Here is a 57,671-nt window from a genome sequence, read left to right on the forward strand (position 1 = left end):
CTTCGGTCTTGCGTTTCCGACTCTATCAGATCCTTTTCCGATCCGATTTCCTCGGTGCTTTCCAGGTTCCCGCTTCCGCGTTTCCCTTTCCGGCGGTTCCGACTTTATCAGAAGTTCTGAGTCGGATTTCCGCTCCCGGGGCTCCGGACCGTGAGTTGGTCGGGTGCCCCCCCTGAGCGGAGTTGTAAACGTACTGGAGCGGGGCGCCTCGATGCAAATCGAGGCGCCCCGCTCCAGGTTGGCGCGGACGGACGTCCGACGGTCCGTCAGACCTCCACCACCACGGGGAGGATCATCGGGCGGCGCCGGTAGGTGTCCGAGACCCACTTGCCCAGGGTGCGGCGGATCAGCTGCTGGAGCTGGTGCGGTTCGACGACACCGTCCTGGGCCGAGCGCTCCAGTGCCTCGACGACCTTGGGCAGGACCGCGGCGAAGGCCGAGTCCTCGATGCCCGAACCGCGGGCCTGGACGTGCGGGCCGCCGGTGATCTTGCCGGTGGACGAGTCCATCACCACGAAGACCGAGATGATGCCCTCGTCGCCGAGGATCTTGCGGTCCTTCAGGGCCGGCTCGCCCACGTCACCGACGGAGAGTCCGTCGACGTAGACGTATCCGGCCTGGACCTTGCCCGAGATCTTCGCCTTGCCCTCGACCAGGTCGACGGCGACGCCGTCCTCGGCGATGACGATGCGGTCGTGCGGGACGCCGGTCAGGGCGCCGAGTTCGGCGTTGGCGCGCAGGTGGCGCCATTCGCCGTGGACCGGCATCAGGTTCTTCGGGCGGCAGATGTTGTAGAAGTACAGCAGTTCGCCGGCCGAGGCGTGACCCGAGACGTGGACCTTGGCGTTGCCCTTGTGGACGACGTTGGCGCCCCAGCGGGTCAGGCCGTTGATCACGCGGTAGACCGCGTTCTCGTTGCCGGGGATGAGGGACGAGGCCAGGATGACCGTGTCGCCCTGGACGATGCGGATCTGGTGGTCGCGGTTGGCCATGCGGGACAGGGCGGCCATCGGTTCGCCCTGGGAACCCGTGCAGACCAGGACCACCTCGTGGTCGGGGAGGTCGTCGAGGGTCTTGACGTCCACCACCAGGCCCGGGGGGACCTTCAGGTAGCCGAGGTCTCTCGCGATGCCCATGTTGCGGACCATCGAGCGGCCGACGAAGGCTACCCGGCGGCCGTACTCGTAAGCGGCGTCCAGGATCTGCTGGATGCGGTGGACGTGGCTGGCGAAGCTGGCCACGATGATCCGCTTGCGGGCGTTGGCGAAGACCGTGCGCAGGACGTTCGAGATGTCCCGCTCGGGCGGGACGAAGCCCGGGACCTCGGCGTTCGTGGAGTCGGAGAGGAGGAGGTCGATGCCCTCCTCGCTGAGGCGCGCGAACGCGTGCAGGTCGGTGAGACGGCCGTCCAGCGGGAGCTGGTCCATCTTGAAGTCGCCGGTGTGCACCGCCATGCCCGCGGGGGTGCGGATGGCGACGGCCAGGGCGTCCGGGATGGAGTGGTTGACGGCGACGAACTCGCAGTCGAAGGGACCGATGCGCTCCCGGTGCCCCTCCGCCACCTGCAAGGTGTAGGGGCGGATGCGGTGCTCCTGGAGCTTGGCCTCGATGAGGGCCAGGGTCAGCTTGGAGCCGATCAGCGGGATGTCCGGCTTCTCGCGGAGGAGGTAGGGGACGCCGCCGATGTGGTCCTCGTGACCGTGGGTGAGGACGATGCCCTCGATGTCGTCGAGGCGGTCCCGGATCGACGAGAAGTCCGGCAGGATCAGGTCGATTCCGGGCTGCTCCTCCTCGGGGAAGAGCACTCCGCAGTCGACGATCAGCAGACGGCCGCCGTACTCGAAGACCGTCATGTTGCGGCCGATCTCGCCGAGGCCGCCGAGCGGGGTGACCCGCAGGCCGCCTTCGGGGAGCGGCGGGGGCGAGCCCAGTTCAGGATGCGGATGACTCAAAAGACTCTCCTCACCACGCACGCCACGTACCGGTGGGCACGTGGCGCGCATGACGTTCGTGCGGTTGCGTTGGATGGTGTGGGACGCGGGCACCGGTGGCCCGCTTGTTCAGTTGTGGGGTCTTGCGAAGTCTGTTGTCAGAGCTGTACCCCGCCGGCGGCAAGATCGATCTTGAGCTGTTCGGTCTCCTCGGGCGTCAGCTCGACCATGGGCGCGCGCAGCGGTCCGGCGGGCAGGCCCTGGAGGGCGAGCGCCGCCTTGGACGTCATGACGCCCTGGGTGCGGAACATGCCGGTGAAGACCGGGAGCAGCTTCTGGTGGATCTCCAGTGCCTTCTGCACGTCGCCCGCGACGTACGCGTCGACCAGGGAGCGCAGCTCGGGGGTGACGACGTGGCCGACGACCGAGACGAAGCCGACCGCGCCGACCGAGAGCAGGGGGAGGTTCAGCATGTCGTCGCCGGAGTACCAGGCCAGACCGGAGTGGGCGATGGTCCAGCTCGCGCGGCCGAGGTCGCCCTTGGCGTCCTTGTTGGCGACGATCCTCGGGTGCTCGGCGAGCCGGACGATGGTCTCCGTGTTGATCGGGACGCCGCTGCGGCCGGGGATGTCGTAGAGCATGACCGGCAGCTCGGCGGCGTCGGCGACGGCCTTGAAATGCCGGTAGAGGCCCTCCTGCGGGGGCTTGTTGTAGTACGGGGTGACGACGAGCAGGCCCGTGGCGCCGGCCTTCTCGGCGGCGTGGGTCAGCTCGACGCTGTGGCGGGTGTCGTTGGTGCCGACTCCGGCGACGACGTGGGCGCGGTCGCCGACCGCCTCCACGACGGCCCGTACGAGGTCCGCCTTCTCCGCATCGCTGGTGGTGGGGGACTCGCCGGTGGTGCCGTTGACGATCAGGCCGTCGTTGCCTGCGTCCACCAGGTGGGCGGCGAGCCGCTGCGCGCCGTCGAGGTCGAGTGCGCCGTCCGCCGTGAAGGGCGTGACCATGGCGGTGAGGACCCGCCCGAAGGGGGTCTGCGGAGTGGAGGTCGGAGCCATGGGTTACACGCTACTCGTTGCTCGGGGCGGGGTCTGCCCTCGGGGGACGCGGCACCGGGGCGGAGGCGGAGCCCGGCACTGCCTGCTCGGGGGTTCAAGCAGTGCCGGGTCCGTTCGATCAGGCTAGATGAACTTCATGAAATGCCGCAATACGGACACTTCAGGCGGCTGATCGCACCTGCGTGCCTTGGTGTGCGGGCTACGGGGCCACGCGGCCGTTGGCGTTGAAGGCCGCGTGGGTCAGCGGCATCAGGCGCTGCCACTCCGCTTCCATCTTCTCGCCGACCATTTCGATCTCCCGCTGCGGGAAGGACGGGACCTTGGCCAGCTCGTGCTGGGTGCGCAGGCCGAGGAAGTGCATCAGCGAGCGGGCGTTGCAGGTGGCGTACATGGAGGAGTACAGACCGACGGGGAGCACGGCGCGGGCGACCTCGCGGGCGACGCCGGCGGCGAGCATCTCGCGGTAGGTCTCGTACGCCTGGCGGTAGGAGTCGGCCATCGCGCGGCCGACCAGCTCCTGCTGGGCCTCGGTGCCCTCGACGAAGCGGTACTTGCCCGGGCGGCCCTCCTGGACCAGCTTGCGGGAGGCGTCGGGGACGTAGAAGACCGGCTGCAGCTCCCGGTAGCGGCCGGACTCCTCGTTGTAGGACCAGCCGACGCGGTGGCGCATGAACTCGCGGAAGACGAAGATCGGGGCGCTGATGAAGAAGGTCATCGAGTTGTGCTCGAACGGGCTGCCGTGCCGGTCCCGCATGAGGTAGTTGATCAGGCCCTTGGACCGCTCCGGGTCCTTGTCCAGCTCGGCCAGGGACTGCTCGCCGACCGTCGAGACCCGGGCGGCGAAGAGGACGTCGGCGTCGGAGGCGGTGTGCTTCACCAGCTCGACGGTGACGTCGCTGCGCAGGTCGATCTTGAAGTCGTCTTCGGGCGTGTCGGGGGTCACGGTGGGGAGGGCCTTCCGGTCTCGGCAGCTTGCGGACGCCACTCTACGGCGGACACGAAACGGGGCGTTCACGGCCGTGCCGCGATGAAGTCGGTGAAACGGGGCACCTTCGGTGGTGTCCGTTCGTCTGTACAGACAGGTGTTCTTCGACTTCTGGAAGGAGACGTCCTCATGATGCGCCGGCGTGAACCCGTCCCGTTCGCCTTCGTCGCCGAGGCCGACAGGTTCCGCAGCAATGTCACTCCCCCGCCCCCTGAGCGCATGTCGTTCGGCCAGTTGGCCGGGCGCTGGCTGCTCGGGCTGACCATAGTGGCGGGGCTGGTGGGTTCCCTGGTGATCGGGATGCCCGCGCTGTCCCTCGACCACTCCTCGCACCAGGCGCAGCAGTCACAGGCGTCGTCCGGCAAGCGCTGAGCCGTCACCGCGCCGCCGGGGCGCCGCGACTCCGTCCGGGCCCCCTAGGGTGGTGACCGGGGACACAGGTCGATAACCTCACCGGGCACAGCCCACGCATGGAGCGAGTGAGGACCAGCCGTGCCCCTGACCTTCCTGACGGCCGACCGTGCCTTCGACACGGCCGACGACGTCGCGTTGCCGTACGACGACCGGGACCGGTGGCGGCGGCCCTACCGCCCCGGCCCCTGGCGCGTCGGCGCGTCCGCGCTGATGCTGCTGCTGGCGTCGTTCGTACTGTTCTCGACGGTGGCCATCGCCGCGACGGGGACCGTGGCCTCGGCCGGCGTGGTCTTCGGCGTCGCCCTGGTCGTCATCGTCTGCGCGCTGCGGCTGCTGCGGATGGGCACGTGGGTGAGCGCGCGGGGCGTGCGCCGGGTGGGCTTCCTGGTCAGCCGTACGGTGCCGTGGGAGCGGATCGTCGAGGTGCGGACGGTGCAGCAGCCGGTGCGCTGGCTCGGGCTGCCCCGGACGGTGCAGGGACAGGCGCTGGTCATGTCCTGCCGGGGGCGGGACGCCGGCACCCTGCCGCCGCTGCTGACCACGCACAACGCCGACTTCCTCGCCCGGCCGGAGGGGTTCGACCGGGCCGCCGACGCCGTGGAGGCGTGGGGCGCGGAGTACCGGATCGGCTGAGCGGCGTACGACATGCCGGTGGCCCGGCCCCGCGAAGGCGGGGACCGGGCCACCGGCATGTCGCGGGCCTGGTCAGGCCGTCTCGGTGTGCGGCTCGGCCGTGCCGTCGTGCAGTCTGATCGCGCGCTGCATCGCCTTGCGGGCGCGCGGGGTGTCCCGGGCGTCCTGGTAGGCGACGGCCAGGCGGAACCAGCTGCGCCAGTCGTCGGGGGCGTCCTCGGTCTCGGCCTTGCGGCGGGCGAAGACCTCGTCGGCCGAGTCGCGGTCGATCCGGCCGCTCGGGGTGCGCTTCAGCTCGTCGACGGGCAGGGCGCCCTCGGCGTCCAGTTCGGCGGCGAGCCGGTTGGCCTTGCGGACGAACTGGGTGTTCTTCCACAGGAACCACACCCCGATCACCGGCAGCACCAGCACCGAGACGCCGAGGACGACGGTGACGGGGGTGCCGGCCTCGATGAGCAGCACGCCGCGGCTGCCGACCAGGACGAAGTAGAAGACCAGGACGGCGGCGGTGACGGCGTAGGTGATCTTGGCGCGCATGGGAATCAGGGGCTCAGTTCAGGTCCAGGAAGTGTTCCAGGCCGAAGGTGAGGCCGGGAGTGGTGACCACGCGGCGGGCGCCGAGCAGGATGCCCGGCATGAAGCTGCTGTGGTGCAGGGAGTCGTGCCGGACGGTGAGGGTCTCGCCCTCGGCGCCCAGCAGGACCTCCTGGTGCGCGAGGAGCCCGCGCAGCCGGACCGCGTGCACCGGGACGCCGTCCACGTCCGCGCCGCGGGCGCCGTCCAGGGCGGTGGCAGTGGCGTCGGGCGCCGGAGCGGTGCCTGCCTTCTGCCGCGCCTCGGCGATGAGCTGGGCGGTGCGGGTGGCCGTGCCGCTGGGGGCGTCGACCTTGTTCGGGTGGTGCAGCTCGACGACCTCGACGGACTCGAAGTACGGGGCGGCGATCTGCGCGAACTTCATGGTGAGGACGGCGCCGATGGAGAAGTTGGGCGCGATGAGGACGCCCGTCCCCGGCGACGCGTCGAGCCAGGTCCTGAGCTGCGCGAGGCGGTCGTCGGTCCAGCCCGTGGTGCCGACGACGGCGTGGATGCCGTGGCGCAGGCAGTGGTCGAGGTTGTCCATGACCGAGGCGGGGGTGGTCAGCTCGACGGCGACCTGGGCGCCGCTCTCGGTCAGCGTCTCCAGGGAGTCGCCCCGGCCGAGGGCGGCCACCAGCTCCATGTCCTCGGCGGCCTCGACCGCCCGTACCGCCTCGGAGCCGATCCGGCCCTTGGCGCCGAGGACGGCCACGCGCAGCTTGCTCATGTCTGTTGCTTCCTTACCGACGGGTGGGTCAGGCGACGGCGTCGTGCAGCCGGGCCGCCTGCTTGTCCTTCAGCGGGCCGATGACCGACAGCGAGGGCCGCCGTCCCAGGATGTCGCGGGCGACCTCGCGGACGTCGTCCGGGGTGACCGAGGCTATCCGGGCCAGCATGTCGTCGACCGACAGCTGCTCGCCCCAGCACAGTTCGCTCTTGCCGATACGGTTCATCAGCGCGCCGGTGTCCTCCAGGCCGAGGACCGTGGAGCCGCGGAGCTGGCCGATGGCGCGGTCGATCTCCTCGTCGGGCAGGCCGTGCTCGGCGACCTGGTCGAGTTCGTCGCGGCAGATCTTCAGCACGTCGTGCACCTGGGAGGGCCGGCAGCCCGCGTAGACGCCGAAGAGACCGCAGTCGGCGAAGCCCGAGGTGTACGAGTACACGCTGTACGCCAGGCCGCGCTTCTCGCGGACCTCCTGGAAGAGGCGGGAGGACATGCCGCCGCCGAGGGCGGTGTTCAGCACGCCCAGCGCCCAGCGGCGCTCGTCGGTGCGGGCCAGGCCCGGCATGCCGAGCACGACGTGGGCCTGCTCGGTCTTGCGGCCGAGCAGTTCGACGCGGCCCGCGGTGCGGATGGCGCGGCGGCCGTCGCGCGGGGCGATCGGCCGGGCTGCCGGGTCCTTGAGGGCGCCGGCCTTCTCGAAGGCGGCGCGGACCTGGCGTACGACCTTGTTGTGGTCGACGTTGCCGGCGCAGGCGACCACCAGGTGGGTGGGGTCGTAGTGCCGCTTGTAGAAGCGGCGGATGCGGTCGGCGGTGAGGGCGTTGACCGTGTCGACGGTGCCGAGGACCGGGCGGCCCAGCGCGGTGTCGCCGAACATGGTGTGCGCGAACAGGTCGTGCACGCAGTCGCCCGGGTCGTCCTCGGTCATCGCGATCTCTTCGAGGATGGCGCCGCGCTCGACGTCCACGTCCTCTTCGAGGATGAGCGAGCCGGTCAGCATGTCGCAGACGACGTCGATGGCGAGCGGCAGGTCGGCGTCGAGCACGCGCGCGTAGTAGCACGTGTACTCCTTCGCCGTGAACGCGTTCATCTCGCCGCCGACCGCGTCGAGGGCCGCGGAGATGTCCAGGGCGCTGCGCCGGGCGGTGCCCTTGAAGAGCAGGTGCTCCAGGTAGTGCGTGGCGCCGTTCAGGGACGGGGTCTCGTCGCGGGAGCCGACGTGCGCCCAGATGCCGAAGGTCGCGGAGCGGACCGAGGGCAGGGTCTCGGTGACGATGCGCAGGCCGCCGGGGAGGGTGGTGCGGCGGACGGTGCCGATGCCGTTCTCGCCCTTGATCAGGGTTTGGGTACGGGCGACGGCCCGCGCCTCCGGGGAGGTGCGGGCCGTCGCCTGGGAGCTACGGGACGTCACTGGTCGGCGTCGTCCTTCTTCGTCTCGTCGGCGGACTCTTCGCCCTCGATCACGGGGATCAGGGAGAGCTTGCCGCGGGAGTCGATCTCGGCGATCTCGACCTGGACCTTCTGGCCCACGCCGAGCACGTCCTCGACGTTCTCCACGCGCTTGCCGCCGGCGAGCTTGCGGATCTGCGAGATGTGCAGCAGGCCGTCCTTGCCGGGGAGCAGGGAGACGAAGGCGCCGAACGTCGTCGTCTTCACGACCGTACCCAGGTAGCGCTCGCCGACCTCGGGCATCGTCGGGTTGGCGATGCCGTTGATCGTCGTACGGGCGGCCTCGGCGGAGGGGCCGTCGGCGGCACCGATGTAGATGGTGCCGTCGTCCTCGATGGTGATCTCGGCGCCGGTGTCCTCCTGGATCTGGTTGATCATCTTGCCCTTGGGGCCGATGACCTCACCGATCTTGTCCACCGGGATCTTGACGGTGATGATCCGCGGGGCGTTCGGGGACATCTCGTCCGGCGTGTCGATCGCTTCCATCATCACGTCGAGGATGTGGAGGCGGGCGTCACGGGCCTGCTTGAGGGCGGCGGCCAGGACGGAGGCGGGGATGCCGTCCAGCTTGGTGTCGAGCTGGAGGGCGGTCACGAACTCCTTGGTGCCGGCGACCTTGAAGTCCATGTCGCCGAAGGCGTCCTCCGCACCGAGGATGTCGGTGAGGGTGACGTAGTGGGTCTCGCCCTCGATCTCCTGGGAGATCAGGCCCATGGCGATACCGGCGACGGGGGCCTTCAGCGGCACACCGGCGTTCAGCAGCGACATGGTGGAGGCGCAGACCGAGCCCATGGACGTCGAGCCGTTGGAGCTCAGCGCCTCGGAGACCTGGCGGATCGCGTAGGGGAACTCCTCGCGCGTCGGCAGGACCGGCACGAGGGCGCGCTCGGCGAGGGCGCCGTGGCCGATCTCGCGGCGCTTGGGGGAGCCGACGCGGCCGGTCTCGCCGGTGGAGTACGGCGGGAAGTTGTAGTTGTGCATGTAGCGCTTGCGGGTCACCGGGGAGAGGGTGTCCAGCTGCTGCTCCATGCGGAGCATGTTGAGGGTGGTGACGCCCAGGATCTGGGTCTCGCCACGCTCGAACACCGCGGAGCCGTGCACGCGCGGGATGGCCTCGACCTCGGCGGCGAGCGTACGGATGTCCGTGACGCCGCGGCCGTCGATGCGCTTCTTCTCCTTGATGACACGCTCGCGGACCAGGGTCTTGGTCAGCGAGCGGTACGCGGCGGAGATCTCCTTCTCGCGGCCCTCGAACTCCGGCAGGAGCTTCTCGGCGGCGAGCGCCTTGACGCGGTCCAGCTCGGCCTCGCGCTCCTGCTTGCCGGCGATGGTGAGCGCCTGGGCCAGCTCGGGCCGGACGGCGGCGGTGAGCGCCTCCAGGACGTCGTCCTGGTAGTCGAGGAAGACCGGGAACTCGCCGGTGGGCTTGGCGGCCTTGGCGGCGAGGTCGGCCTGGGCGCGGCAGAGCACCTTGATGAAGGGCTTCGCGGCCTCCAGACCGGCGGCCACGACCTCCTCGGTGGGGGCCTCGGCGCCGCCCTCGACCAGCTTGATGGTCTTCTCGGTGGCCTCGGCCTCGACCATCATGATCGCGACGTCGCCGTCCTCCAGGGTGCGGCCCGCGACGACCATGTCGAAGACGGCGTCCTCGAGCTCGGTGTGGGTCGGGAACGCCACCCACTGGCCGCGGATCAGCGCGACGCGGACGCCGCCGATCGGGCCGGAGAAGGGCAGGCCGGCCAGCTGGGTGGACGCGGACGCGGCGTTGATCGCGACGACGTCGTACAGGTGGTCGGGGTTGAGCGCCATGACCGTGCAGACGACCTGGATCTCGTTGCGCAGGCCCTTCTTGAAGGACGGGCGCAGCGGGCGGTCGATCAGGCGGCAGGTGAGGATGGCGTCCTCGGAGGGACGGCCCTCGCGCCGGAAGAAGCTGCCGGGGATCTTGCCGGCGGCGTACATCCGCTCCTCGACGTCCACCGTGAGGGGGAAGAAGTCGAGCTGGTCCTTGGGGTTCTTCGAGGCGCTGGTGGCCGACAGCACCATGGTGTCGTCGTCCAGGTAGGCCACGGCGGAACCGGCGGCCTGCTTGGCGAGGCGGCCGGTCTCGAAGCGGATGGTGCGGGTGCCGAAGGGGCCGTTGTCGATGACGGCCTCGGCGTAGTGGGTCTCGTTCTCCACTATGGTCTTCTCCATTACGTTCAGTTACATGTCGTCTTCCGTCCCGCCTCGCCCGTGTGGCGGGGGGACGGTGATGGAGAAGCGTCCGGTGCGGGCCGGTCTTCGATCGAAGCCCCCGGCGTTCTTTCCCCGAGGGCCACTACCGAGGACCGGCGGCGGCGCGGTGACGCTTCTCCTCGTCTCTTCGTCTCGTCGGTGCAGTGCGGTCGCGTTCTCTACCACACTACAAAGTGGCGGTGACACCGCGCACGTACAGCAAAGGGAGCGGCTCCCGATCGTGGGGAACCGCTCCCTTCACGGCGTCTTACTTGGCGCCCGCCGCACCGCGGCGGATGCCGAGGCGGTCGACCAGGGCGCGGAAGCGCTGGATGTCCTTCTTGGCCAGGTACTGCAGCAGCCGGCGGCGCTGACCGACCAGGATCAGCAGACCACGACGGGAGTGGTGGTCGTGCTTGTGGGTCTTGAGGTGCTCGGTCAGGTCGGAGATCCGACGGGACAGCAGGGCGACCTGGACCTCGGGGGAGCCGGTGTCGCCCTCCTTGGTACCGAACTCGGAGATGATCTGCTTCTTCACAGCGGCGTCGAGAGACACGCGTGCTCCTTCAAGGTCTTCATGAGCCTTCGAGCGCCCCCGGTCTGCTTCTCGGGGGAACTTCCGTTAACTCGGAAGGCTGGGTCCGCTGGGCGCGGCCTCCAGGCACGTGAGGTGGTCCGGGGGCGCGTACACACACGGCCGTCAGCCAGCGTACCAGTCCCCTCGCGGGCCTCAGACGCCGCCGCGGACCTTGTTGTAGACGTCGAGGACGGCCAGGCAGATCGGGACCAGGGACAGCAGCACCAGGGAGTCCGCGAGGTCCAGCATGCGGCCCCAGAAGGGGGACAGGCCCTTCTTCGGCACGATCAGGGCGATCGCGATCAGCAGCAGCACGCCCGCCGCGACCGAGGCGCCGAGCCACAGGGTGCGTACGTCGACCGGGCCGGAGTTGCCCTTGAGCAGTTCCACGACGATGTCGGCCGGCGGCGAGATCGCGAGGCCGAGGACCAGCAGGGCGAGCGTGACGACACCCGCCACGAACAGGCAGGTGACCTGCGCGGTGTAGCGGAACAGGCGGGCCCGGAGCATGGCGGCGAGGCCGGTGCACAGGGCGAGCAGCTGGGCCCAGCCGTTGTCGCTGAAGCCGAGCACCGCGCCGCCCGCGCCGATGATCACCGCGGCGCAGCCGCCGACCAGGCCGAGCAGCAGTTCGTGCCCCCGGCTGGTCTGGGCGACGATGAGCTGGACGTCGACGGCCTCCATGTCGCCCTCGCGGCCCTCACGCCGGGCCCTGGCCAGGTCCTCGGGGTTGCGGAAACCGATCGGCAGCCTGGCGAAGCGCGCCGACCAGCCGGGCAGGAAGCCGACGACCGCCAGCGCGACGACCGCGGTGCCGGCGGCGATCTCCCGCGGCTCGGCCTCGGTGAGGATGCCGCAGAACACGGCGAGCGTACCGATGGCGGCGGCCAGTGCCGCGGCGACGAACGGGGCGTCTCCCTGCGGCAGCAGCATGATCAGGACGACGGAGCACAGCAGTACGGCGACGCAGCCGACGAGGAACTGGATGCGTCCGGGCCCTTCACCGGCGTCCTGGGCGATGATGCCGGAGCCCCCGATGAGCGCGTGCGGCAGTGCGGAGATGCCGAGGGCGACGGCGGAGGCGCGGTCGTCGTAGACCCGGGCCCGGACGCCGGCGAGGGCGGTCAGGGTGAGCGCGGTCGCTCCGGCCAGGATGCCCTGGAGACCGGCCATGTCGTGCCGTACCGGATCGGCGAACCAGAAGACGAAGCCCAGCATGATCAGCAGCAGCGCGCCGGAGACGAGACCGGCCACCCGCATCAGGTTGTCGTTCCAGCTGCGGATGTCCTGCTTGACCGCGGCGGCGATCGCGTCGACCACGTCGTCGTGGACGGCCGGCGGCAGGGAGTCGGCGAAGGTCCGCAGCAGGAGCACCTCGCCGTCCCGGACCCGGTGCTCCAGCAGCGAACGGCTGGCGTCGAGGACCTGGCCCTCACGGCTCACCAAGTGGTAGCCGGCGGGGCTGGTGTCCGACTGGGTCAGTCCCGAGAGCCTGACGATCTCGGGGAAGAGGTCCTGGATCGGCAGGTCCTCCGGCAGTGCGACATCGACTCGGCTGTCCGGCGCCGCGATGGTGATTCGGCAGAAACCTGTCGAAGTCCCCGTGCTCACCTGGTGTTCCCCCTGCTAGACACGACTGCTGCGCGCCGCTCGTACGACGCGGAGCGCCACCCTATCCGCTGCGCCGCAAGGGAAAGGGGCTGCCTCCCGCAATCCTCCCCTTACCCTCTCGGCATCTCCATCCTCCCGCTCTTCTGCGCACCGCGCGCATCAGTAGGATCGACCCTCTACGCGGACGACGCCTAAGCGAACGGGAACACGTCGCGCACACGGGGGCGTCGGTGCAGGACGTATCAACCACGAAGGATGAGTGCATCGGTGAGCGTCGTCATCATCAAACGGCCGCCGCGGATACCGCCTCCGGTCGTACCGGACGGCGAGGTCAAGCTGGAGACGCCCCCCGAGATCCCTCGTGAGGGCGACGAGAGCATGCTGATGAACCTGCTGCCCATGATGGGCATGCTGGGTTCCGTCGGCTTCTTCTTCATGCCCAACCTGCCCTCGTACATGCGGGTGGTCGGCGGGCTGATGCTGGCCTCGACCCTGGCCATGGCCATCGCCCAGTTCGCCAAGTCCCGGCAGGGCGGCGGCGCGGGGATGGCGCAGGACCGGCGTGACTACTTCCGCTACCTGGAGCAGGTCCGCAAGGACGTCAACAAGACGGCGGAACTGCAGCGCCGCAGCCAGCTGTTCCAGCACCCCGAGCCGGACCACCTGTGGGCGGTGGCGGCCGACGGCAAGCGCCTGTGGGAGCGGCGCCCGAGCGACGCCGACTTCGTCTCCGTACGGATGGGGCGCGGCATCCAGCAGCTGAACACCCCGCTGGTGGCTCCGGTGACGGCTCCGAAGGACGAGTTGGAGCCGCTGACCGCGGCGGCCATGAAGGCCTTCCTCGATGCCCACGGCAGCCTGTCCGACCTGCCCTTGTCCGTTTCGCTGCGGGCCTTCTACCACGTGACGATCAGCGGGGACACGGACACGGTCTACGGCAACGCCCGCGCGACGCTCGCCCAGTTGGTCACCCTGCACTCCCCGGAGGACCTGGTGGTCGCCGTGGTGGCGCACCCGTCCACCGCGGCGGAGTGGGACTGGATCAAGTGGCTGCCGCACAGCCAGCACCCGAAGGCCAAGGACGGAGCGGGTTCGGCCCGGCTCCTCTTCGACGACCTCGGGGAACTGGAGGAGGCGCTGGCGGACCAGCTGGACGACCGGCCGCGCTGGAACCGGGACGCGAACCCGCTGTACGACCAGCCGCACCTGATCGTGGTGCTGGACGGCGGCACGGTGCCGCCCGATTCCGAGCTGGCCAGTGCCGAGGGGCTCCAGGGCGTCACCTTCCTCGAACTCGCCCCCGGCGATCTCGAGGAGGAGCTGCGCGCGGGTCTGACGGCCTATGTGAAGCCGGACCGGATGCAGTTGTTCGTCGGGCACGAGTCCGCGTACAGCGGCAAGCCCGATGTGCTGAACCAGGCGCAGGCCGAGTCCCTGGCCCGGCAGCTCGCCCCGTTCCGGGTGGGCTCCGCGGAAGAGGGCGAACCCCTGCTGTCGAACCTGGACTTCACCGACCTGATGGGCATCGGTGACGCGGGTTCCGTCGACGTCTCCCGTACCTGGCGTCCGCGCACCCTGCACGAGCGGCTGCGGGTGCCGATCGGTGTCGGCGAGAACGGCGAGCCCGTCATGCTCGACCTGAAGGAGGCCTCGCAGGAGGGCATGGGCCCGCACGGTCTGTGCGTCGGCGCGACCGGCTCCGGCAAGTCCGAGCTGCTGCGCACCCTGGTGCTCGGGCTCGCGGTCACCCACTCCTCGGAGACGCTGAACTTCATCCTCGCGGACTTCAAGGGCGGTGCGACCTTCGCGGGCATGGCGGACATGCCGCACACCGCGGCCGTGATCACCAACCTCGCCGACGACCTCACCCTCGTCGACCGCATGCGGGACGCGATCACGGGCGAGATGCAGCGCCGGCAGGAACTGCTGCGCACGGCGGGCAACTACGCCAACCTGCACGACTACGAGAAGGCCCGGGCCGCGGGCGCCGCGCTGGAGCCGATGGCCTCGCTGGTGATCGTGCTCGACGAGTTCTCCGAGCTGCTCACGGCCAAGCCCGACTTCATCGACATGTTCATCCAGATCGGCCGTATCGGCCGTTCGCTGGGTGTGCACCTGCTGCTGGCGTCGCAGCGCCTGGAGGAGGGCAAGCTGCGCGGTCTGGACACCTACCTGTCGTACCGGATCGGTCTGCGCACCTTCTCCGCCGCGGAGTCCCGTACGGCGATCGGTGTTCCCGACGCCTACCACCTGCCGTCGATCCCGGGCTCCGGTTACCTGCGCTACGACACCGACACGATGGTCCGTTTCAAGGCGGCGTACGTCTCGGGGCCGTACCACGGCGAGGGGCCCTCCCGGGTGCACCGCTCCACGCAGCTGCGCCCCGCTCTGTTCACGGCGGACCAGGTGGCGCTGCCACCGCAGCCGGTGGTGGAGGAGCCCGAGGCCGACAACCGGGTCGACGACGCGCTCGCCGACACCGTCCTCGACGTCATCGTGGGCAAGATGGTCAACCAGGGGCCGCCCGCCCACCAGGTGTGGCTGCCCCCGCTGGAGGAGGCGCCCTCGCTGGAGCAGCTCCTGCCCCAGCTCGCCGTCACTCCGGAGCGCGGCCTGACCGCGCCGGAGTACACGGCGCTCGGCCGGCTCAACGTGCCGGTCGGCATGGTGGACAAGCCGTTCGAGCAGCGGCGCGACGTGCTGTACCGGGACTTCTCCGGCGGCGCGGGCCACGGTCTGTTCGTCGGTGGTCCGCAGTCCGGCAAGTCGACGCTGCTGCGCACGCTCATCTCGTCGTTCGCACTGACCCACACACCGGCCGAAGTGCAGTTCTACTGCCTGGACTTCGGTGGTGGCGGTCTGATCACGATGGAGGAGCTGGCACACGTCGGCGGGGTCGCCAACCGGCTCGACGCCGAGAAGGTGCGCCGTACGGTCAGCGAGGTCTCGGGCATCCTCGACACCCGCGAGGAGTACTTCCGGGCCCACAACATCGACTCCGTCCAGACCTACCGGCAGCGCCGGGCCGCGGGGCAGCTGCCCGACCAGCCCTGGGGTGACGTCTTCCTCGTCATCGACGGCTGGGCCACCTTCAAGACGGACTACGAGCTGCTGGAGTCCACCGTCACGGACATCGCCACCCGCGGTCTCGGTTTCGGTGTGCACGTGATCCTGACCGCGAGCCGGTACACCGAGGTGCGGCCCGCCCTCAAGGACATGCTGCAGAACCGCATCGAGCTGCGGCTCGGCGATCCGACGGAGTCGGAGATCGACCGCAAGGTCGCGCAGAACGTGCCGGCCACCGTGCCGGGCCGTGGCCTGACCCCGGACAAGCTGCACTTCATGACCGCGCTGCCCAGGGTCGACGGCTCCTCGGCCACGGAGGACCTGGCGGAGGCCACGACGATCCTCGTCCGGGGCGTCAACGACAACTGGCAGGGCGCGCACGCGCCGGTGGTCCGGCTGCTGCCGACGATGCTGCCGGCGGACCGGCTGCCGAAGGGCTTCGAGCACCCGGAGCGCGGTGTGGCCATCGGTATCGACGAGTCGACGCTGTCCCCGGTCTTCGTCGACTTCGAGACCGACCCGCACTTCATCGTGTTCGGCGAGAGCGAGTCCGGCAAGTCCGCGGTGCTGCGGCTGCTGATCAAGCAGATCACCGAGCGCTACACGCCGGACCAGGCGAAGATCGTCCTGGGCGACTACCGGCGTGCCCACATGCAGGGCGTGCCCGAGTCCCACCTGTCGCGCTACTGCCCGTCGGCCCCCTCGCTCACGGAGACACTGGAGGGGCTGGCCGGGTCCATGGGCCGCCGGATGCCGGGCCCGGACATCACGCCCGAGCAGCTGCGCAACCGCAGCTGGTACAGCAGCCCGGACGCGTTCGTCATCATCGACGACTACGACCTGGTGGCGACGGGCATGAACCCGCTGGCCCCGCTCCTGGAGTACCTGCCGTTCGCCCGTGACATCGGTCTGCGCGTCATCATCGCGCGTGCCTCGGGCGGTGCCAGCCGGTCGCTGTACGAGCCGGTGATGCAGCGCATGCGCGAGCTGGGGGCGCAGGGCCTGGTGCTCTCCGGCGACCGGTCGGAGGGCGCGCTGCTGGGCAACATCACGGCGACGCAGCTGCCGCCGGGGCGTGGGTCCTTCCACACGCGGCGGCGCAGCGGTCAGCTGGTGCAGACGGGCTGGCTGCCGGCGCGGTACTGACCGGTCCGCTTCCCGTGGGGCAGGGGCGGCGTCCTGACGGGCGCCGCCCCTGTGTCGTACCCGCCGGTTAGAGTGATGTGACGACGGAAAAGCCGAGCAACGGGGGGCGGTTGTGACGAGCGACGGCCTGCAGGCGGATCCCGCGGTCCTCAAGACCGAGGGCTTCAACATGTTCACGGTGGGCCAGGACTTCGGCAAGGCCGTACAGAGCCTGCAGCAGGGACTGTCCGCGCTGGAGGGCGGTAACGGCGCCACTCCGCCGTGGGGCGACGACGACATCGGCGAGAAGTTCGGCGTCGTCTACGAGGGTCTGCGCGACGGCATGTACGAGTCGATGGGCAGCCTGGCGGAACGCATCGCGGGCATGGGACTGGCCTTCACCGAGATGGGCGTCCGGCACGAGCAGAACGAGGGCAACGAGGACGCGGCCTGGAAGGAACTGACGTCCGAGTACGACGGTCAGGTGGAGCCGCCGGCGACGGTGCACGCGACGTTGCGCCCCCGGCAGGAGTTGTGGTGATCGCCCGGGTGACCCGCCGGTTCCGGAGCGTGAGCGCCGGGTGCGCAAGTAAGGTGGTGCCGCACGTGATTCGTACGGTGGGGAGAGGCGCAGCGACATGACCGAGGCACACCAGGACGAGGCCGCGGCTCCGTCCGAGGACGTCAAGGCGCGCAAGGAGCGGGAGCGGGACGAGCTGTACGCCCTCGACATCTCCGGCGTCGAGTGGCACAGCGCGCCGGGGACCGAGGAGCACGAGGAGCGGGTGGAGATCGCGTACCTGCCCGAAGGCGCCGTGGCGATGCGGTCGTCCCTCGACCCGGACACCGTGCTGCGGTACACCGAGGCGGAGTGGCGGGCGTTCGTCCTCGGGGCGCGGGACGGGGAGTTCGACCTGGAGCCGGCGCCGCACAACGGTGGGGCGGCGAGCGAGTAACGGTTCCGGGCGAGGTCGCTGAGCACGGATCTTGAGCAGGGCTCCTCGTCCGGGCCGGGCCGCGGAGGCGGGCGGCGTCCTGACCGGCTCGCTCCGGGCGGGACCGCCGGCCCCGGGGGCTTTCCGTCCCGGGGGCGGGGGGCGCCGGTACGTTCCGCCCCCGGTGAAGCGGGCGCGCCCCGCTCCATCGGCGCGCAGCCGTCCGCCACCACGGAGCCGGGTGACGTACCGATCTCGCCGCCGCGGGACTCCGGAGGGGCCTACGTCAGTGGCCTGTCAGCCTCGTCGCGTCGGGCCCCCGGCCACGGCCCGCCTCGCCGGCGACCGCGGTCTCACGGTCGAGGTGGAGTCCGGCCATCTCCCACCTGCTCCCCGACGAGAGACGAGAAGGGCACCATGACATCCGACGTCCCCGCGCCGCCTCCCGGCACCCCTCCCACCAGCCCGGAAGAGGCCGTACGGATCGTGCGCGGCCGTTTCGCGCAGCCGACGGCCTCCGACGGCTCGCCCGCCGAGCTGAGCGTGCACGAGTTCGACCTCGGGTACCTGGTGTACCCCACGCCCCGTCCCGTCGAGCCCGGCTCCGGCCGGCCCGCCGCGCCCGCACCGCCCGGCGGAGCCAAGGTCGTCGTCTCCAAGGAGACCGGTGAGACCGTGACCGTCCCCAACTACCCGACGGAACAGGCGATCGCCCTGTACCGAGAGATCCGTGGACGCGGCGACTGACGGCGGCGGGATCCCCGCACGGTCCAGCGCACCACCCCGTCCACCACGAGGACGTCCACGACAAGGACTGGAGCCCATGTCCCGCGCGAGCGACGGCTACGCACCGCATCCCTACACCGGCGGTCGCAGCGCGGTGCTGCGTGCCCTGGCCGCCTGGCGGATGGAGTGGCCGGGCACCCCGAGCGTGCTGGTCCTGACCGGGAACCCGGGCAGCGGCCGGTCGCGCCTGATCACCGGATTCCTGATGCTCTGCGATCCGGAGTACCGCAAGCGGCTGCCCCTCGACGACCTCGACCCCACGACCGTGCCGCCCGACCTGCCCGCCCCCGCCGTCCCCGCGGTCGCCGGGCTGACCGCGGCCCAGGCTCTGTGGCTGCTCGCCGACCACTACGGCCTGGACGCCGGCAGCACCGAGGAGGTGTACGCCGGGCTGGCCGCCCTCGACGGGCCGGTGACCGTCGTCGTACCGGACACCGACCGCGCCGGCCCGGTGCGTGCCGCGGGCGAACCCGCCCGGCTGGTACGGGAGGTGCTCGCCCCGCTGGCCGCCACCGGCAACGTCCGCCTGCTCGCCGAGGCGGATCGCGCGGTTGCCGGGGAACTGGCCGCGAGTCTGCCGCCCGGCACCGTGCGGATCGTCGACCTCGACGATCCGGAGTGGGCCGACCCCGACGGTCTTGTGCTGCATGCCCGGACGGCGCTGAGCCCGGACATGGGCGCGCCCGAGCTGCCGTTCACCACGGAGCCGTCCGTCCGTCTCGCGCTCGGCGCGGCCATCGGCCGCCGGGCCGGCGGCAGTCCGCTCGTCGTCGAGCTGGCCGTGAACTGCCTGCTGATGGCTCCGGAGGGTTTCGACCCCGCCGATGACGCCTGGCTCCCGTCCTCTGTGGGCGAGGCCCTGGATCTGCACGCCCGGCGGCTGGGTGCGGACCCCGGGACACTGCGGTCGATCCTGGCGCCGCTCGCCCTGGCCGAGGGCGACGGTCTGCCGGTCCAGCTCTGGCCGCGTCTGGCCGGCGCCGTCGCGGAACAGGACATGAGCCGGGCCGTCGCGGACGGGATGCGGCTGGCCGGACCGTTCCTGCAGCCCCTGGAAGAGGGGGCGGGCGGTGACGGTGACCGTACGCTGCTGCGGCTGCTGCACCCTGCCGTCGGCGACGAGGTCCGGGCCGGCCTGCCGGACGTCCGCGCCGCCCAGACGAGGATCGCGATGGCGCTGCTGGAGGCGGTACCGGACCAGGACTGGAGCAAGGCCGACCCGTACGTGCGCGACCACCTCGCCGGCCACACCCTCGAAGCGGGCCTGCTGCCCCAGCTCCTCACCGACCCGGGACTGTTCGTGCACGCCGATCCGGTTCCGCTGCGCGCGGCCGTCGAGGCCGTACCGGCCGAGTCGCTCGGCGCCCCCGCCCGCACCTATCTGCGGACGGCTCCCCTGCTGACCCGTACCGAGGCGCCCGCCGTACTGCGCGCCGCCCTGCTGGAGACCGCCTTCGTGGAGGACGGTCTGCCCGAGTACGCCGAAGCCCTGCACCGGCTCGGCCTCGGCCTGCCCTGGCAGACGTTGTGGAGTCTGCCCGTGCCCGGTGTCAGCGCCGTGACCGTCGGCAGCCTGCCGCGCGCCGAGGGCCCGGCCGTCCCCGTGGCCGTCCTCGTCGTCCCGCCGGGCACACCTGGCGCGCTTCCGGTCGACGGTTCCGGCGCGGAGTCCGGTTCCGCGGCCCTGGTCCAGGGCCTGGTACGGCCGGACGACCTCGGCGGGGCGGGGCCCGGTCTCGATCTCGGGCTGGTCCGGCGGCCGTCCGAACAGGAGCGGGCCGAGGCTCCGCTGGGGCTGAGCCGTGGCGCCGACTACCTGCGCGTCTGGGACCGGGCGAGCGGGGACGTCGTGGCCGCGCTGATCTCCGACACGCCCTTCACCGCCGCCGATCTGTCTCCCGACGGCGTCCTGCTCGCCGCCTCCGGGCGCGGGGTGAAGGCTCTGCGCATCCTCCTCGACGGACCGGCGCTAGCCTCTTAGGCGCGCACGGCGGTCCCATGCCCCGCGTCGGTGCCCCGCCCCTTTCTCTCCCCCGACCGATCCGCTCTCGAAGGAGCCTTCTCGTGACCAGCCAGGAGCAGGCGCTCGCCATCGCCGACCGGTGGCTCAATCCGGAAGGCTCGGCCGAGCCCCGCGAGGTGCGGATGCGGGAGTTCGACCTCGGCTGGGTCGTGTGGGCCGCGCCCGCGGCGCCCGAGGCCGACCCGGAGACCGGTGAGCGACGGCCGCCCGCCGAGGTCGGCAACGCGTGCGGGGTCGTGGACCGCCGTACCGGCGAGCTGACGGTGTGGCCCTCGGTGCCGGTCGACGAGGTCGTCCGGATGTACCGGCGGAAGCACGGCGGTGACGCTCAGGGCAGTGCCCGGGCGGAGGACGCGCCCCCGGTCACCGGTCCGGGCAACACCGCGGTCTTCACGTACACCGACCCGGCCACCGGCGGGGAGACCACCCTCTTCCGCACCTCCGGCCCCGGGCTGCCCCCTGCCGAGTACCAGGCATGGGGCGAGCTGCGACGCCTGGACGTGCCCGCCGGTGACGTCCTCGCGATCCACACCGACCTGCGTCCCAGCCTGCTGCCCGGCGGCTACCCGGCCGAACTCCTCAACGCCTTCCCCAACGCCCGGCTCTCCTGCTCACAGGAGTACGGGGCGCGGTCCGAGACCCGCGCCGAGGGCATCGCGGCCCTGGTCGAGCAGGTGGAGACCATGCACCGGATCGCGGGCCGGCAGCCACCGCCCCGCCCGCACCGGCTTCCGGTCCCGGACCGGGTGACACCCGCGGAGGCGATGGACGACGCGGCCCTGGGACGGCACCTCGCCGGGGTCTTCGGCGAGGACGGCGTACGCCGTTACGACGCCGGGACGCTGGCGGGCACCCCGCTGCCGGAGGCCACCAAGGCCACGCTCGGCACGGCCGGGCTGCCCGTCGACCTTCCGCTCTTCTTCACGGCCGACCGGCCCGAGGCGCCTCCGGCGGGCGGCCTGTTCACCGATGCCGCCACGAACCTGCGCGCACGGCACAGCCCGGCCGGCGAGGAGAAGGTCGGCGCGCTGGCGCACCTGGTCCGCATCGGCTTCGACGGGGTCGCGGTCATCACGGTGCAGTGCCCGCCGGGGGTCGGCCGGCCCGACGGGTACGGCACGGTCTGGGCGGTGGACCCGGTCACCGCCAGCGCGCGGTACGTGAACGAGTCCACCGCTGCCTTCGCGCGCTGCCTGGCCCTGCTCGCCACCGCACGGCAGGGGATGCGGGGCCTGGATCCGGTCGCGGCCGGGTCGCGGGTCGCCGCGCTCCAGGAGCGGTTGGCGGCCGTCGACCCTTCCGCGCTGGGCGACGCGGACGCCTGGTGGTCGTTGATCGTCGAGCAGATGTGGCACGGGCTGTTCTAGGGGGCTTCTGCTCGGTCGCGACGCCGCGGAGATCCCTCAGCCGTCAGGAACAGGCTCCGGTGATCAGGAACAGGCTCCGGTGATCAGGAACGGAACAGCCCTCCTGATCAGGAACAGCTTCCAGTGATCTGGAACCAGCCTCACGTGATCTGGAACAGCCTCCTGTGATCAGTACAGCGAGAATCCGCCGCTGTGCCGTCCCTGGGTGCCCTTCCTCGGCTGCGACAAGTCCCGCTGCGGCTTCCTCGGTTCGGGTGCCGCCGGGGCAGGGCTGCCGCCCGCGGGTGTCTCCCCGCGCCTGAGCCGCTCGCGCTCCTCCTCGGAGAGCGACTCCCACCGCCCCCGCAGGGACTCCATGCCCCCACCACCCAGGGCACGGGCCATCGCGGGGTCGTTCAGGGCGTCGCGCAGGGCCAGCCGGCCGGTCAGCAGCCGCTTCGCCGCGTCCTGGAGGTCCTTGCTCGCGCCGTCGGCCTGGGAGAGCCTGCGCAAGGCGGAGTTCAGCGAGCGGATCTGGGCCGGTTCCAGTGCCTCGTCCAGTACACCCCGCTCCGGTGACGGGTCGTGCCGGTCCGGTGTCTTCCCGGGTTGCCCTGTCATGTCGGCGCCTCCTCGCTGGTCCCCACTTCTCGGCACCTGAAGTATCTCCCGTCACTCACGAGTGTCATGCTGACGTCTTCGGCGGCCGAGCAGAAGGGTGGCGGTGTCATGGCGCGGACGCACAGCACGGGAAAGGACCGCCCTTCCTCCGGGCCGTCCGGACCCTCCGGTCTGGTGGCCGGCGCCCTCGGCCGCCTCGGCCGGGCAGGTGGCCTGGTCTTCCTGCTGGCGGGACTGCTGCTGAGCGGCTGGGGCGCGTACCAGGGGGCGTACCTGGCCGGGTGGGCGGGCACGCACGGCACGCTGACGGTGGAGCGGTGCGACATCAGCTATCCGAACAACGCCTCCCGCAGCAGCCACAAGAACCGCCGGCCGGTGCGCTGCGCGGGCACCTTCGTGTCCGACGACGGCAAGAGCCGGGACGCCGGGGCCGCGGTGCAGGTGCGGCAACGGTTCGCCGTCGGCACCGAACTGACGGTGCAGCAGACGGAGCCACCGTCGGCGTCCGGGGCGGCGGACGCCGACTACGTCCAGAGCGGCGCGGGCCGCGCCTGGCGCTGGTTCGGCGCCTTCTTCGGGGGCTGGGTCCTGACCGGGCTCGGCGTCTTCTGCCTCGCCACCGGATACGCCCCGTTCGGCCGGAGCCGCGTCTCGTACGACGCGGCGTGGGAGGCGTCCGGGCGGGGTGTCACCCGGCCGGTCGTGATCGGGATGCTCGGGGTGGGCCTCGTAGGGGCCGGAGTATGCCTGCTGGTCAGCTACTTCGTCTGACCTGTGCCGCGGCGGACCGCCACGCGGGTCCGGGACGGGGACGGAGGCCGCTGCAGCGAAGCTGTGACAGCGAGGTCCTGAAGTCCCCGGTCCGTACTCCGTACACTCTTGCGGACGGCTGTACTCCTGTGTGACTCCTTTTGCCGATCGGGGGAGTTGGGCAGCCGTGAGGTGCGACGGGGGTTGTTGCTGTGTCGATGATGCTGCCGGACGAGCTCGAGTGGGTCCTCGAAATGCTCGGCTACCGCTGGCCGACCGCCGACGAGGACAAACTCCGGGAGTCCGCGCAGCTGTGGCGGAAGTTCGGCGACGACGTCACCCAACTGCACACCGCCGCCAACACCAGCGCCCGCACCGTCACGGCCCACAACGCCGGCGCGTCCATCGACGCCTTCACCAAGACCTACGCCAAGTTCGACGGTGGCAACGGCGGTGACGGCTACCTCGGCAACGCGGCCCAGGCGGCCCACATCATCGCCAATGTGATGGACGCCTGCGCCTACCTCGTCGAGTTCGCCAAGTGGGCCGTCATCGCCCAGCTCATCGCCCTCGCCATCGAGATCGCCGCCGCCCAGGTGGCCGCCCCCTTCACTTTCGGCCTCTCCGAAGTCGCGGCCCTCGGGGCCACCCAGGCCACCCGCCTCATCGTCCGGCGTCTCCTCGACGAACTCAAAGACGCCCTGATGGAAGCCATCGTCGAGGCGATGAAGGAGCCCGCGGTCTCCGCGATCGAGGCGATCATCACCGACCTGGTACGCCAGTCCGTCAACGTCGGCTTCGGCGCCCAGCAGGGTTTCGATCTGTCGCAGACGGTCAAGGCCGGCGCCCAGGGCGGCTGGGAGGCCGTCAAACAGACCCCGCAGACCCTCGCCGAGGGCGTCCGCGACAGCCTCGGCTCCAAAGCGGGCAACCGTGTCCACCACGCCATCGACAGCCGCATCGACGGATACGGCAACTCCTCGTCGGAGGCGCCGGGCAGCGGCGGCCCGGGGGGCGACGGCTCGGGCTCCGGGTCTTCCGGCTCGTCCGGGTCTTCTGGCTCTTCTGGCAGTTCCGGCTCTTCCGGCTCTTCCGGCTCGGACGCCTCCTCGTCATCGACCCGTTCGGGCATCGGCAGCGGCATATCCGCCGAGACCGGCGGCACCACCGTGGGAGCGCCGGACGTCGGCTCCGGGCCCGACTCCGGCTCCGGCACCGGTTCCGGACCGAGTTCGTCCTCCTCGGACACGTCCTATCCGAGACCCACTCCCTCATCGACCGGACCGACACTGTCCGACTTCGACGACCCCTCCCCCGTCGCGGCAACGACCAGCACCCCGGACACCAGCGGCACGACGGGCACCTCCGGCACCTCCCACACCGGCGGCGGCTCCTCCGTCTCCGGCCTCTCCTCACCGACCCCGCACTCCGCGCCCGCCCCCACCTCGTCCGGCGGCACCGCCTCGTCCTCGTCGGGCAACGGCGGCATCAGCACCAACATCGACAGCCTCGCCGCCGGCATCCCCACCCAGAGTGCCGCGACCCCGGCCCCAGCAGCGGACCCGGCCCCCGGCGGCAGCGGGGGCCGCACGGACAGCGGCTCGGCCATGCCGACCTCCCCCACCGCGCCGACCACCACAGGCGGCGGGACGGCGGGCACCCGCCCGGCCACACACGCTCCGGGCGCCTCCTCGACGACCGGCCCCACCAGCCCGACCACGCAGGCCGGCCCGGCACGCACCCCCTCCGCCGCCGCGCCCGTCACCGGTTCGGTCCCCGGAAACACCACCGCCACCGGCCCCAACACGCCCACCTCGGGACCGGCACGTACTCCTGCCGCCAGCACCGGGGCCGCCACTGGCCCCGCCTCCACCCCGCAGTCCACACCCGCCGGCCAGTCACAGCACCCGCGCACCTCGCCGAGCACGCCGAACGTGCCCAGTACGCCGTCCACCTCCACCCCTTCGACGAACACCCGGTCACCAGGCGCTGACGGCCGTACACCGGGAACCCCGGACAACCGCACCCCGGACAACCGCACCCCGGGCAACCGCATCACGGGTACGACGGACAGCCGCACCCCGGGCACGGCGGACAGCCGTACCCCGGGCACGGCGGACGACCGCACCCCAGGAAGTACGAACAGCCGCACTCCGCACCAGACCACTCCCCACACCGCACCGACCGGCCACACCCCGGCGCCCAACACCCCGGACAGGAACGGCACCCACGCCCCCACCACACGCCAGGACCCGAGCGCGCCCCCGGTCACCACCCGGACTCCGCGCGCGTCCTCGGCGACCGCCCAGAACCCAGGTCAGAGCAGTCCGACCCAGCCCCCCTCCTCCAGGGCCACGCAGCCGTCGACCGGCGCTCCGGCGACGACACCCCCCACCGACCCGGACCGGACCTCAGCGCCGTCCGGCCGGACAGCAGCCCCCTCCCCCCGGCCCGGCCCGGTCACGAACGCCCCCACCGGCACGCACAGCCAGGCCGGCACCACCCCCGCACGACCGCCCCACCAGCCCGCCGGCAACGCCACCAGCGCCCCCGGAACCCCCGGCACGCCCCGCACACCGAACACCCCTCAGCAGCCCGCCGCTCAGCCGGCTCCCCCGCAGAGCACGCCCCCCACCCAGCAGCAGCCACGGGACAACCAGGTCACGGCGGTCCCGATCCCCACCGCCCTGCACACCCCGGCACCCACCGCCTCCCCCGCCCAGACGACCCCCACCACGCCCCAGGCCCCCCAGGCGCCGGGCTCCCCCACCACCCCCGGCGCCCCCACGCCCCCACATCAGCCCCAGCGGGACAGCCTCCAGGACATCCGCGCCGACCTGGACCACTCCCCCGGCGGCCTCACCCCACCCGACCCCGCCGACCAGCAGGCCCTCACCGACGCCGTCCCCCACAACGAGGACGGCACCCCCGAACGCTTCCCCGACCCCTTCGGCCCCTGGACCGGACTCCAGAACGACGGCGGCCCCACCGTCCCCGGCCGCAGCAACAACTGCGCCGACTGCTCCCGCTCCTTCCTCGAAACCTGGTACGGCAACCCCCAGGTCAGCGCCCCCCGCACCCCGGACACCGACCTCAACGGCAACCCCGACACCTGGTCACCCGAAACCGACGCCAACGACAACCAGATCCGCTGGACCGGCGCCACCCACACCTACGCCGGCCCCGGCGGCGACCCCGACACCGCCCACACCATCGCCAGCACCCTCCAACAAGCCGGCCCCGGCTCCGCCGCCATCGTCCAGGTCGACTGGCCCGGCGGAGGCGGCCACGCCTACAACGCCGTCAACCACAACGGCACCATCGTCTGGATCGACACCCAGAGCGGCCAGGTCAGCCACCAGCCCCTTCACATCGACCAAGCCGCCCACGTCTGGCACATCCCCCTCGATCCCGACCGCAACCCCATCGACACCGCCCAGCCCCAGACGGAAGACACCGAGACATCCGCGGATCCCGCGAAGCCCGAGAATTCCGAGACCTCCGAGACCTCCGAGACCTCCGAGACGTCCGAGACGACCGAGACGACCGAGACGTCCGAGCATTCCGAAGGCTCGAAGAACTCCGCCCAGCAGACAGCCACCTCCCCCCAGAACACCGACGACTCGCCACACGGCCACCAGGCCGATGAGGAGCAGCAGACCACCACCACGGACCCGGCCGGTGACAACACAGCCCGGGTCCCGGACCAGAACACCACCGACGGCCCCGGCGACGCCCCCTCCCGCCCGGACCCGCTCCCGGCCACCGCCACCCGTGACACCACTCCGCCGGGCGGCGTCACCCACCCCACCCTCGCCGAGCAGAACGCCCTCGACAACGCCGTCCCCCGAGATGAGAACGGCGACCCCACCCGGCCGCCGGACCCCACGGACGGCCCCTGGGTCCAGCGCGTCAACGGCGCCGGGACGGACGCCCCCGGCCGCAGCAACAACTGCGTCGACGTCGCCCTTTCCACCGTGGACACGTACGCCGGCAACCCCACCGCGGCCGCCGCCCGCACCCCCGACCCGAACCCCGACGGCACCCCCTCCGACCGCGGCGAGAGGGCCGGCCGCGACCGGATCGAGCACACCCTCGGCGCCCGCTTCAGCGACCTCGGCAACGGCCGCGACGCCTTCGACCGCCTGGAGAACACCCTCCGCGACAGCGGCCACGGGTCCCAGGCCGTGATCCTCACCCAGGACGCCGACGGCCGGGCCCACGCCTGGAACGCCGTCAACCACAACGGCCGCGTCACCTATGTCGACGCCCAGACGGGCCGGACCAGTGCCCATCCCCTGCACAGCGGCAGCAACGGCGTGTTCGCGATCCCCTTGAACGCCGACCGGCAGCCTGTGGCGGCGACGGCCAGTGGCCGGCCGCAGGCCGGTCCGACGCCTGACTCGCCTGTGCCGGCAACACGGACGGACGTGACCGGCAACCGTGAGCCGGCAGCCGCCCCGGCCGGTGCGGCACCGGGGCACGCGAACGGCTCCGGCACGCCACAGCATCATCCTCTGGACGACCCGGGACGCCGGGACCACCCGCGTCTCACAGAACCGGAGACGGTCGACTCCACGCACTACGGCATGAGGCCCATGCCTGACCAGCAGGTCCTCCGGCAGACCAATGACGTACGGCAGTTGCCGCTGGACCCGGTGCACCAGCAGCTCGACCGTTGGCTGGACCCCGTCCCCACCGAGAACGGCGACGGTACCCGGGTGCCCCTCGTGGACGCCTTGCGCCTGTGCAGTCCGCCCCGCCCCGACGACCCTGACCACCAGCCCGTGGTCCTGAGGCACGACGACCTCGCCCGCATCCTCCCGGGCTTCGCCGACATGCACCCCGGTGAGCGCGGAGCGGTGATCGCCTCGCTGGCCCGGTTGAGCCTCAACTTCCACGCCTCCCACGCGGTCAGCGCGAGCCCGGAACCCACACCGGGCTATCCCCGTCACGGCACGCAAGCCCACAGCACCGCGGGGTGGAACTCCGCACACCGACGCGAGGACCCCAACGAGTCCGACGACCCCGATGCTCTGGAGCAAGCCATCCGGGATGCCTTCGGCAGGGCGGGCTTCAGTGGCGCATTGCGCGACGCCGGGGAACACCGTCCGGACTTCACCGGCCGCAATTACGCGACGGTCGAGGTCTACGATCCGGTGAGCAAGAGAATCAGTTACGTGGTCGACAGTTCCTATCCGAACCCCGGCGGAGGTGAATCCGGCAAGCATTCAGAGAGGAACATTCTCGACTATTTGGACACCGTTAACGCTGCGAGAGGCGACGGAGCGAAGTACGAGCCTCTCAGCATGTACTCGGACCGGGAACCCTGCGGGCACGGCCAAGGCTACGCGAACTGCGCCAGGCTGCTCTCGGAGAGAGTGCCCGGCGTGGACATCTTCTACGGCACCGGATACCGGAAGAACGCAGAAGTGGCCGACGCGTCCGAGACCCCCGCGGGCGGCTACAAAAGGCGCTTCGACAAGGACTTCGCCAGGAACATCGTCGCACTCGGTAAAATATGGACGCGTGCGATGTCGGAAGGCGGACTGCGGGACGATGGGACGACGTGACGACGTGACGGCGACACGAACGAGAAAGAACCTTCATGGCGACCACAGCTATCAACGATTCCGGCGAAGCCGCTGACCGCCTGCACGCATGGATGACCGATCCCTCCCCCGACCGCGGTTTCCTCTTCGTCGACGGGCCGGCCGGTTCGGGCAAGAGCACGCTCTTGCGGAAGGCCGCGTCGACCACTCCCGGAGCGTGCCTCGTCGACGCCGTGGGCCTTTCCACGGAAGAGGTACTGGACGAGGTGATGCGGCACCTCGGTGTCTCGTACGGCGACTACCGCAGCGTCGGATTCCTCGCGGAGGAGATGGAGGAACAGGACCCCCTCCACTCCCTGGTCGTCGTGACCAACACCCAGTGGGCCGGACGGACCCGGTCCACGGCCGAGCCCTGGTACACCGCGGAACACCTTGCGGGCACTCTGGGCATCGACTTCCGCATCACCGGTGTCCGCTTCGTCATCGAGATCGACAGCTCCGTGCGGGACCTGGGCGCGCGCGTACGCCAGCCCCTGCTCCTCTCACCGCCGCCCGGCGCGGTGCGTCGTACGGACATCAGCGGTCTGTCGCCCAGGTGGCGCACCGCCGCGCTGGCCCTCGCGCTCGCCGAACCCCGGCACGTCCGGTTCGCGGAGTGGCAGATGCTCTGCTCCGCGCTCGGGGAGTCCTTCACATCCAGTGAACTGCGCGCCGTCGCCGCCGAGTTGCCCTTCGTCACGGTCACCGAGGGCGACGCGCCGGTGTCACTGGCTCGCCACTGCGTCTCACGGGAGCTACGTGCCGAGGTCTCCGACGAGGATCTCCGAGCCTTCCAGACCGCGGTCGTCAGCCGTTTGCTGACGTTCGCGGAGAACGACGGGCTCGCCGGCTACCGCGCCCGGGCCCTGCCCGCCCACGCCGCTGCCGCGGGCCGCTTCGAGGAACTGCTGTCCCTCCCCCGCGTCCTCGCCGCATGTGACCGCAGCGCCCTGATCGAGGCGTTGCCCGTGGCTTTCCCCGACGGGGTGCCCGCCGGCACGTTCGCGGCGGATCTGCACTACCTGGACGGCCTCGGCCTCGCCCCGTCCTCGCACGCGGAGTGGATCTCCGTACTCCATCTCGTGGCGCTGAGCCAGGGCCGAGCGGAGCGGGCACGAGCGCTGGCGGAGTCCGCCGGGGTACTGCCCTGGCGAACCGTCTGGACCAACTGGCGCGCACCCGGATGTCTCACGCGTCAGGGCCCCCACATTCCCGCGGTCGCACGCGTCAGCGTCGACACCTCCACGAACCCCGGTACGGTCACCAGCACCTTCACGGCCGGCGGCAGCGCGATCTGGGACGCGGCCACCGGACGGCCGGTGGGCGGAGATCCTCGCGGAGACACCAGTGCTCTGCCGCCCACAGCGGCGGACACCACTGCGCCGCCGGCCCTCTGGGCAGTCGACGCCCCCTCGTGGAACCTGCTCAGGCTCGGCCTCGTGACCACCCCGTCGGTCCGCCGCACCGTGCAGGCACCGAGCGTGCGGGACGCCGCCGGCGCCGGCCCGTTGGTCGTCATCGCCGGAGGTCGTGGTCTGTACGCCATCGAACCCGACCCCCGCACCCCTGACGATGCTCCGGCCCGCCCGCTCCCCGCCGTGGGGCCACGCTGCAGGATCACACCACGCCCCTTCGACGAGACCGTACGCGTCCCGGCCCGCGCCCGGCTGTGTGACGTCTTCGGCGAGGACGCCGTCGCGAGGATCACCGCCGAACGGCTGCCCGCAGGCCTCACCCACGAGCCCACCCGCCGCTTCCTGACCGAGGTCGGCTTCCCCTCCGTGGCGGGTTTCTACAGCCTCAACACGCACAACCTCCTCACCACGGGCCTCGCCGAACACGTAGGGGACGACTCCGGAAACGGCGTCACGCCCGTCGGGGACGGCCCCTTCTACGAGCTGGGCTCCTGGATCGGCGGAGTGCTGCTGCTCGACGGCCACACCGGTCGTGTACTGCGCGGGACGAGGCCGGGGGCGGTCGACGCCGACCGTCCGGGCGACCCCCTCGCCGGCTCCTCGCTCGCCTCGTTCGTCGCGATGGTCTGCCTGCAGTGGGAGTACATGCGCGCCTATACGACGTCCGACGGTGTGGACGGCGCGGACCTGCTGGCCGAACTCACCGCATGGCTCACCGCCGTTGACCCCGCCGCCGCAGCCACCAGGAACTGGGGCCACGTGCTGGAGGAGGACAACTTCCCCTACCTGTGAACCGCCCGGGTCACTGTCGGCGTCGGCCGGGCATCCCACGACGAACCCGGATCGACGAGCCACCTGACAACGGCGCTTGGCCGCGGGTCCTGCTGCGCACTGTCGCCGCGCGGCGGCCAGGTGCCGTCCGCCCGGGTCGTGCGGGCATGCACTGCGAAGCGCCGCTACGGACGCCCGGCCGATACGCCGTCATGTCATCGACGGCCGCGTGCCCTCGTCTCCCCCGTCTCCCCCTCCTTTCTGACTATCCTGATTCCCGGCAGCAACGCTGACCAGTCAGCGCAGACAGCGATCACGGGGGACCCCATGGGTCAAGGATTTGACGTCCGGAGCGATGCCTTGCGGACGTACGCCCGCCGAACCGAACCCGACGTCGAGCGGATCCTACGCATACGCAACCGCATCCAGCAGCTGGAGTTGTCCGCCGGTACCTTCGGCAAGCTGCCCGAGTCGGACGAGCTGAAGGCCGACTACGACACGAAGCAGCAGGACGGGATCAAGGACCTGGGCGACGCGGCGGACGCGCTCCAGCAGATCGTCGACGCGGCGCGTTCGACCGCGGACCGCTACGACGGCAACGAACAGGACACGACGGCCGGCTTCGGGGGTGCGTGACCGTGGACGTCCTCAGCCGCCTCGGCGTCAGCTTCAGCGGGCCCTTCTCCGACACCATGGACCAGATCGTCCGGGGGATCATCAAGCAGTTCGGTCTTGAGGACGACCTGGAGAAGGTCAGCGGCGACAACGAGAAACTCGCGGAGACGGCCGCCGACTACCGCCAGGCCGCCCGTGACCTGCGCGGTGTCGTCCAGGACCTGCAGGCCGAGCGGAACGCGCTGCTCACGCAGTGGACCGGTGACGCGGCCGACGCGTTCAGCAAGAAGTCCCTGGCGTTCGAGAAGGCTTTGAGCGGCGAGGCCGACGACATGGACACCGTCGCCACGCTCCTCGAAACCGCCGCGGAGGCCTGCGCCACCGCCGAGCAGTTGATGATCGACCTCATCGTCGAGATCATCGAGACGGTGGTGGCCGCGGCGGCCACCACAGCGATCCTCTCCCTGCTGACGGCCGGCGCCGCGGCCGCGATCGGACCGCTGATCACAGCGGCCGGCGTTGCGCAGAAGGCGCTGAAGGCTGTCAAGATCACGGCGAATCTGGCCGACAAGCTGAGCGACCTGGCCAAGAGGCTCAAGGCCATCAAGCGGGCCGAGAAACTCGCGACCGAGCTGAAGAAGCTGGGCGCCGGCAAGAAGCAGGCCGAGGACGCCTACCGCATGGGCCTGGCCCGCTACCGCGGCAAGGTGGACGGCATCGAGGCCGGCAACCAGGCCGACCTGGCCCAGTACGCGGCATACCAGGTCGCCAAACGCGGCGTGAAGAACGGCATCGTCACCCCGATCGTCGGCCAGGACGTGGGCGAGCCGCTCGGCCAGGCCTACGCCGAGTACGCGCCCGAGAGCGCACCCGGTGCCTCGCCGAAGGAACCGACCGCCTACGACCAGCGTCCGCAGTCGCAGAGCTTCGACCAGCGGATGACCGCCGCGGAGACGAGCACCCAGCAGAAAATACGGGAGGATTTCGGGTGACCAGCGCCAGGGTGGGCACAGCACGAGGCACGGGAGGGTCCGCATGACATCGGCCGGGGTGGAAGCGGCGGTCCGGACCATGGTGACGACAGCGCTCGGGGGCGCCCCCGTGACGCACCTCCAACCCGTGGTCCGCCACTCCCAGGCACCCAAGCCTCCGAAACAGCGGCGGCCCCGCTCCCGCGTACTGTCCGGCGCCGGCTCACAGCTGTCCGGCGGGCAGCGGACGCTGGCGGGGGTCACCGGGTTCGTCGCCTGGCTGACCGACCCCCTGCACTTCCTCGGGGAACTGCTCCTGGCGCCTCTCAGAGGACTCAGGTGGCTCTGCCGGGGCAAGGAGAAGCGCCGCCGGAACAAGCGGTTCGCGGGAGGATGGGACAGCACGGCCGGCGGGCTGGGTACGGCCATGTACATCCAGGGCACCCGCGTGCTCGCCCTCGGACAGCGCCAGGTCTCCCTGCTGTACGTCGGTGAACACGAGGCCGAGGTCGCCTGGTCCGCGCCCCGCGAAGAGGTGACCGGGGTGGAGTTCGCCGACTGGGACCCGCACAACGAGCAACGTGCCACACTGCGGTGGCACTTCCGGGACGGTTCCTGGTACGACGTGACGGCCCGGGGCGCCGGCTGGAAGCAGCTGGCGGACGCACTGCCCTCACGCTGAGACAGCTCCGCCGCGGCTCGGTTCACCAGCGGGGCCTCGGGGAGTCGTTCGCCGCCCGGCGTGGGCCCCGAGTAGGCGGGCGTACTGAAGCGGCGCTCCCGCACCCCTGATAACTTGCTGGCGCCGTCGCCGTTCGCTCCACGGGGGAGAAATGAGTCAGCCGCCGCCGTTCCCACCGCCGCCTTCCCAGCCGCCGCAGGTTCCACAGAACTGGCCGGCCCCGCCCCAGCAGCCCGGCTTCGGCCCGCCGCCGGCACAGTCTCCGGGGCCCGGGCCCGCAGCCCCGGCCGTGCCCGGGCAGCCACCGGCGTACTACGGAGCACCGCCCGTCGCCGCACAGCCGCCGGCGCCGCCGGTCCACCCGGCGCAACCGATGTACCCGGCACAGCAGCATCCGCCGTACCAGGGGCCGCCGTACCAGGGGCCGGCCTACCAGGGGCCGGCCTACCAGGGGCCGGCCTACGGGCAGCCGCCACGGACGACGACGGGGCACCCGGTGGGCGCCGTCCTCCTCGCACTGTGCGTGTCGTTCATCGTGTCCTTGCTCTACAGCGGCCTGATCCTGGCCACGTACAAGGACCAGTCGGTCACAGCGGCCAACACGCTCTACATCGCCCACGCTGTCATCAACGCGCTGATCGTCGGGGCTCTGGTCGGCCTGGTGGGACATCGCAGCGCGGGCGCACACGTCTGCGGCGCCGTGGTCGCCGCGCTCGGCGCCTTCTTCGGCTACACCAACTCCCTGCCCCTCGTCCTGGCCGAGAGCCAGGCGCCCGCGGCCATCGGCAACATGATGGAAGCGGACCCTTTCCTCCCGGCCAAGCTCTGGTGGAACGACGAGATCGGCGGCGGAGTCGACTGGTTCTCCCCGCTCGGCGTCGTGGTCGCCGCGGTCATCGCCTGGAGTCTCGCCCACGTCATCGGCAAGAGCGGCACGCGCGCATGACATCGGCCGGCGCAGTGCTCACGGCGACGCCGGGCCCTGCCGGGTCGTCTCCAGGAAACACCGGGTCGTCCACCGGCACACCGGGGCGGTCATGGACTCTGCCCGGTCCGACGCGCTGCCGCGCGCGTACGGCCTTGACTCAGCCGAAGTCGTTCGTGCCCGGCGTGGGACGGGTGCTGATGGACTCGTCGTACGTCGGCATGTTGGTGCCGTAGGAGGCGCGGGGGTCCGGGGCGGCGCCGGCGCCGCCCCCGACGGAGTGCCCGGCACCGTCCCCGACGGGGTGCCCGACGGGGTGCTGGGTGCCCGCGCTCGGGCGCAGCACCGCCGGCATCACACCGGGGGTGGCCTGGACCGAGGTGTCGCCGCCGGTGCCCTCGAAGTCCCGCGAGGTCCGCTCCTCGTTCCACTCGTGCCCGTCCGCGGACGAACGGAGGTTGTCGCCACCGGCCTGGATGCGGGCGTGCAGGCCGTCGAGCGCGGGCTTCCAGCTGTTCGCGATCTCCGTCAGGGCCGCCCCCAGCGACCAGCCGGTGAGCGAACCCCCCGCGGTCCCGGCCTCCTTCACCGCCTTGTCGGCGGGGCCCTTCAGATCACGGGCGATACTGTCGCACGCTCCGCCGGAGGCACGCAGCTCGGCGGGGACGACGTCGATGGTCCGGGGCATGTCGGTTCCTCTCCGGTGGACAGGCGGTCGTTTCGGACCGCCGGGACTAGAACTGCTGCTGGGTCACGCCGGGCGGCAGCAGGCAGGGCGTACGGACGGAGAACGAGAGCCGTTGCGGCTTGCCCTTGCCGGAACCGACGGTGTCGGCCATGACCCGGTAGGAGCTCTTCTTGTCCCGCGCGCTGAACACGGCCGACTTGTAGGCGCTCTGGAACTCCCGGTACGAGGTCACCTCGTACCCCTGCCCGGTCAGCTCCCGGCGGAGTGTCCGCACGACCCGCGAGTGCTCCGTGACAGGGGCGTCCGAGTAGACGTAGTAGAAAAGGCTGTACCGACCGTCCTGGGCGACTTCGTCGTCCTTCCCGACGCACGCTTCGAAGTTCACTTGCGCGGTCGACGGCGTGAGCTCCACATCGGTGATCCGCGCCATGTACGCCGTGTAGTCCTCGGCCCATTTCACCGCGGCGTCCCTGTCCACGCGGGGCAGCGGAACGTTTTTCTGGTTGTCGTCGCTCTGAGACACACAGGCTCCAGTCGAAAGCAGGATCGCGCAGACAGCGATGACCGCGCCGAGTGAGGGACTACAGTCCCGGAACGATGTAACCCTCCGGCGGGAGGTCGCCGCCCTCCTTGGGAACCTCGTCCGGCGCCTTGCCCGCGATGATCCTCCCCTGGTTGTCGAGGGAGTCGCTGCCTTCGTCCCAGTACCCGCTGTGCCCGTGGGTGTCGACTGCGAAGTTGTTGCCACCGAAGCCTCCGAGCATCGGGTCACGGCCGAGGGTGTAGTCGGACAGGTGGTTGATGACGGGGTCGTCCTCGGCTCCGCCGACCCACACGTGCTCCGGGTCCATCTGGAGGTCTGCCGCCTCGTCCACCGTCATCCCCGGACTGCCCACCACCACGACGTCGTCGGCGCCCAGGCCCGCGCCACCCGCCGCGGCCGCGCCGACCACGGTCGAGCCGTAACTGTGCCCGAGCACGGTCGTGTGACTGGGCGACCCGTCGTGAGCGGCCCGCGTACCGGCCACGAACTGACGGAGATCCGGGGCCGCGTCCTCGGCCCGCCCCGTGCCGCCCACGCTGTTGAAGTCGGTCGCCGAAGCCTCGGGAGCGTCGTAGCCGAGCCAGGTGACCATCGCCACGCTCTCCCCGTCGGACCTGGCCTCCGCCGCCGACTGCAAGGTGCCGATGCGCGCGACCTGCCCGGGCACGCTCTCCATGGTCGTGTTCGTCCCCGGCACCAGGATTCCCGTGTGCGCGGCGGTGTCCGGGTTGCCCATGGCGATGATGGCCCGGCCGTCGTCCTTCGAGTCGTACCCGAGGAGGTACAGCTCCTTCCCCTTGGGCGCGCTGTCGGACTCCTCCAGCCGGTCGTTGAGCACCGTGAGGTTGTTCAGCCGCTTGTTGACCGTCTCCGTACTCTCACCAGGAAAGTTCTCGGCGTAGTCGCCCTCTCGCAGGGCGTTGAGCTCCTGGGCGACAGCGGTACGGTTCGCGTCGTCGCGTACGTCCGTCGGCAGACCGTCGGTCGCTCCGATCTCCTTCGGATAGAGCGTGGTGTACGTCTGACGCTCCTCAGGGCTGAGCGCGTCCCACCACTTGGCCGCCGCCTTCGGATCGTCGTCCGGTATCTGCGGGGGCTGCACACCGATGGCGTTCATCGCGTTCTTGGCGTCCTGCGCGGACTCCGCTGCCGCGTCATGGCTGAACGGATCGGTGAGGATGTCACCGTTCAGCTCACCGAGGGCCTTCGCCCCGTCGTCGCTCGCCTTGTGCGCGTCGGCCAACGCCTCGTCGATGGCCGCCCGGTACTCCCCGAGCAGACCGCTGCGGTCGGCGATGATCGCCTGCGCGTCCGGGTCCTGGCGCGGCAGGTCATCGGTCGTCGGATCGCTGACCCAGCCGTCGTCGTCCACACGGAAGTGGTCCTGCTCCGCCCGCCGCACCGCGGAGCGCAACTTCGTCTGGGCCTGCTCCATCCAGAACTTGGTGGTCTCGAGCACGGAGGCGACGGCCATCGCCTCCGTCTCGACCACACCGATCCGCGACTCGACGTCCTCCAGATAGAACAGCGCGGCGTCGGCGTCGTCGCCCTTCCACGACTGGTGCAGCGGCCCGGTGACCTGCCGGCGGTGGCGCCCGGTGAGCGAGTCCGTGGTCGTCGACAAAGCACGCCACGACTTGGCCGCGGCCTCCAGATCGGAGAAGTCCTGCTTCATCAGCCGGCTGAAGTCAGAGGCCATGACGACGCCCCCTACCCGACCGGCCAGGACGCCCCACACGGCACGCCGAGCCAACACACACAGACATCAGGCAACCCCCGTTGCTATGAATCAGCCATGCATTCGAGAGATCACCCTAGCCGACGTCGTGCTTCGCGGATCAAGGCTGCGGATGGCTGCCCCTCCACGTGGAACAGCTCAGCACGTCTCCACTGACGACGGCTTGTACTCCCGCCCGAGTCGGGGCCAACGCCGCCCTGGAGACTCTTCCCCTGGCCTCATTGCCCCTGATACGGCGGCTGCTGGAGATACGGATTCCCGCTCTGCGGACCCTGGCCCGGCGTCTGTGGGTAGCCCGACGGAGGAGCGGCAGGGTAGTACGGAGGCTGCGCAGCCACGTGCGGGGCTTGCGGAGACGGGTACCCCGCCGGGGGAGCCGCGTAGCCGCCCACGTTATGGGGATACGGCACGGCTCCGGGGCGGGCCGGGCCCACGCCGGAGTCACGGCGCCGCCGCAACACCGCGAGGACGACGACGGTGGCACCCACGGCACAGAGGGCGAGCAACCCCACCACAAGGACGATCCCTCCCATGGGGGCATCCCCTTTCCTACGTTCGACTTCGGCGTCACTTCACACGCCCGTACAAGACCGCACCGCACGTACGCCACGACGCGACCGCGCCCAAGTATCCACCCCGCCCGCACCCCCGTCCGGAACACCGCCCGTGAGGCCCTGCTTCGAGGACCACGCCACGCCTTAAGCGTCTTGCCGTCCCCACTCACCGGTGAAAGACGCACGCAGGACGCGTACACCAGTTGCAGATGGCGCTCAGTGACCCCTGCGTCATCACGGCCGCGCTGTTCTTGGCGACCAGAACCCCTACCGTTCTCTGCTACTGCACGGTGGCTTCCTTCTTCGGAGGTTTCTCTTCCCTCAGGTGCGTCCCGACAGCAGCGATCACACCCAAGAACCCCACAACTCCAGCCACGACTCTCCACCCTGTCGGCACATCAAAAGTCAGAACCACGGCACATGCAATAACCAGTACGATGACCTGCAGTACCAGCGCATCGATGAAACTAGGCCATCGAGACCGATAATCGAGGAGCCGCAGGGATTCAGGTTTAACTCTGGTGGAGTCACCCTTCTTGGCAGGCGCAGCACTGCCCTTCAGGTGCCGCACTTCCTGCACCTTCACCATTCCGTGCACTACAAGTCCGGTGTCAAAAAGCAACGCCGCTGGTGTCTCCTGCGGAGACATTCGCACACCGCGAGCTCCGCGCTGCGCGTCCCAACAAAGCCAGACTCCTGCCCCTTGCATCCCCTCTAGAGACCCGTGCTTACCGACCTTCGCACGGAAGGAAACCTCACTAAGATCCGTCTGGACCTTCAGAAGAACTGTCGATGACGACGATGCTGTAGCGGAAGCGCCAGGGCCGACGTAGCCGACACACTGTGCTCTTATCGCCCGGTCCCTCCTGCCCAGACGTGAAAAAGCGCGAAATCCATGCTCTGACCATACGTGAAACAAGGCAAAGAGGAAGCTGAGCGCCCACATAAGAGCGACGGACCAACGGCCGAAAGCGGACATCGTCTCCCCGCGCAATTTCCAGCCCAAACTCCGCTCGTCACCCGAAATCGCCCCCAGTTCCGGCCGCGTCGGCGCGTACAATACGTCTACCAGATCCCCAGGACGCAACACCTTCTTTGTCGTTGCCTGAATCTTCTTCTGTACCGACTGCCCACTGGGCACGCCAGGCAACTGAACAAGTACCGTTGCCGTGTATGAGTCCTTACCGCTGGACGACTTACGCTGAACATCACGGACACTTACTGCGTCGACACGTTCGAATTCACCCCCCGCTGCATGGATGCGCTGCAAGAGCTCATCCCGTTGTGGCGTTCCAGCCGCCAGGGCGGCAATCCCAATCAGTGCCGTCGCAATGCCAAAAGCCCACATGAAGCTTCGGAGTTGCCGACCCCGACGCGAAGGAAGTTCACGCGGAACAGAGCACTCCGCCATTCCGTCCGCGTGAGGAAACTCAGCCAGAGCGACTTCTTCAACCGACCGCCGGCCGCCTGCCGAACGCTGTCGCACCACAATCATGATCACACCGAACAGTGGAACAGCAAGAAGTACCAGGCAGAGGCGCTGCCGCAAGTCTGGGCCGGGGCCAAAAAGCCACAACCACAACGAGCAAACGACTGCCATCAGTCCCAGACCAGCACACCACATGCCGACCTTTGAGCTTACATCAACCGACGCATAGGTCTTCTCCATGTTCACCATCAGCCGAAATCCTCACGAATTCGGTCAGTTGCAGTCTCCTGCCTGTCACCAACACCTCCTCCAGCAGCTTTCTGCCCTTCTTCCGTACTCTGATCCACGCCTTCAAATCCATCTTTCGCGGTGTTTGCGGCCACTCCTCCGGCTACAGGAGTGGTACCACTAAAGGCGACGTCGATTCCGGCCTGATTGAAATCGGTTCGGTCCGATTCAAAACTGAAATCACTCTCATTTTTCAGACCTCGCGCCATGTCATCGAGGCCCCTGTCGATTGACCTTGCTCCGCCGCCGAGTCCACCAGCTGCGCCTCCGGTGACCCCAGTGACAAGGCTTTGCCTGATGTCGTAATCCTCGCCCTTACGCAGGGAATCCAGGTAGTCCCCTGACATTCCCCCGGCGGCACCACCGCTGATGCCACTCGCGACCTCCTTGCCGCCGAGAGCAGTCACCGCCTTACCCGCGGCAGTCCCGACGGTCGCGCCTGTCAGACCGCCGATCATATTAGTCTGGACTTCCCACCCCTTACCGCTGAGTTTACTGGTGGCCATGCCTCCAGCAGTTCCACCAGCCCAGTTCAGCATTCCCTCGACGAAAAGTTTTCCGACCTTTCCCGAGTTGTGTAGAGTGCGGAAGGCAGTCGCGATGCCTCGAAGTAGTACTCCGAGACGGCCTGCGGCCTCGAGTGCCTTTGTGGCCAGCATGGTGACGCGTGCGGTGCCGGCAGCAGCCGAGACGCCCAGCGTCAAGAACGACATGCCTACCGAGACACCAACGGAGATCCCGATTTCGATGTAAATATCATGAATCTCATCATTAACTTCCTGAATGCTCTTTGCGGCATCCTCAAGACCTTTAGCTGCTTCGTCGAAGTCGTACGTAGCACTTTGCACCGCTGCAGCAAACTCGTCCCAATGGGCCTGGAAGGCGTTGGCCGCCTCACCCCGCCACGTGTGACCTACAGTTCCTCTGACCTCCTTGTCCATGGACTTGACCAAGCCCTCGACTTCGGTTTTCAGCTGACGCCATGCTCTGGCCGCGGCTTCCAGCTCTTCCGGACGTCCACCGGGATTGCAGATTTCAATGCCGAGTTCGATGATCTCTTCAGCTACGGACTCGTTCCCGCTCACTGGTCACCGCCCGCTTGCTTCCCGAAGAGAGCCGCGAGGTCGTCGTCTGTAACCTCGGTCTCCCGGTTCACCTTCCGGAGGGCCTCCGCAATCGCATCCAGATGCTCGTGCACGACCTTCATCGCGCTGACAACGTCCGCCGAGTAGGAAATGTAGGCAGAGGTGACCTCGGCTGATTCCGTCAGAACGCCGAAGCCGCCAGTGATTGCCTCTTCGCCTGTTTCCTCTTCGAACTTCTTAAGGTATGCCCTCAAGTCGTATGCCTGCATCTCAAACTTGCGCGCCAGTTCTCTGCCCGCTCCCGACTCGTAGTACGAGGTCTCACCGTCTGTCATCTGCGCCCCCTATAGCGATGGCTAACACGTTTATGCGCCGCTGCCAGTGCCGGCGGATGATTATTACTGCCAATGCCCGGGTGCGGGAGGCTGCTGAGCGGAGGAATTGGGCTGCTGCGGAGCGGAATTCGGGTAGCCCTGGCCGAAGTTCTGATTCGGATACTGGGGCGGGAAGCCCGCGCCATAAGGGGGCGACCCTGCTCCGGAACCGGGGCCGCCACCGCCACGGTTGCGCCGGTTACGGATCACCACGAGGATGACTGCCACAATCACCACGACGACTGCGAGGCCAGCGACCAGGAACACCGTGGTCGAGGATGACTTCTCCTCGCCTTTGGCTTGCCTCCCGCCGTCACGTCCATTCGGGCCGGAAGCCGATTCGTCGGTTTCAGATGACGCTTCGGCGAGTGGCCCCTCCTTAGGGCCTGCGGGGATGTCCATGGTCAACGCGGTACCTGGTCGAGCGATCCCGTAGCCAAGCTGCGGGTCCGGGGCTTTTCTGCCTTCGTTGTTCAGAAAGGAAGCCGATTGCACCAGGCGATTAATGATCTGCCCAGCTGTCAGATCCGGGTACTCGGAGCGTAGCAGTGCGACGATCGCGGAAACATAAGCCGTCGCTCCAGAGGTTCCGTCTGCTACCAGGTAGCCACTTTCAGTGGTCGGATCAGCTTGAGGGGTCGCAACACCCGGAGCTGCTACAGTGACGCTCCCAGTATTAGATTTGGACCAGAAATTGAGGCCTTGGTCAACAGCGGAAACAGCCACCACCCCCGGCAGCGCGGCAGGGTAGTTGGTCGTACCCGAGTCGTTTCCCGTACCAGCTACGACTACAACGTCCTTCTCCTGCGCATATGCGATTGCCTTGGCAGCTTTAGAGCCAGGATAAGCGGAAGAATCATTAAGCGAGAGGTTAATCACCGTCGCGCCTTGGTCTGCCGCATAGCGGACTCCGGCAGCCCAATCATTCGTGACCAGCTTACCGTCGACCTCTCCGGTGCGAACTGGCAGAATCTTCGCTTCCGGGGCGAGCCCCATAACTCCTGAGTTATTGTTCGCTCCATGACCATGACCAGCAATTAGGCTGGCCATACCCGTGCCATGTCCGTCAGCGTCTCTATGCGGATCGCCAGCACCGGTAAAGTCCTTACCTGCCATGACCTGCCCGGTCAAATCAGGGTGGCTGGCGTCGACACCTGAGTCGATCACCGCCACCGTAACGCCTGCTCCCCGTGAGGTCTGCCACACCTTTTCTGCGTCATATACCGTCAGGGGCCATTGAGCGTCACGCACTTGATCCGCTGACGCCAACGGTGCCGAAGTGAGGAGCAAGGCTCCCGTCAGTGCCGCGACGCCTGTCGCAGACCAGACTTTCCCGAACCGCAATTCCCTGCTCCTCACTCAGTTACTACTGGCTACGCCAGCATTCCCACTCAGACAGCCAACGAAAATCGCTTCTGTCCGATAAAATCTCTATTCGATCGTCCGCGGCACATTCCGGTTACGGTCTTCTTCCGAGATCCAGGTCTCTTCATCCTCGACCAGGTAGTCAGGGCGGTCACCCTGGCTGTTCTCGTCTTCAGGCCGTCGCCCCTTGCGGCCGCCAATACCGCCGGCCGCGCCCGCCATGGCGCCCCGTTGCGTGCCGCCACGGCTCCCATGCAAGCCCGCACCACCACCAGCGCCCTTCGCTGCAACACCGTTGGCAGCACCGACGACGCCTCCACGGGACTTCGCCAAGGCGCCACGCCCGCTTGCACCGGCTCCGCTTCGGCCAGCCGCGCCAGCTCCGGCACCGCCCACGCCCCCCATACCGGCACGGGTTCCAGCTCCACGACCCGTTGAGGCACCCCCGGTCAGACCTCCTCGAGCACCCGTGGAGCCGATACCACCGCGGACCGCGGAACCACGCCCAAGTCCGGACATTCCGCCAGGAGCCACCACTCCGGGGCCTTGAGTACCTGCAGCACCGATGCCACCGCTACTGCCACCGGTGCCCATTGGCACCGTGCTGGAGTTCGTCCCCGTTAGGCCTGGCGTAATGCCATCGACCTTCGTTTGTGATGGCGGGAGCTGAGAACCGCCGGTAATGCCAGGAGTGCGAGACACAGTAGGAGCGGGCTTAATACGGGCAGTTGAGCCAGCGCTCCACGGCTGTGCCGCGCCGGTTCCGGCGCTTGGCCCCGAACTGCCGCGAGCCGGCATCGAGATGGGGGTAGGCAGTGGCACCTCTGGGTTCGGAGCCGGAAAGGGATCATCACCACCGCTGTCAATACGGGCAGACGCCGAATACGCTTTGTAGTTCACCCCCAACTGCTCCATAATCGCCACACCTTGCAACTGCGCCTCCTTACCCGCAGACAAGGAATCCGCGTTGGCCTGACGTGCTGCGTCTGTGCTTACGCCTCTATTGATGTCTTCCAGCAGTTGTTCATCACTGCGCTCATCATCGGTGAGTTTGTCCCATGCTCGGTCCCACCCGGAAGGCTCTTCGACCTCACGCATCTTGGCCATGGAGTTCCGCAGGTCGTTCTGAACTGCATACATGGTCTCCCCATAATGGTTTGCCCACGCGGCACCATTACGGATATTCTGCATGATCTCGTTGGCCTTCTTACGGAATGCCTCGGCCGCGTCACCCTCCCAATGCTCCAGAACACTCTCCACAGCGCTCTGCATCATGCCCGCAACACTGTCTTTCGCGGAGACCGAGTCAACGCCACCGGTTTTACCATCCCCGTCACCACCGGACAGGATGTTGTGAACCGACTTCCAGTGCTGGCTGACCTCATAGATCCGACCAGGGTCTGCGTCAAGGATCATGGACCGGAGCTCGGGGATGCTCATCTGCATGAAGGGCGTGTCGAGCTGACTACGGTCCGGGCCCCCCATTCCCCCGTTGGCAATCGACTCGAGTTTTTCGTCGTGCTTGTCCTGGATCCGCTGCTCTTGCGCCCTCTGGGCAGCCTCAATCTGCTCAGGAGTCTGGTAGTAGCCGTATCCGTACATAGTGGAACATCCCCTCCGTTGTCAGTGACCGGTCGCAGAACCGCTAGTTGGCCGCGCCCTTTTCAGCAACGCTCACGCCTTGTGCGTTGGCCTGCTCCTGGTTGCTGTACTTGTCCCTGACCTTTGAGGCGCTCGTACCGAAGTCATCGATCAGGGTGTGCAAGTCCCTGATCATGTTCTCGATCCTAGTCTTCTGCTTTTGGTGGGCCTCATGAAGCTCATTGGACTCCAAGAACTTCGCGCTACCGAAGGCACTGCTCGGGATGTCCGTCTCGTACTTGGCCTTGGTGTTGGCCTTGTCCATGTCCGACAGAAGGCCGTTCAGCTTCCGGATCACCTCATCCAGAGCGCTGAGATCAACCCGCATTCCGTTACTCATACCCCGTTGTCCTCTCCCCTGTTTCTCAAGTCTTCCGCGCGCCCGGCAGCCACGGCAGCCAGGTCGGCCAAGGCGACCAAGTCGGCCAGGTCATCGCCCCGCCCGGCTGCCGACTCCGCCGTCCCGTCGGCTACGCCAGTCCCGCACAGCCACCCCGCTCCCCGCAACCACCAGGGCCAAGATCAACCCTGTGCCCAGCACGTAGACGGCTGTCCGGCGTTCCCGTTCCGCCTCGCTCTCGCCCATGGTCACCGTCATGGGGACGACCCCGCCGGAGCCGGCCTCGACCGGTGGGTCCGGGGTCGGGGTGGTGGCTGGGGTGGAGTCGGCCGAGAGGGCGGCGACCGGGTCGATGACGCCCCAGCCGAGAAAGCGGTTCGGGCCGCGGCCCGGGCGTTGGGCCGTTTCCTCGATGCGGGTGGCGATCTGGGCCGCGCTCCACTTCGGGTTCTTTTCCTTCAGCAGGGCCGCGACGCCCGCGACGTACGGAGCTGCGAAGCTCGTTCCGTCGGCGGTGCACTGGCCGCCCTTGGGCACCGTGGAGACCATGCCGACGCCCGGTGCCGCGATGTCGACGAATGCGCCCGCCTGCGAGAAGTAGGCGCGTTCGTCGTTGCGGTCGGAGGCCGCCACCGCCAGGACTCCCGGGTAGGAGGCCGGGTAGGTGTCGGCGGACTTGCCGTCGGCTCCGTCGTTGCCGGCGGCCGCCACGACCAGGACGCCCGCGTCCACGGCCGCCGCCACGGCGGACCGCAGTTCGAGGTTGTCTTCCTTCGCCGCGGTGTCCGAGGAGATGTTGATGATCTCCGCGCCCTTGGCGACCGCGTCCCGGATCGCCCGCGACATCGTCTTGGAGTTGCCCTCCTTCTCCTCACCGCCGGTGTAGCGGAAGGAGAGGATCTTGGCGTCCGGCGCGATGCCGACGAAGCCGGTGCCCTTCATCTGGCGGGCGGCGATGATGCCCGCGACCCGGGTGCCGTGGCCCTCGATGTCCTCGGTGCCGTCGGTGGAGCCGACGTAGTCCTTGCTGCCGGCGGCCATGGCGTTGCGCAGCTGCGCGTTGGAGTCGTCGACTCCCGTGTCGATCACCGCCACGGTGACGCCCTTGCCCGTCGCCTCCCCCCACAGCTGGTCCAGGAGGAGTCGCTGGAGTGACCACGGCGTGGACTTGATGACGTCGCCGCCGAAGACGCACTCCGTGCTGGCCGACAGGCCGAAGTCCGTGCTGCCGGCGTCGGTGAGACGTGCCGGCGCGGTCGCGTCCGCGAGTGCCGGTGGCGCCGGGGCCAGGCAGATGCCGGTCACCGCGAGCACGCCGAATACCCGCCGCAGTGCGCGAGTCCCACGGGTGCGGTTGCGCGTACGGGCTGTCCGGACCTTCACGTGCAGGCCCTCCATCTCCAGGCTCCCAAGGCGTACTTGCTTTCCTCGGGGTACATCCCTGAAGCAGAGTTCGGCCCAGCCGACGACATCGCGTCCGCTGGGCCGATCTGCTTCATGTCACATCCCCCGGGTAGTGACGGGCTCAGCCCCAGGTCGCGGCGTTGCTCTTCTCCGTGGCCTGGTAGTTGTCAGCGGCGCTCTGCAGCGCCGTGGAGATCTTCAGCAGGGTCGCGTGCAGGTCCTGGGCGGTCCGGTCCCACTCGCGCTGCTTGCGCTGGTAGCCCTCCTGCGCCTCACCCTCCCAGGTGTTGGCGACACGCTTGACCGCGGCCTCGAGGTCGTCGAGCTGCTGCTTGATGCGACCGGCGGTCGTCTTCACGTCCGTGGAGGCGTTGGTGATGGTTGCGTAATTGACGAGGATCGACATCGTCGCTTCCCTTCAGGAAGAGTCGTGGAGAGAAAGTCAGTAGAGAACGACCCGGACCGCATGATCGACGTGGATTGACACAGATTGACACAGATCGACATGGATTGACCTGGATCGGTCGCTCACGGTCAGGATCGGGAAGAACAGCTCAGATCCGCTCGGCTCGATCAGCCGAAGTCGGACATGATCTTGCTGATCTCGGAGTTCTGCTGCTCCTCCGACGCGGAGTAGTTGCTCCGCGTGGAGTCCACGGCTTCCTTGATGTCGGCGAGGATGTCGCTCATCTTCTTCGCGTCCGCGTTCCAGCGGTCCTGCAGCTGGCGGTAGGACTGCGCCGCCTGGCCCTGCCAGCCGCCGGCGATCTGGTCGATCACTCCGTTGAGGCGGCGGATCTCGCCCTGGAGCTGGCCGTTGACGGTGCTGATGTCACCGGAGAGCTTGGTGAGTTCGTCCTCTGTTACCCGGAACTGGCCGGCCATGGTGAAACCTTCCCCGTTGTTGTCGTTGTTCCGGGAAACCTGCTCGGTCGGCCCGGAAAGTATCGCAGCGTTGCACGCTGGTGACACTCTATCGTCAGCCTGTCACTCATCTACAGACATGACCAATCAGTTACAGGGCTCACACACTTGAGCGATCGGTCTGTTATCCGCGCGTGTGGACGCCCATCAGCACCGGTCAGAACCGGTCACTGGCTCTGCGGCTGGGCGGCGCTGCCCGTGTCCAGCGTGGGTCCCTTCGGGATGAACGTCGCCCAGGTCTGCGGCACGATCGCGGGGCTGGAGACGTCCTCGTAGCCGAGCCTGGTGCGCGCCTTGTCCGTCTCGCTCGCCTCGCCCGAGGCGGAATCCGCGGAAGAGGCACTGCCACCGTCCGAGGCCTCGCTGTCGTTGTTCGCCGGCAACGAGTACCGCAGGCCCGTGTCGGTCAGCAAGTACGTCGCCCCGCCACCGCCGGCCGCACCGGTGACCTCCTGGAAGAGCAGGCCCGAGCCGGACGAGACGGAGGCGCTCAGCGAATCGGCGATGACCTTCTTCGGGTACGTCGTCCCGGCCCAGGCGGCCAGCTCCGGCTTCTTGTCCTCGCCGATGGTGCCCTTGTACACGCTGCACGAGGTGGTGTGCGCCTCGTCGGTCGCCGTCGCGGCCGGGTTGGCCTGCCCCGGAACCGACTGGGGCCAGCCCTTGTCGGCGTAGAACTTGTCGGCGGCACCGCCGTTGGCCTCGATGATGGTCTGGGTGTCGACCCTGATGTCGTCGATGCCGTCCGTCCCGTACGCCTGCTGCGCGGCGGGCGACGCCTTGAGCAGGTCGGCGACGAACGGCGTGACGGCGGCGACCTTGTCCTCCAGGACGATGTAGTACTGCTCGCCCTGCGCGTCCTTCGCCCGCAGCACCCGGCCCACCGTGGCGGCTTCGGCGGGGAGCCCCTGGACCGAGGTCGGCTGCCCGACGGAGGGGACCTCCGGGAAGGTGATGTCCCCGCCGTCGTTCAGGGTGCTCAGCCACTCCTGGCTCACCGGCTGCGGCTCGGCCGAGGTGCCGATGACGGCGGCCCGCAGTTGCTCCATGGTCGTGCTGCTCAGGCCCGACTCACCGCCCAGCAGGAAACGGTTGCCCTCGCCGTCGACCAGGAACTGGGCACCGGTCTTGGAGTCGACGACGTACAGGGCCTCACGGGCGTCGACCTTGCCCGTGTCGTCGAGCGACTTGGCGTCGGCGGCGTCGAGCACGAAGACCGCGCGGTCGATGGCGTCCTGCGAGCCCGGAGCCGGACGCTCGCACACCGCCCAGGTCTTCGGCTTCTCCGCGTCCTCCTTGGAGGGCAGCCGGTCCGGCGCGTAGGGGATGCCGAGGGTCGCGCCGTGCGGGATGTCGCTCTTGTCGATCTCCTTGCCGGCGACCTCGATGACGCTGCCCTTGCCCTTGTCCAGGAGGAGCTTGGCGGAGGCGTAGTTGAGTACGGGGTGCAGGGTCGGCGTCTTCTTGCCGTTGGACGCCTCGTCGTTGAGGACGACGTAGCGCGTCGTCGAGTCACTGTCGACGATGATGTACTCGCCCGGCTTGTCCCAGCCCTGGGGTGCCGTCGGCTTGATCACGCCCCAGGCGATGAAGCCCACCACCAGTACGACACCGACCGCCAGGCTGGGCATCACCGTGCGCACGGGGCGCGGTGCGCCTTCCTCCGAGCCGCCCGGTGACGGCGCCAGGAACGCCGCGACGGTGCGCTTGCGAGCGAACGTGTAGGCGGCGAGCTCGTCCTGACGCTTTGCCATGGTCCCCGTATCTCCCGTTTGGTCATGCTCGATCGTGTGGTGTTGTTCGATCGTGGTGCGACGTCCGACCGTGCGCGTGGTGCTCGGCCGGGCTCGCAGTGCTCGACCGGGTGTCGCGCCGCCCGGTCGTGCCCCACCCTGCCCGACCGCGCCTCACCCTGCCCGACCGTGCCCCGTGGCGCCCGGTCACGTTCGGGCCGCGCGGCCCCGCGCGGGACACGTCACCCCTCGCGCTCACGGCCTGTCGCTCTCGAAGGGCCGCTCCGTCCGCGCAGGCACCTACTATGCCCTGCGTCGCGGAACGGTGATCCACCAGGTATACAGCCGTCCCCGCATCTTCACAGAGCTTCCCCGCGACGCCGCGCCCGCGCGCGGCCGGTCCATGACAGGCTGGACGGCCGGGGTCCGGTGTCCCCTGTGTCGCCTCGCGTTCCGCAACGGGTACCGTGAGCCACTCGCATGGATGACGGGGCCGTCGGTGCCCCTGGCCCTCGGCCGGGACCTCTCGCGGAGGCTCCCGCCGACGATCGGCCGCACACTTCGCGAAAGGGATGTCCGGGGGATGACCAGCGGTACGAGCACTCGGCGCGGACGCCGCGCACAGCAGCGACAGGGGCCTCCGGCCGGCGGCGGACGCGCCCCGGCCGGGCCGCCTCCTTCCGCCGCCGCGTCGCCCCGCACACTGCCTCGCCCCGGCGGCCTGGGTCCGGTGCGGCTGCAGCAGCTCGTCCTCGTGGAACTCGCGGCAGCGATCATGCTGGCCGCCTGGGCCGCCGACGTCTCCTGGCTGCTGATCCCGGCCGGAGCGGTGGCCGCGCTGCTGTTGCTCCTGGCGGTGCTGCGCCGGGGCAGCCGTCCACTGCCCGAGTGGTACGAGACGGCGCGCGCGTTCAGGCACCGCCGGCGCGAGGCCAAGCTGCCGGTCCCGCCGGGCACGGACCCGATGCTGGCCGCCGCCGTGGAGTGCGATCCCGCCCTGCGGACGTACGACTTCGTGTCCCGTGACGACCGTTCGATCGGCATGATCGGGGACGGCACCTTCCTGACCACCGTGCTCTTCGTGCAGCCGGCCGACCAGCCGTTGCGCCCCGAGGCGGCCGGACGGCAGTTGCCGCTGCGGCTGGTCCAGGAGGCCCTGGAGGTCGACGGTATCCGTCTCGCCTCCGCCCAGGTCGTGCAGCACACCCAGCCGGCTCCCGCGCCGCATCTGCCCGCGCAGTCGCTCGCCGCCCGTTCGTACGGTCCCCTCCAGGCGCAGACCGGTTCTCCCGCGCTCCGGTTGACCTGGGTCGCCCTCAAGCTCGACCCGGAGCTGTGCCCGGAGGCGGTGCAGGCCCGCGGGGACGGTGTTCCGGGGGCCCAGCGTGCCCTGCTGCGCGTGGCGGACCAGCTGGCGAGCCGGCTGGCCGGGGCCGGCTTCAAGGCGACGATCCTGGACGAGACCGAACTGCTCCAGGCGCTGGCGACCTCCAGCTGCCTCAACCCCCGGGTCAACGCGCAGCACGCGCAGGACGGACGGCCGTCCCAGCGGCGTACGGTCGAGTCGGTGCGGACCTGGCGGGTCGACGACCGCTGGCACACGACGTACTGGGTCTCCCGCTGGCCCCAGTTGGGGAACGGCGGTGTGGCGCTGCCCCAGCTGGTCACGCAGTTCACCTCGCTGCCGGTGCTCGCCACGACCTTCAGCATGACCCTGAGCAAGGCGGGCAACCGGGGTGTCTCGCTCACCGGGCACGTCCGGATCACCGCCCGCGGTGACGACGAACTCGGTCAGCTGGGACGCGAGTTGGAGCGGGCCGCGAGCGCCGCGAAGGTCGGCCTGGTCCGTCTCGACCGGGAACAGGTTCCCGGAGCCCTCGCCACTCTGCCGCTCGGAGGTACGTGCTGATGTCCCACCCCGCGTCGACCATGCCTCCCGGCCGGCAGAACCAGGCCGCCCCGGTGCGCACGCCCGCGCACGTGGCCTCGCCGACCGACACCGGCATGATCCCCATCGTCCGGCAGCCGCAGACACCGCAGCAGCAGCGCCGCATCGTCAGCCCGGGTTTCGGGCTGCGCGGTCCGCGCCGCAACCGTCATGTCGTCACCGCCGAGGAACTGGCGGCGATCAGCATGCCGATCGGTGACGACGGCGTACTGATCGGCAAGGACCAGGACGGACAGCCGGCGGTACTCGGGCTGTCCCGCCCGACCGCCTTCGACGTCGTACTGGTGGGCGGTCTGTGGCTCGCCCAGGTGCTGGCGTTGCGCGCCGCCGCGACGGGTGCGCGCGTGGGGGTCGAGACGGGCCGCCCGCAGGCCTGGCAGCAGCTCGCCCAGGCAGCGGGGGGCGGTCAGCAGTGCATGACGGTCTATCCGGTGGGCCGGGTGCCCGCGCAGGGGCCCTCCGTGTCGAGTCCCGTGGTGCTGATCCGGGACTGCGGCATCCGTCCGCCGCGAGGGCGGGTCAACACCGCGCCGTGGCAGGCCGTGGTGACGGTGCTTCCCTTCGTCAGCGAGCACGCGCCGCGCTGGCTGGCCCAGGCCCACCTCGTCGGGATCCAGCGCATCTCCCCTTACGAGACCGAGGTGGTACGTGACACCCTGGGCGTCTCCAGCGAGCACCTCGAGCACCTCCCGAACCTTCACGACGGCGTGGCCCTGTGGTGCACTCGCAAGCACCACAAGTTCGTCATGACCGAACCCACTGATGCGGAGACGGGCCTGCTCGGCGCGGCGCGCCGTATGGACTGACGCGTCGTCGTCCGCGAGGGCGGTGGGAACGGCCACCCCCACGAGGCATCTCCCTCGGCGCCCGTGGGGCTTTTCCGTCCCGCCATCCGAGTGATTAGGCTTCTGGTGGTGCGGTGACGATCGCAGTCGCGTGGGACTCGCCACTCGGTCCGCCCGGCCGAGACGACGACCAGCTCAGCAGCAGTGGCTGACCAGGAGGCAAGCAGTGAACAGGGATCGGTCCGAGTACAACGGCGACAGCCCTTCCTCGGACGGGGACGATCACGACGTGGATCTCACCGGCGAGTTCGAAATCGTCTACACGCCTCCTGCCTGGTACGCACAGAGTACGCAGAGCGGGTCGCCCGCCGAAGCGCAGCAGCCGTCCGCACCCACTCCACCGCCGCCCTCGGCCGGACCGCCGGTCGGTCCGCCCAACGGTCCGCCGGGCGGTCCGGCGCCCCAGGGCACGCGGCCGGCGCAGCCGCAGGCCCCGGGCGCCCCGCACCAACCCGCGCGGCAACAGCCGCCCGCCCAGGCTCAGGGCGCCCCTGACGCCGCTCAGCCGGGTGCCTCCACGGGCGGTTACGGGTTCCCGCAGCAGTCCGCAGCCGGGGGGTACGGCTACCCCCAGCAGAACGGGCCCGGCACGCCCCAGCCGGGTCAGGCACCGTCGGGCGGCTACCCGGCCCCCCAGCAGCCCGCGCAGCAGCCGGCCGCCCCGGGTTTCCCCGTACTGCGGCCGGTCGGCCAGGACACCGCCGACGCGCCCTCCCCGGACACCGCCGCCGCGCCGGAAGTGCCCGCGCCGCCCGTTCCGGAACAGCCGGCCGCGCCCGTGCCGACGGAGGCCGAACTCGACCACGCCGCGGCCGACGCGGAGGCGGCGCGGCTGTTCGGCGGTGCCGGCGACCATGTGGCGGAGGCGGAACCGGAGGAGGCCCGGAGCGACGCGGCGGAGTCCGCCGGTTCCTCCGGCCCCGAGTCCGACCCGGACGCCGGGGCCGCGCCGACGGCGGCGGAAACGGGTCCGGAGGCGGACGCGGGTCCGGCGCCCGCCGCCGGACCACCGCCGGCCGCGCCCGCGGCCCCGCCGGCCGCCGCCGACGCGGCCCCCGTCGTACCCGGCCCTCCGCCGCCCGCGCCCGGCACCCCGCCCGTCGCGCCGGGACCTCCGCCCGCCGCTCCCGGGCCGATGCCCGCGGCCCAGGGACAGCAGCCGCAGCCACCACAGCCCACCGGGCAGGCCCCCGTGCCCGCCCCGCCCGGCCAGCCGCTGCCGCCGCTGCCGCAGGGGTTCGCGCCCGCGCACCCCGGCCAAGGCGTACCGCAGCCGGACCCGCAGGCTGCGGCCGGCCCCGGCTACCCCCAGGTCCCCGGCCAGCCGATGCCCGGGCAGCCCGGTCACCAGGTACCTCCGCAAGGGGCGTTCGGCCCGCCCCCGCAGCCCGCGTACCCCGCGGCCGGGCAGCCCGCACCGGCGGACCCCCATCGCGCGCCCCAGCCGCAGGCGGACGGGTACGGCTACCCGCAGCAGGCTCCTCAGCCTCAGCCGCCCGTACAGCCCGGTTACGGTTATCCGCCCCAGCAGCCGGGTTACGGCTACCCGCAGCCGGGCCAGCCGCCCCACCCGGCACCCCAGCCCCAGCCCCAGCCCCAGCCCGCACCCCAGCAGCAGCCCCAGCCGCAACAGCCGCCCGCCGCCTACGGCAACCAGGGCTGGAGCGCTCCGCCCGGCCCGCAGCCCGGTGGGCCGGGGGCCCAGCCGCAGCAGGCCGCGCCCGGTACCCCGCTCGGCTACAACGCCGCCGTGGAGCTCACCTCCGACCGGCTGCTGCGCAACCAGCCCAAGGCGCGCAAGAACAACGCGGGCCCGTCCCGCTTCAAGTTCGGCGCCAAGAAGGAGGAAGCGGAGCGGCAGCGCAAGCTCGGACTGATCCGTACGCCGGTGATGTCGTGCTACCGCATCGCGGTGATCAGCCTCAAGGGCGGTGTCGGCAAGACCACGACGACGATGGCTCTGGGCGCGACCCTCGCCTCCGAGCGGCAGGACAAGATCCTGGCGATCGACGCCAACCCCGACGCCGGCACGCTGGGCCGACGGGTCCGGCGCGAGACGGGTGCCACCATCCGCGACCTGGTACAGGCGATCCCGCAGCTGCACAGCTACATGGACATCCGCCGCTTCACCTCGCAGGCGCCGTCGGGCCTCGAAATCATCGCCAATGACGTGGACCCGGCGGTGTCGACCACGTTCAACGACCAGGACTACCGGGCCGCGCTCGACATGCTGGGCAGGCAGTACCCGATCATCCTCACCGACTCGGGAACCGGTCTGCTCTACAGCGCGATGCGCGGGGTCCTCGACCTCGCCGACCAGTTGATCATCATCTCCACCCCGTCGGTGGACGGGGCGAGCAGCGCGTCGACCACCCTGGACTGGCTGTCCGCGAACGGGTTCGCCGATCTCGTCCAGCGGTCGATCACCGTGATCTCCGGTGTCCGTGAGACAGGCAAGATGATCAAGGTGGAGGACATCGTCGCGCACTTCGAGACCCGCTGCCGCGGTGTCGTCGTGGTGCCCTTCGACGAGCACCTCGCCGCCGGCGCGGAGGTCGACCTGGAGATGATGCGTCCCAAGACGCGCGAGGCGTACTTCGATCTCGCCGCCCTCATCGCCGAGGACATCGCCCGGACCCAGCAGGGGTTCGGCAACCCGAACATGCAGTACCCGCAGCAGCCCCAGCAGGGGTACGCGCCCGCGCCGCAGCAGCAGCCGTACCCCCATCCCGGTGGTGCCCCCCAGCCGGGGCAGGGCTGGCAGCAGCCTCCCCAGCAGCACCCCGCACCGGGCCAGGGCTGGCAGCAGCCTCCCCAGGACCCGCAGCAGGGCACCGTACCGCCCGGCTGGACCCAGCAGTAGCCCACACAGGCCAGGGCCCGTACCGGTTTCACGTCGGTACGGGCCCTGGCCTGTGTCTGCGCCCCCTAGGGGGTGTCCGCCTCCGCCACCAGCTCCCGGCACGTCTTGACGTCCTCGGCCATCTGCTCCAGCAGCGCGTCCAGCGTGTCGAACTTCTCCTGCCCCCGGACGAAGGCCAGGAAGTCGACGGCGACGTGCAGGCCGTACAGGTCGAGGCCGACGCGGTCGATGGCGTACGCCTCCACCGTGCGCTCGGTGCCCTCGAACTGCGGGTTGGTGCCGACCGAGATCGCGGCCGGCATCGCCTCGCCGGCCGCGTGCAGCCAGCCGGCGTAGACGCCGTCGGCCGGGACGGCGGTGTGCGGGAGGGGCTCGACGTTGGCCGTGGGGAAGCCGAGTTCGCGGCCGCGCTGGGCGCCGCGGACGACGACGCCCTCGACGCGGTGCGGGCGGCCGAGGATCTCGGCGGCGCCGCGCATGTCGCCCTCGGCGACCAGGCGCCGGGTCAGGGTCGAGGAGAAGGGCTGCCCGTCGCCCGCGTCGCCGGTCACGTACAGGTCGACGACCTCGACCTCGAAGTCGTAGACGCGGCCCTGTTCGGTGAGGAAGCCGACGTTTCCGGCGGCCTTGTGACCGAAGCGGAAGTTGGGGCCCTCGACGACCGCCTTGGCGTGCAGTTTGTCGACCAGGACCTTGACCACGAAGTCGGCCGGGGAGAGGTTCGAGAACTCCCTGGTGAAGGGCAGGATGAGGACCGCGTCCACGCCCAGTTCGGCGCAGAGTTCGGCGCGGCGGTGGTGCGGGGCCAGCAGGGGCGGGTGGCTGCCGGGGCGGACGACCTCGCTGGGGTGCGGGTCGAAGGTGACGACGACGGCCGGGACGCCGAGCGCGCGGGCCCGGTCCACGGCATGCCGGATGATCAGCTGGTGCCCGCGGTGGACGCCGTCGTAGGAGCCGATGGTGACGACGCTGCGTCCCCAGTCCTCGGGGATGTCCTCCAAGCCACGCCAGCGCTGCACTGTGTCTGCTCCTTGTCGCAAACTCGTCGAGAACCTTGCCGCTTCCGCAGGTCTAAGGGTGCCATGCCGCCCGGCCGCGGCCCGCATCGGCATGGAATGTGACCGGACGCACGCGACCGGTCCACGCCTCACGCGGGGATGCCCAGGCCGGCCAGGCTCTCGACGGTCCGGCGGGTGCCGGGGCCCACCAGCCCCGCCCACTCCTCGGGCGCCCCGGACAGCCAGCCGGCCAGACGGGCGGCGAAGCCGGGGACCTGCCGGGCGAAGGTGACCAGGGCGGTGTCGAAGCGGGCGGCGCCCTCGGGAGTGCGGACCAGCCGGAGGCCGGTGCGCCGGACCAGGGTGCGCAGTCCGTCGGACGCTTCGGGGCCCGGTCCGCCGGACGGTTCGGGGTCCGGTCCGCCGGACGGTTCGGGGCCCGGGAGGACGGCTGCGCGCAGGAGTGCGTCCAGCACGGCGGGGTCGCCTTCGTGGTCCAGGAGGAGTTCCCGCAGCTCCGCGCGGAGAGGGGCGCAGGCGGTGGTGCCGGGGGCGCCGAGCACGGTGGCGAGTGCGGTGCGTACCTGCTCGGGGCCGCCGGTCAGCAGCGCGCCGACCAGGGGCAGGAGCGCCTCGCGGGCGGCATACGGGTCCTGCCTGAGGCGCCGGTCCACGTACGCGGCGACGTGCGCCGCGTTCTCGGGACGCCGCGCGACGGCTTGAGCCACCACCTCCGCGATCCGCCCGGCCAGTCCGGGGGTGGTCGCGTCGGCGAGCCTGCGCAGCGCCTCCCCGGCGTCCGGGCCGCGCAGCCGGGCCCGGAAGGCGTCCAGGACCGGTTCCGGGTGGGTGGGCAGGGCGACGGCCATCGCGCTCGGCGGGAGGTACGGGTCGCCCGCCGCGAAGTGGCGCACCGCCCGTTCCAGGTGGCGGTCGCGGCTGTCGGGGTCGTGTACGAGCAGGGCGAGGGCGGCGCCGTGCAGCGGGCTGTCGGCGGAGCGGACCAGCAGGGCGAGGGCGGCGTAGCGCAGCAGTTGGCGGTCGGTCTCGTCGCGGGCGTGCGGGGCGGCGCGCAGTCCGTACGTCATGGCCGCCGCGCGCCGGGCGTGGCGCTCGTCGCGCGCCCACCGGTCGGCGGCGCGGCACAGGGCGGAGGGTTCCTCCTCGGCGAGGGCGGCGAGCAGTTCACCCGCCCGGGGGTGCGCGCTGTCCACGAGCACCTCGACGAGGTCGTCGGGGGCACGGTGCCGGTGGGTGTGCAGCAGCGCCTGCGCGGCCGTGGCCACGGTGGCGTGCGGCGCGCCGGGCAGCGGCCGTTCGTCGTCGAACCAGCGGATCAGGAGCGGTTGTACGGTCCCGGGGGCGGCGGTGAGCAGAGCGGCGACCGCGTCGAGGTGCCGGGGGCCCGGCTCGTGCGGGGGCCCGTCGGCGCGGACCAGCCGGCGGAGCAGGTCCAGGCGGAGGTCGTCCGGCAGCGGCAGCGCCGACCAGAAGGCCGGCCCGAACTCGCCCGGCACCGGCCGCCCTTCCTCCCGTCGCGCCACGACCGCTTCGGCGAGCCGGCGCAGCACCTCCGTGTACGGCACCGGGTCGGGCACCCGGGTCAGCACCCCGGCGAGCAGCCGGGCGGCCCACCAGGAGTACGGCCCGGCGTCCAGGGTGTGGGCCAACTCCTGGAGACGGGCGGCGAGTCGGGGGGTGCCGTGCTGGCGGGCGAGGTGGAGCAGGGCCTCGACGACGGGGCCGATTCGGTGGTGCGGCACGGGTGGGGAGGGGGACTCGGCGTCGAGGGGGCGGTGCTGGTGGACGAGGGCGCGCAGGGCCTCGTCCAGGTCGAGGTGGAGGCCCTGGAGCCAGTCGGCCAGCTCCTCGTGTGCGAAGCGGTAGCCGTGGCCGGCGGGCACCAGAAGGCCCTCGGCCAGGACGGCGGACGCCCAGCCGGTGACGCCGCCGAGGTGGGCCGGCCCGGCCCCCCGGGGGAACACCGTCTCGAACGACTCCCGGTCCAGTGCCCCCTCCCCCGGTGCGAGGCCGCGCCGGGCGGCCTCGTGGACCTGCCCGGAGACCTTCGCCGCGAGGCGCCGCACGGCCCGGCCGCGCAGGCCGTTCTCCGCGGCCAGCCGGGCCGCGACGCGCAGACAGACCAGGTCGAGGTGGGCCGCGAACACATCGTCCCGGCACAGGGGGACGGGTGGTTCGCCGCCGGTGGCGGGCGGCGGGTCGCCCAGGGCCGTCCTGACCTCGGCGTACAGGCGGAGGGTGAGGGGGTGGCGGGCGTCGGCGTCCACGAGCGCTCCGTCCGGCACGCCGAGCCGCGCCCGTACCCGCCGCGCCTCGTCGTCGGTCAGGTCGCCCAGGACAACCCGGGGCGGGGCCGGAGAGGGGGCGGTGACGGGCTCGTACAGCAGGTCGCGGGGGAACTCCGTCCCCGCCCGCTCCCAGTACTCGGCGCGGCACGCCACGACCAGCCGGGTGCCCGTCCGCCGCAGCCAGGCCGCTGTGCCCTCGCTCCACTCGGCCAGCCGCCGGCGCAGCCCCGGCGGCATCTCCTCGGGCCCGTCCAGGACGAGGAGCAGAGGGCGCCCGGCCGTCCGGGCCAACTCGGCCAACCGCCCCGGGGAGATGTCCCCGAGCCCCGCGTCACCGGGGCCGGCGGGACTGGCGGGACTGGCGGGACTGGCGGGACTGGCGGGACTGGCGGGACTGGCGGGACCAACGAGGTCGATGGGCCTTTCAGAACCAACAAGGTCGATGGGATCACCAGGACCGACAGGGCCGACACGGCCGACATGGCCGACAGGGCCTCCAGAAGCCACCGGCCCTTGCGGCCCTTCCGGTCCCCCCGGCCCTGCTGACCTCGCCGCCCCCGCCGGTCCTGCCAGCTCAGCCGGTCCTGCCGCCCCCGTCGGATCCCCGGGGCCTCCGCGGCCAACCCCCTCCCCTCCCCCAACGCCCCCCGGCTGCCCCGGCCCCGGAGAACCGACCCGCACCCCGCCGAACCCGTTCAACCCACCCGGCCCCCCGGCAGCGGCCACGACCCGTGCCGCCCGTCCCAGCGCCCGTCCCGCCGCGTCCGCCACGGAGGCGTCGTCGTCCCGGAGATCCGCTCCCCG

43 protein-coding genes (1 of these 43 running past the window's edge) are annotated in these 57,671 nt (G+C 70.3%); 18 read left to right on the forward strand and 25 right to left on the reverse strand.

All coding sequences use genetic code 11. The annotated features are described in order from the left end of the window. Positions 1 to 266: 266 nt before the first annotated feature. The 3 genes from ACZ3IG_RS21795 to thyX form a co-directional block, all read right to left on the reverse strand. The gene (locus ACZ3IG_RS21795) at positions 267 to 1,952 is read right to left on the reverse strand and encodes a ribonuclease J (RefSeq protein WP_403544275.1); all 1,686 of its coding nucleotides are present in this window, start codon (positions 1,950 to 1,952) and stop codon (positions 267 to 269) included. Between the two features lie 137 nt (positions 1,953 to 2,089). Then, positions 2,090 to 2,989 (reverse strand): 4-hydroxy-tetrahydrodipicolinate synthase, encoded by a 900-nt coding sequence (gene dapA / locus ACZ3IG_RS21800; protein WP_467434087.1) that lies wholly within the window; start codon positions 2,987 to 2,989, stop codon positions 2,090 to 2,092. Positions 2,990 to 3,188: 199 nt separating this feature from the next. After that, positions 3,189 to 3,932 (reverse strand): FAD-dependent thymidylate synthase, encoded by a 744-nt coding sequence (thyX, locus tag ACZ3IG_RS21805; RefSeq protein WP_215168893.1) that lies wholly within the window; start codon positions 3,930 to 3,932, stop codon positions 3,189 to 3,191. A gap of 171 nt (positions 3,933 to 4,103) precedes the next feature. On the opposite strand from thyX, the gene ACZ3IG_RS21810 reads away from it, so the two are divergent. Both ACZ3IG_RS21810 and ACZ3IG_RS21815 read left to right on the forward strand, forming a co-directional pair. Next, entirely contained in the window at positions 4,104 to 4,346 is a 243-nt protein-coding gene (locus ACZ3IG_RS21810) for a hypothetical protein (protein WP_467434090.1), read from the forward strand. 120 nt (positions 4,347 to 4,466) lie between these two features. Continuing rightward, a complete protein-coding gene (locus ACZ3IG_RS21815) occupies positions 4,467 to 5,021 on the forward strand; it encodes a hypothetical protein (protein ID WP_467434091.1) in 555 nt (184 codons plus the stop codon). 72 nt (positions 5,022 to 5,093) lie between these two features. Here the strand turns inward: ACZ3IG_RS21815 and ACZ3IG_RS21820 are convergent, their stop codons facing one another. The 6 genes from ACZ3IG_RS21820 to eccD form a co-directional block, all read right to left on the reverse strand. After that, complete coding sequence (locus ACZ3IG_RS21820) at positions 5,094 to 5,558, reverse strand: tetratricopeptide repeat protein (RefSeq protein ID WP_215168899.1); 465 nt, start codon at positions 5,556 to 5,558, stop codon at positions 5,094 to 5,096. Positions 5,559 to 5,571: 13 nt separating this feature from the next. After that, on the reverse strand, positions 5,572 to 6,324 hold the full coding sequence (gene dapB / locus ACZ3IG_RS21825; protein WP_467434092.1) for a 4-hydroxy-tetrahydrodipicolinate reductase: 753 nt from the start codon (positions 6,322 to 6,324) through the stop codon (positions 5,572 to 5,574). A 28-nt stretch (positions 6,325 to 6,352) separates the two neighbouring features. Beyond that, complete coding sequence (locus ACZ3IG_RS21830) at positions 6,353 to 7,732, reverse strand: M16 family metallopeptidase (protein WP_467434094.1); 1,380 nt, start codon at positions 7,730 to 7,732, stop codon at positions 6,353 to 6,355. Beyond that, entirely contained in the window at positions 7,729 to 9,951 is a 2,223-nt protein-coding gene (locus ACZ3IG_RS21835) for a polyribonucleotide nucleotidyltransferase (protein WP_403544407.1), read from the reverse strand. The genes ACZ3IG_RS21830 and ACZ3IG_RS21835 overlap by 4 nt, the downstream gene beginning before the upstream one ends. Positions 9,952 to 10,255: 304 nt before the next feature. Beyond that, complete coding sequence (rpsO, locus tag ACZ3IG_RS21840; protein WP_004924725.1) at positions 10,256 to 10,543, reverse strand: 30S ribosomal protein S15; 288 nt, start codon at positions 10,541 to 10,543, stop codon at positions 10,256 to 10,258. A gap of 174 nt (positions 10,544 to 10,717) precedes the next feature. Then, on the reverse strand, positions 10,718 to 12,175 hold the full coding sequence (gene eccD, locus ACZ3IG_RS21845; protein ID WP_467434095.1) for a type VII secretion integral membrane protein EccD: 1,458 nt from the start codon (positions 12,173 to 12,175) through the stop codon (positions 10,718 to 10,720). Positions 12,176 to 12,442: 267 nt separating this feature from the next. On the opposite strand from eccD, the gene eccCa reads away from it, so the two are divergent. The 6 genes from eccCa (at position 12,443) to ACZ3IG_RS21875 (ending at position 21,477) form a co-directional block, all read left to right on the forward strand. Beyond that, a complete protein-coding gene (eccCa, locus tag ACZ3IG_RS21850; protein WP_467434096.1) occupies positions 12,443 to 16,387 on the forward strand; it encodes a type VII secretion protein EccCa in 3,945 nt (1,314 codons plus the stop codon). Positions 16,388 to 16,499: 112 nt separating this feature from the next. After that, on the forward strand, positions 16,500 to 16,907 hold the full coding sequence (locus tag ACZ3IG_RS21855) for a hypothetical protein (protein WP_467434097.1): 408 nt from the start codon (positions 16,500 to 16,502) through the stop codon (positions 16,905 to 16,907). Positions 16,908 to 17,004: 97 nt separating this feature from the next. Further along, positions 17,005 to 17,322: a DUF397 domain-containing protein gene (locus ACZ3IG_RS21860; RefSeq protein ID WP_467434098.1), complete on the forward strand. Its 318-nt coding sequence runs from the start codon at positions 17,005 to 17,007 to the stop codon at positions 17,320 to 17,322. Positions 17,323 to 17,718: 396 nt separating this feature from the next. Then, positions 17,719 to 18,048, forward strand: a complete 330-nt coding sequence (locus tag ACZ3IG_RS21865; RefSeq protein WP_467434100.1) for a hypothetical protein — start codon at positions 17,719 to 17,721, stop codon at positions 18,046 to 18,048. Between the two features lie 76 nt (positions 18,049 to 18,124). Beyond that, on the forward strand, positions 18,125 to 20,068 hold the full coding sequence (locus tag ACZ3IG_RS21870) for an ATP-binding protein (RefSeq protein ID WP_467434101.1): 1,944 nt from the start codon (positions 18,125 to 18,127) through the stop codon (positions 20,066 to 20,068). Positions 20,069 to 20,151: 83 nt separating this feature from the next. Then, positions 20,152 to 21,477, forward strand: coding sequence for an SUKH-4 family immunity protein (locus tag ACZ3IG_RS21875; RefSeq protein ID WP_467434103.1), 1,326 nt, complete (start codon positions 20,152 to 20,154; stop codon positions 21,475 to 21,477). A 168-nt stretch (positions 21,478 to 21,645) separates the two neighbouring features. Here ACZ3IG_RS21875 and ACZ3IG_RS21880 read toward each other — a convergent pair whose 3' ends face one another. Next, entirely contained in the window at positions 21,646 to 22,077 is a 432-nt protein-coding gene (locus tag ACZ3IG_RS21880; RefSeq protein ID WP_467434104.1) for a hypothetical protein, read from the reverse strand. A gap of 66 nt (positions 22,078 to 22,143) precedes the next feature. Between ACZ3IG_RS21880 and ACZ3IG_RS21885 the strand changes: the two genes are divergently transcribed. The 7 genes from ACZ3IG_RS21885 to ACZ3IG_RS21915 all read left to right on the forward strand — a co-directional run bounded on the left by ACZ3IG_RS21885 (position 22,144) and on the right by ACZ3IG_RS21915 (position 33,818). Then, positions 22,144 to 22,848 carry a hypothetical protein gene (locus ACZ3IG_RS21885; RefSeq protein WP_467434105.1) on the forward strand — a complete coding sequence of 235 codons (705 nt, stop codon included), beginning with the start codon at positions 22,144 to 22,146 and terminating at the stop codon, positions 22,846 to 22,848. Positions 22,849 to 23,045: 197 nt separating this feature from the next. After that, entirely contained in the window at positions 23,046 to 28,400 is a 5,355-nt protein-coding gene (locus tag ACZ3IG_RS21890) for a toxin glutamine deamidase domain-containing protein (protein ID WP_467434107.1), read from the forward strand. A 35-nt stretch (positions 28,401 to 28,435) separates the two neighbouring features. Further along, entirely contained in the window at positions 28,436 to 30,625 is a 2,190-nt protein-coding gene (locus tag ACZ3IG_RS21895; protein WP_467434108.1) for an SUKH-4 family immunity protein, read from the forward strand. A gap of 339 nt (positions 30,626 to 30,964) precedes the next feature. Beyond that, entirely contained in the window at positions 30,965 to 31,240 is a 276-nt protein-coding gene (locus tag ACZ3IG_RS21900) for a hypothetical protein (RefSeq protein ID WP_467434109.1), read from the forward strand. 2 nt (positions 31,241 to 31,242) lie between these two features. Then, positions 31,243 to 32,211, forward strand: coding sequence for a WXG100 family type VII secretion target (locus ACZ3IG_RS21905; protein ID WP_467434111.1), 969 nt, complete (start codon positions 31,243 to 31,245; stop codon positions 32,209 to 32,211). 43 nt (positions 32,212 to 32,254) lie between these two features. Beyond that, complete coding sequence (locus ACZ3IG_RS21910; RefSeq protein ID WP_467434112.1) at positions 32,255 to 32,872, forward strand: hypothetical protein; 618 nt, start codon at positions 32,255 to 32,257, stop codon at positions 32,870 to 32,872. Positions 32,873 to 33,245: 373 nt separating this feature from the next. Beyond that, positions 33,246 to 33,818 carry a hypothetical protein gene (locus ACZ3IG_RS21915; RefSeq protein WP_467434113.1) on the forward strand — a complete coding sequence of 191 codons (573 nt, stop codon included), beginning with the start codon at positions 33,246 to 33,248 and terminating at the stop codon, positions 33,816 to 33,818. Positions 33,819 to 33,957: 139 nt separating this feature from the next. On the opposite strand, the gene ACZ3IG_RS21920 is transcribed toward ACZ3IG_RS21915, so the two are convergent. The 13 genes from ACZ3IG_RS21920 to eccB form a co-directional block, all read right to left on the reverse strand. Then, the gene (locus ACZ3IG_RS21920; RefSeq protein WP_467434114.1) at positions 33,958 to 34,485 is read right to left on the reverse strand and encodes a hypothetical protein; all 528 of its coding nucleotides are present in this window, start codon (positions 34,483 to 34,485) and stop codon (positions 33,958 to 33,960) included. Between the two features lie 46 nt (positions 34,486 to 34,531). Beyond that, positions 34,532 to 34,963, reverse strand: a complete 432-nt coding sequence (locus ACZ3IG_RS21925) for a hypothetical protein (RefSeq protein ID WP_467434115.1) — start codon at positions 34,961 to 34,963, stop codon at positions 34,532 to 34,534. 103 nt (positions 34,964 to 35,066) lie between these two features. Then, positions 35,067 to 36,728, reverse strand: coding sequence for an alpha/beta hydrolase (locus ACZ3IG_RS21930; RefSeq protein ID WP_467434116.1), 1,662 nt, complete (start codon positions 36,726 to 36,728; stop codon positions 35,067 to 35,069). A gap of 873 nt (positions 36,729 to 37,601) precedes the next feature. After that, on the reverse strand, positions 37,602 to 38,999 hold the full coding sequence (locus ACZ3IG_RS21935; protein ID WP_467434118.1) for a hypothetical protein: 1,398 nt from the start codon (positions 38,997 to 38,999) through the stop codon (positions 37,602 to 37,604). After that, positions 38,999 to 40,123 (reverse strand): WXG100 family type VII secretion target, encoded by a 1,125-nt coding sequence (locus tag ACZ3IG_RS21940; protein WP_467434119.1) that lies wholly within the window; start codon positions 40,121 to 40,123, stop codon positions 38,999 to 39,001. Before ACZ3IG_RS21940 ends, ACZ3IG_RS21935 begins: the two co-directional genes overlap by 1 nt. Then, entirely contained in the window at positions 40,120 to 40,458 is a 339-nt protein-coding gene (locus ACZ3IG_RS21945) for a hypothetical protein (RefSeq protein ID WP_467434121.1), read from the reverse strand. The genes ACZ3IG_RS21940 and ACZ3IG_RS21945 overlap by 4 nt, the downstream gene beginning before the upstream one ends. 63 nt (positions 40,459 to 40,521) lie before the next feature. Then, positions 40,522 to 41,856 (reverse strand): type VII secretion-associated serine protease mycosin, encoded by a 1,335-nt coding sequence (mycP, locus tag ACZ3IG_RS21950; RefSeq protein ID WP_467434122.1) that lies wholly within the window; start codon positions 41,854 to 41,856, stop codon positions 40,522 to 40,524. A 72-nt stretch (positions 41,857 to 41,928) separates the two neighbouring features. Further along, positions 41,929 to 43,464: a hypothetical protein gene (locus ACZ3IG_RS21955; protein ID WP_467434123.1), complete on the reverse strand. Its 1,536-nt coding sequence runs from the start codon at positions 43,462 to 43,464 to the stop codon at positions 41,929 to 41,931. A 43-nt stretch (positions 43,465 to 43,507) separates the two neighbouring features. Continuing rightward, complete coding sequence (locus ACZ3IG_RS21960; protein WP_467434125.1) at positions 43,508 to 43,843, reverse strand: hypothetical protein; 336 nt, start codon at positions 43,841 to 43,843, stop codon at positions 43,508 to 43,510. Positions 43,844 to 43,933: 90 nt separating this feature from the next. Further along, positions 43,934 to 45,157, reverse strand: a complete 1,224-nt coding sequence (gene mycP, locus ACZ3IG_RS21965) for a type VII secretion-associated serine protease mycosin (RefSeq protein ID WP_467434126.1) — start codon at positions 45,155 to 45,157, stop codon at positions 43,934 to 43,936. A 211-nt stretch (positions 45,158 to 45,368) separates the two neighbouring features. Further along, complete coding sequence (locus tag ACZ3IG_RS21970; protein ID WP_467434127.1) at positions 45,369 to 45,653, reverse strand: WXG100 family type VII secretion target; 285 nt, start codon at positions 45,651 to 45,653, stop codon at positions 45,369 to 45,371. A 167-nt stretch (positions 45,654 to 45,820) separates the two neighbouring features. Next, positions 45,821 to 46,132: a WXG100 family type VII secretion target gene (locus tag ACZ3IG_RS21975; RefSeq protein WP_467434128.1), complete on the reverse strand. Its 312-nt coding sequence runs from the start codon at positions 46,130 to 46,132 to the stop codon at positions 45,821 to 45,823. 206 nt (positions 46,133 to 46,338) lie between these two features. Next, a complete protein-coding gene (gene eccB / locus ACZ3IG_RS21980; RefSeq protein ID WP_467434130.1) occupies positions 46,339 to 47,925 on the reverse strand; it encodes a type VII secretion protein EccB in 1,587 nt (528 codons plus the stop codon). A 562-nt stretch (positions 47,926 to 48,487) separates the two neighbouring features. On the opposite strand from eccB, the gene eccE reads away from it, so the two are divergent. The 3 genes from eccE to ACZ3IG_RS21995 all read left to right on the forward strand — a co-directional run bounded on the left by eccE (position 48,488) and on the right by ACZ3IG_RS21995 (position 53,560). Continuing rightward, entirely contained in the window at positions 48,488 to 49,813 is a 1,326-nt protein-coding gene (gene eccE, locus ACZ3IG_RS21985) for a type VII secretion protein EccE (RefSeq protein ID WP_467434131.1), read from the forward strand. After that, positions 49,813 to 50,658 carry a hypothetical protein gene (locus tag ACZ3IG_RS21990; protein ID WP_467434132.1) on the forward strand — a complete coding sequence of 282 codons (846 nt, stop codon included), beginning with the start codon at positions 49,813 to 49,815 and terminating at the stop codon, positions 50,656 to 50,658. The genes eccE and ACZ3IG_RS21990 overlap by 1 nt, the downstream gene beginning before the upstream one ends. Positions 50,659 to 50,863: 205 nt before the next feature. Further along, positions 50,864 to 53,560 carry an SCO5717 family growth-regulating ATPase gene (locus tag ACZ3IG_RS21995; protein ID WP_467434134.1) on the forward strand — a complete coding sequence of 899 codons (2,697 nt, stop codon included), beginning with the start codon at positions 50,864 to 50,866 and terminating at the stop codon, positions 53,558 to 53,560. 65 nt (positions 53,561 to 53,625) lie between these two features. Here ACZ3IG_RS21995 and ACZ3IG_RS22000 read toward each other — a convergent pair whose 3' ends face one another. Together ACZ3IG_RS22000 and ACZ3IG_RS22005 are read right to left on the reverse strand one after the other, a co-directional pair. Next, the gene (locus ACZ3IG_RS22000) at positions 53,626 to 54,579 is read right to left on the reverse strand and encodes a bifunctional riboflavin kinase/FAD synthetase (protein WP_467434135.1); all 954 of its coding nucleotides are present in this window, start codon (positions 54,577 to 54,579) and stop codon (positions 53,626 to 53,628) included. 128 nt (positions 54,580 to 54,707) lie between these two features. Continuing rightward, positions 54,708 to 57,671 carry the 3' portion of a trypsin-like peptidase domain-containing protein gene (locus tag ACZ3IG_RS22005; RefSeq protein ID WP_467434136.1) on the reverse strand. 948 nt of this gene lie beyond the right edge of the window, so only the last 2,964 of its 3,912 coding nucleotides appear in the window; the start codon falls outside the window, past its right edge; its stop codon occupies positions 54,708 to 54,710.

Source organism: Streptomyces sp. NPDC016677 (assembly GCF_055562815.1).

Bases quoted from the DNA above. Each gene is read 5' to 3' on its own strand.
- ACZ3IG_RS21915 (WP_467434113.1), top strand. From the start codon at position 33,246: ATGTACCCGGCACAGCAGCATCCGCCGTACCAGGGGCCGCCGTACCAG.
- ACZ3IG_RS21910 (WP_467434112.1), top strand. From the start codon at position 32,255: ATGACATCGGCCGGGGTGGAAGCGGCGGTCCGGACCATGGTGACGACA.
- ACZ3IG_RS21810 (WP_467434090.1), top strand. From the start codon at position 4,104: ATGATGCGCCGGCGTGAACCCGTCCCGTTCGCCTTCGTCGCCGAGGCC.
- ACZ3IG_RS21975 (WP_467434128.1), bottom strand. From the start codon at position 46,132: ATGGCCGGCCAGTTCCGGGTAACAGAGGACGAACTCACCAAGCTCTCC.
- ACZ3IG_RS21820 (WP_215168899.1), bottom strand. From the start codon at position 5,558: ATGCGCGCCAAGATCACCTACGCCGTCACCGCCGCCGTCCTGGTCTTC.
- ACZ3IG_RS21930 (WP_467434116.1), bottom strand. From the start codon at position 36,728: ATGGCCTCTGACTTCAGCCGGCTGATGAAGCAGGACTTCTCCGATCTG.
- ACZ3IG_RS21895 (WP_467434108.1), top strand. From the start codon at position 28,436: ATGGCGACCACAGCTATCAACGATTCCGGCGAAGCCGCTGACCGCCTG.
- ACZ3IG_RS21970 (WP_467434127.1), bottom strand. From the start codon at position 45,653: ATGTCGATCCTCGTCAATTACGCAACCATCACCAACGCCTCCACGGAC.
- ACZ3IG_RS21955 (WP_467434123.1), bottom strand. From the start codon at position 43,464: ATGTACGGATACGGCTACTACCAGACTCCTGAGCAGATTGAGGCTGCC.
- dapA (WP_467434087.1), bottom strand. From the start codon at position 2,989: ATGGCTCCGACCTCCACTCCGCAGACCCCCTTCGGGCGGGTCCTCACC.
- ACZ3IG_RS21860 (WP_467434098.1), top strand. From the start codon at position 17,005: ATGACCGAGGCACACCAGGACGAGGCCGCGGCTCCGTCCGAGGACGTC.
- ACZ3IG_RS21885 (WP_467434105.1), top strand. From the start codon at position 22,144: ATGCTGACGTCTTCGGCGGCCGAGCAGAAGGGTGGCGGTGTCATGGCG.
- ACZ3IG_RS21945 (WP_467434121.1), bottom strand. From the start codon at position 40,458: ATGACAGACGGTGAGACCTCGTACTACGAGTCGGGAGCGGGCAGAGAA.
- ACZ3IG_RS21865 (WP_467434100.1), top strand. From the start codon at position 17,719: ATGACATCCGACGTCCCCGCGCCGCCTCCCGGCACCCCTCCCACCAGC.
- ACZ3IG_RS21880 (WP_467434104.1), bottom strand. From the start codon at position 22,077: ATGACAGGGCAACCCGGGAAGACACCGGACCGGCACGACCCGTCACCG.
- dapB (WP_467434092.1), bottom strand. From the start codon at position 6,324: ATGAGCAAGCTGCGCGTGGCCGTCCTCGGCGCCAAGGGCCGGATCGGC.
- ACZ3IG_RS21890 (WP_467434107.1), top strand. From the start codon at position 23,046: ATGATGCTGCCGGACGAGCTCGAGTGGGTCCTCGAAATGCTCGGCTAC.
- ACZ3IG_RS21990 (WP_467434132.1), top strand. From the start codon at position 49,813: ATGTCCCACCCCGCGTCGACCATGCCTCCCGGCCGGCAGAACCAGGCC.
- ACZ3IG_RS21960 (WP_467434125.1), bottom strand. From the start codon at position 43,843: ATGAGTAACGGAATGCGGGTTGATCTCAGCGCTCTGGATGAGGTGATC.
- ACZ3IG_RS21935 (WP_467434118.1), bottom strand. From the start codon at position 38,999: ATGGTGAACATGGAGAAGACCTATGCGTCGGTTGATGTAAGCTCAAAG.
- eccB (WP_467434130.1), bottom strand. From the start codon at position 47,925: ATGGCAAAGCGTCAGGACGAGCTCGCCGCCTACACGTTCGCTCGCAAG.
- eccE (WP_467434131.1), top strand. From the start codon at position 48,488: ATGACCAGCGGTACGAGCACTCGGCGCGGACGCCGCGCACAGCAGCGA.
- ACZ3IG_RS21920 (WP_467434114.1), bottom strand. From the start codon at position 34,485: ATGCCCCGGACCATCGACGTCGTCCCCGCCGAGCTGCGTGCCTCCGGC.
- ACZ3IG_RS21870 (WP_467434101.1), top strand. From the start codon at position 18,125: ATGTCCCGCGCGAGCGACGGCTACGCACCGCATCCCTACACCGGCGGT.